This window comes from Roseburia faecis (genome assembly GCF_001406815.1).
In the GTDB taxonomy this organism is placed as follows: Bacteria; Bacillota; Clostridia; order Lachnospirales; family Lachnospiraceae; genus Roseburia; species Roseburia faecis.
Map to the genome: position 1 here is coordinate 173,015 of NZ_CVRR01000033.1, position 57,671 is coordinate 230,685.

Genomic DNA, 57,671 nt, shown 5'->3' on the forward strand with positions numbered 1-57,671 from the left:
AAAGGAATTTGATCCGGATCTCCACAATGCAGTTATGCAGGTGGAAAGCGAAGAGTATGAACCGGGAACAGTTGCCCAGGAATTACAAAAAGGTTACACCTACAAGGACAATGTGGTCCGCCACAGTATGGTCGCTGTAGTCAGCGAATAAAGGTATTTCCTATTTCGCATGGAGTAGTAAATCATAAATTAGCAAAACAATTTTATTTGATCATAATTTTAGCAGGAGGAAAAGAAAATGGGCAAGATCATTGGTATTGACTTAGGAACAACCAACAGCTGTGTAGCTGTTATGGAAGGTGGAAAACCTACCGTTATTGCAAACCAGGAAGGTGCAAGAACAACACCATCCGTTGTAGCATTTACAAAGACAGGAGAGCGTCTCATCGGTGAGCCGGCAAAGCGTCAGGCTGTTACAAACGCTGAGAAGACGATTTCTTCCATTAAGAGACATATGGGTACGGATTATAAAGTAGCCATTGATGACAAACAGTACAGTCCACAGCAGATTTCCGCTATGGTACTTCAGAAATTAAAGGCTGATGCAGAAGGATACCTTGGAGAAAAGGTTACAGAAGCTGTTATTACAGTTCCTGCATATTTCAACGATGCACAGCGTCAGGCAACCAAGGATGCCGGAAAGATTGCAGGTCTGGATGTAAAGCGTATCATCAACGAGCCTACTGCAGCAGCACTTGCATATGGCCTTGATAACGAAAAAGAACAGAAGATCATGGTATATGACCTTGGTGGTGGTACATTTGATGTATCTATCATTGAGATCGGTGACGGTGTCATCGAAGTATTATCTACCAACGGTGATACACATCTTGGTGGTGATGATTTTGATAACAAGATCACACAGTGGATGATCGATGAGTTTAAGAAGGCAGAGGGTGTTGATCTTTCTACCGACAAGATGGCTTTACAGAGATTAAAAGAAGCTGCCGAGAAAGCAAAGAAGGAACTTTCTTCCGCAACTACTACAAATATTAACTTACCATTCATCACAGCTACTGCTGAGGGACCAAAGCACTTTGATATGAACCTCACCAGAGCAAAATTTGATGAATTAACACATGATCTCGTAGAGAGAACTGCAGTACCGGTACAGAACGCTATGAAGGATGCAGGTCTTACAAATGCAGATTTAGGTCAGGTTCTTCTGGTTGGTGGTTCTACACGTATCCCGGCTGTACAGGATAAGGTAAGACAGATGACAGGCAAAGAGCCAAGCAAGTCCTTAAACCCGGATGAGTGTGTAGCAATCGGTGCTTCTATTCAGGGTGGTAAATTAGCAGGTGATGCAGGTGCCGGCGAGATCTTACTTCTCGATGTAACACCACTGTCACTTTCTATCGAGACCATGGGTGGTATTGCAACCCGTCTGATCGAGAGAAATACTACCATTCCTACGAAGAAGAGCCAGATCTTCTCTACCGCAGCAGATAACCAGACCGCTGTAGATATCAACGTTGTACAGGGTGAGCGTCAGTTCGCAAGAGATAACAAATCTCTCGGACAGTTCCGTCTGGATGGTATCCCGCCAGCACGTCGTGGTGTTCCACAGATCGAGGTTACATTCGATATCGATGCAAACGGTATTGTAAATGTATCTGCCAAGGATCTTGGAACAGGCAAAGAGCAGCATATCACAATCACAGCCGGATCTAACATGTCAGATGAAGAAATCGATAAGGCTGTTAAGGAAGCTGCTGAGTTTGAAGCGCAGGATAAGAAGAGAAAAGAAGCAATCGATGCCAGAAATGAAGCTGAGAGCTTTGTATTCCAGACAGAGGATGCATTAAAGCAGGTAGGAGATCAGGTTGATCCTGCAGACAAGTCAGCAGTAGAAGCTGATGTTGCAGCAGTAAAGGCTTTCCTGGATGCACACAAGGAAGCAGAGCAGATGACAGATGCAGATGTTGCGGAATTAAAGGCAGCACAGGAGAAACTGACACAGAGTGCACAGAAGGTATTTGCAAAGATGTATGAGCAGGCACAGGCAGCACAGGGTGCAACAGGCGCAGGTCCGAATCCGGGAGCAGGTCCTGATATGGGTTCTGCAGCAGGAGCAAACACCGGAGCAGGAGCAAATGGTGCAGATGATGATGTCATCGATGCAGATTTCAAAGAGGTTTAATTTAGAAAATAAATAGACAAAGCGTGGGGTTTCCGGTTTTCCGGAAACCCTATGCGTACTATAAGGGATTAATATTATGGCAGAGAAAAGAGATTATTACGAGGTCCTTGGAATTCCAAAGACCGCAACGGAAGCAGAAATAAAAAAAGCTTTCCGTACAACCGCCAAGAAGTATCATCCGGATATGCATCCGGGAGATAAAGAGTGTGAGGAAAAATTTAAGGAAGCGCAGGAGGCATATGCCGTTTTGAGCGATCCGGAAAAGCGCAGACAGTATGATCAGTTTGGTCATGCCGCGTTTGATGGAGGCGCCGGCGGTGCAGGCGGATTCGATTTTTCCGGCATGGATATGGGAGATATCTTTGGCGATATTTTCGGAGACTTTTTCGGTGGCGGAAGACGAAACAGTAACAATAACGGACCGGCGCAAGGCGCAAGTGTACGTCTTACCGTCCGTATTACGTTTGAAGAAGCTGTGTTTGGATGTTCTAAGGAACTTGAGTTCCCGTATAAAGAAGAATGTAAGACCTGTCACGGAACTGGGGCAAAACCGGGAACTTCACCGGAAACCTGCAGCAAGTGCGGGGGAAAAGGGAAAGTGGTATATTCCCAGCAGTCTTTGTTTGGCATGATGCAGAATGTGCAGACCTGTCCGGATTGCGGCGGTACCGGTAAGGTGATCCGTGAAAAATGTCCGGATTGCCGGGGAACGGGATATATCTCAAAGAAAGTACGAAAGACTGTAGAGATTCCGGCCGGAATTGATAATGGACAGTCTGTTCGTGTCAGAGGTTACGGAGAACCGGGACGAAACGGAGGTCCGAGAGGAGATCTTCTGGTAGAAGTTCTTGTTTCCAGAAGCAATGCGTTTGAACGTCAGGACATGAATATATTTTCCAATGCTTCGATTTCCTTTGGTATTGCAGCATTGGGCGGGGATATCCGTATCAGGACGGTGGACGGAGATATCATCTATACCGTTGCACCGGGTACCCAGAGCGGAACGAGAATCCGCCTGAAGGGCAAAGGAGTACCATCGATCCGAAACAAGGCAGTACGTGGAGACCATTATGTAACACTGATTGTCAACACACCGACGGGCTTAAACAAAGAGGCAAAAGAGGCGTTGCGTAAATTTGATGAATTGACGGGAAATTCCCTGAATAAAGAGGGCGGAGCACAGACCGGAAAAGAAAAAAAGAAGGGTTTTATGGACAAAATCAAAGAATCTTTCGATGAACATTAGTACAAATCGCCTATAGTAATCTGGTACAAAGTATTGTATGATGAGTCTGTTAGTATTATTGGCAGCATGTGTGTACGGATACGGAGGCATGTGGGGGATGACGCTGGAAGAAGAACGTAAAGCTTTGGAGGAGCAGCGCCGCACGCTAGAGCGGGAGAAAAAAGAATTTGCGCGGCGGGTGGAGAATGAGGATCGCCGTCTGGAACAGCAGCAGAAGCTTTTTGACATGAAATTTAAAATACTCGAAGAAGAACTTGTAAAACTTGCAACAGAGAAAGAACATGTGAAGAAGCAGAAAGCTTTCTATCAGCGGGTAAGCGATTTTTCCGTGACAGAAGAGCAGCCTGTTATCAGAGGAGAAATGTTCTTCTCCGGAGTAGAGAGCAGACAGTCCCTTAAGAAACGTTATAAAGACCTGATCAAAATTTATCATCCGGATAATCTGGATGGGGATAAGAATACCGTTCAGGAAATTAACAGTGAGTATCATAAGCTTTGTGCTGTGTACAAAAATTAAAACAGCCATACGGTCTGTTCGCAGACCGTATGGCTGTTTTATGCATGTTTAACATGTTTAATGTCGTTCCTCATGAAGACGCTTAAAAATCTCCTCCTCTGACATGGCAGTGGCGGACGGAATGTTTTCTTCCATATTGTAGGTTCTCTGTTTTTTGATATAGAGAGTATTGGTGTTCTCTTTATATTCTACATCACTGGTATCAGAAGTATTTCGCTGCCGGTCATCGGTGTTGAATGCTTTCTGAAGTCCTTCTACAAGATTGCGTTTATCCATTTATTGTTTTCTCCTATAACTGTATAACTATCAACTTAACCCCTATATTATAACATGGGTTTTTTTGATGTACAATGTTTTCTTGAAATTTTATTGGAAATAAGGTATGATACATATAGTATGCCTTAGTGTAGAATTGAGAGGATGGTAACATGAAGTGGAAAAAATATACAATTGAGACAACGACCGCAGCAGAGGATTTTATGAGTTCCATGCTGATGGATCTGGGCATTGAGGGAATAGAGATTGAAGACAATATTCCGCTTACCAAAGAAGACCAGGCGGATATGTTTATTGATTTTCTGCCGGAACTTCCTCCGGATGAGGGCATCAGCCATGTGAGCTTTTATGTGGAAGAAGACGGCAGTGATCAGACGGAGATTTTAAAGCAGGTAAAGATCGGACTCGAGAAACTGCGTGACATGGTGGAAGTGGGAAGCGGTGTCATTACATCTTCCGAAACAGAAGATCTTGACTGGATCAATAACTGGAAAAAATATTTTACTTCTTTTACCATTGATGATATATTAATCAAACCGACCTGGGAAGAATTAAAGGAAGAAGACAAAGATAAATTTCTGATTGAGATCGATCCGGGAATTTCTTTCGGAACAGGAAAACATGAAACGACACAGCTTTGCATCCGGCAGTTACAGAAATATGTGGAAGGAAAACATCCGAAAGTACTGGATGTGGGATGTGGCAGTGGAATTTTATCGATTGTGGCATTAAAACTCGGCGCAAGAGAAGTCGTGGGAACGGATCTGGATGCAGACTGCATGACTTCTACAAGGGATAATATGCAGGTAAACCATCTCGATTTGTCTCTGGGAACCTTTTATGTGGGAAATCTGATTGATGATGAAGAACTTCAGGAAAAGGTTGGGACAGAGGAATATGAGATTGTTGTGGCAAATATTTTAGCACCAGTTATCATTGCCATGGCACCGGTCATTCCGGCCAGATTAAAACAGGGTGGTTATTTTATCACTTCCGGCATCATTGATTTTAAGGAAAACGAAGTAAAAGAAGCGATAGAAGCAGCAGGACTTACTGTAGTGGAAATCAATCATCAGGGTGAGTGGGTAAATATTACCGCACAGAAACAGTAGGAGCAGGGTATGTACCAGTTTTTTGTGGAAGATGAACAGGTGCAGCAGGATCGGATCTGCATTGTGGGCGGTGATGTCAATCATATCGGTCATGTGCTGCGCATGAAGACAGGGGAGAAAATCCGCATCAGCGATCAGAGCGGCAGATCGTATTTTTGCCGTATTCTGGAAATTACAGAGGAAGAGGTCTGGGCACAGATAGAGGATACCGATGAAATGGGGACAGAGTTTTCCCATAAGGTGTATCTTTTTCAGGGCCTTCCTAAAAGTGATAAGATGGAACTGATCATACAAAAGACCGTGGAACTTGGTGTCTATACCGTCATACCGGTTGCCATGAAAAACTGTGTGGTAAAGCTGGATGAAAAGAAGGCACAGAGCAAATGTAAGCGGTGGCAGGCAATTGCAGAGAGTGCGGCAAAACAGTCGAAGCGGACCGTGATTCCGCAGATTCAGATGCCACTTTCCTGGAAACAGGCATTGGAAGAGGCAAAGGAGCTGGACGTTGTCCTGGTTCCGTATGAGAATGAAAGAGGCATGGAAGCAACAAGAGAGATCTTTCGCTCGATTCCGGAAGGGGCGTCCATCGGAGTAATGATCGGTCCGGAGGGCGGATTTTCCCCGGAAGAGATTGCGCAGCTGGATAAAGACATGCATCGGATCTCTCTTGGCAGACGTATTTTGCGCACAGAAACAGCAGGAATGGCAACACTTTCCATGCTGATATACGAATTGGATATATAAGAAGGGTAAAAATGGAAGCATATTTGGATAATTCGGCAACGACAAGATGTTGTGAGGAAGCGGCACAGCTGGTGGTAAAATTACTGACGGAGGATTATGGAAATCCATCTTCCCTGCACAACAAAGGCGTGATCGCCGAAAATTATATGAACGATGCAAGAAAAAAAATTGCAAAGACATTAAAGGTACAGGAAAAAGAAATCTGTTTTACGTCAGGTGGTACTGAGTCCAATAATCTTGCAATTATCGGTGTGGCAGAGGCAAACAAGCGAAGTGGAAAACATGTGATAACGACGTCCATTGAACATCCGTCCGTGTCGGCAACGATGGCATATCTGGAGGAACACGGATATGAAGTCACATATCTTCCGGTAGATGCTTATGGTGTGATTTCTCTGGACGATCTGAAAGCGGCAATCCGGCCGGATACCATTCTGGTTTCCCTCATGCAGGTAAATAATGAAATCGGAGCGGTGGAGCCGATCGCGGAAGCGGGGGCACTGATCAAACAGTGTAATCCACAGACGCTTTTTCATGTGGATGCCATTCAGTCCTACGGAAAAATGAGAATTTATCCGGCAAAAATGCATGTAGACCTTCTCTCGGTCAGCGGACATAAGATTCATGGACCGAAAGGAAGCGGATTTTTATATATCAAAGACAAGACGAAAATTCATCCGCTGTTAAACGGAGGCGGACAGCAGAGGGGAATGCGTTCCGGCACGGAAAATGTTCCGGCAATCGCAGGACTTGGCGTAGCAGCGGAACGTATTTATACTGGTTTTGAGGAAAAAATCGACCGGATGTATACCCTGCGAGAGCATTTTATTGAGGAAGTGACAAAAATTCCGGGTGTACACGTCAACGGTCATACCGATCGCAGCAATGCACCGCATATTGTCAGTGTCAGCACGGAAGGTGTGCGCGCGGAAGTATTGCTTCATGCATTAGAGGATAAAGAGATCTATGTGTCAGCGGGAAGTGCATGTTCTTCCAACAAGCCTTCTGTCAGTCATACGCTAAAAAGTATTGGCTTAAAGCCAGAGCTTTTGGATGCAACCATCCGGTTCAGCTTTTGCGTGGAGACAACGGAAGAAGAGATTGATTATGCAGTAAAAGAGATGGCGGCATTGGTTCCGATGCTGCAGAAATATACAAGACATTAGAAAAAGGAGAGCAATATGTATAAATCATTTTTGATTAAATATGCGGAAATTGCCATTAAGGGAAAGAACCGTTATCTGTTTGAGGATGCACTGGTACAGAATATCAGATATCATCTGGAACGTGTAGAGGGAACCTTCCATGTACGCAAGGAAAACGGACGTATCTATGTGGATACGGAAGGAGAATACGATTATGATGAAACTGTAGAAACATTACAGAGGATTTTTGGAATCGTAGGAATCTGTCCGGTAGTATTGGTCGAAGATGAAGGATTTGATGCCCTGGCAAAAGTAGTATGTGACTATGTGGATCGCACATATCCGGACAAAAATTTTACATTTAAGGTGGATGCGCGCCGTGCCAGAAAGAATTATCCGATGACTTCGATGGAGATCAATGCAGCTGTTGGGGAAAAGATTCTTGAAGCATTTCCGGAAACCAGCGTTGACGTACATCATCCGGAGGTGATGATTCATATCGAGATCCGCCCGATGATCAATATTTATTCCACAGAGATCCCGGGACCGGGAGGCATGCCGCTTGGCACAGCAGGTCGTGCAATGCTTCTTTTATCCGGCGGAATCGATTCACCGGTTGCCGGATATATGGTATCTAAACGAGGGGTAACACTTGAAGCGACCTATTTTCATGCACCGCCATACACTAGTGAGCGTGCAAAACAGAAAGTGATTGACCTGGCAAAGAAAGTTGCAAGATATTCCGGACAGATCAAGCTTCATGTGGTGAACTTTACCGATATCCAGCTTTATATTTATGAGAAATGTCCGCATGAGGAACTGACTATCATCATGCGCCGCTATATGATGAAAATTGCAGAGCATTTTGCCGAAGAGGGAAAATGTCTGGGTATGATTACAGGAGAGAGTATCGGGCAGGTGGCAAGCCAGACCATGCAGTCCCTTGCTGTGACCAATGAAGTGTGTCATATGCCGGTATACCGTCCGCTCATTGCCATGGACAAGCAGGATATTGTATCAATCGCAGAAAAAATTGACACATACGAGACGTCCATTCTTCCGTATGAGGATTGTTGTACGATTTTCGTGGCAAAGCATCCGGTTACCAAGCCAAGCTTAAAACATATTAAAAAATCAGAGTGCCGGCTGGAAGAAAAAATAGACGAACTGATGCAGACAGCAATCGATACGACAGAGACGATTCTGGTAGATGCAGAATAATCTGTTTTTGGAAAATTATTTCCGTGAAACAAAAAATCCCCTGTCTGCAATACAGACAGGGGATTTTGTAAGTAATTACTGGGAAATAATGTATGGCTCTAAAGCTTCCAGAATCTCATTCAGATTATCCTCGGTATGGATGGCGAGATCAATCGGCTTGGAAAGATCCAGGCTGAAAATTCCCATGATGGATTTTGCGTCAATGACATATCTGCCGGAAATCAGATCAAAATCGTACTCAAACTGAGAGATGGTATTAACAAATGATTTTACTTTTCCAATAGAATTTAATGAAATCTGTACTGTTTTCATAATGAAAACCTCCTTGAAAATATTCATGAAAAACTCATGCTGTTTATATCTTTGATAGTAATATTTTTTATTGGAAAAGTCAAGAAATGTATGAAGATAATTGTATAAAGGAGTAAAAATGAAAAAAGCAGCATTACACAATCTGGGATGCAAAGTGAATGCATATGAGACAGAAGCTATGCAGCAGATGCTTGAAGAAGCGGGGTACGAAATCGTGCCGTTTTCGGAGAAAGCAGATGTCTATGTGATCAATACCTGTTCCGTAACAAATATGGCAGACCGCAAATCAAGACAAATGCTGCACCGGGCAAAAAAGCGGAATCCGGATGCGGCTGTTGTTGCTGCCGGATGCTATGTACAGACCAAAGAGGATGAGGCAAAATGTGATGAAGCAATTGATATTCTGATCGGAAATAATCAGAAAAAAGAGCTGGTAGAGCGGCTGGATGCTTTCTTTGCGGGCAGAGGAGAAAAGGTGGAGGCTGTGGTGGATATTAACCACGAAAAACAGGCATTTGAGGAGCTGACACTGGATCATGCAGCAGAGCATACCCGCGCGTTTATAAAAGTACAGGATGGCTGTAACCAGTTCTGCAGTTACTGCATTATTCCGTATGCCAGAGGACGGGTGAGAAGCAGAAATGTTCAGAATGTTCTGGAGGAAGTAAAGCGTCTGGCAGCGTCCGGATATCAGGAAGTGGTACTGACCGGAATTCATCTGAGCTCCTACGGGATTGACTGCGGGGAAAGTCTGCTGCATCTGATCCAGATGGTGCATCAGGTGGAGGGAATCCGGCGTATCCGTTTAGGATCGCTGGAACCGAGAATCGTGACGGAAACATTTGCAGAAGAACTGGCAAAGATGGAGAAGATCTGTCCGCATTTTCATCTGTCACTGCAGAGCGGATGCGATGCAACGCTTGCCCGGATGAACCGGAAATATACGACGGAAGAATACGAAAATGCATGCAATATTTTACGGAAAAACTTTACGCATCCGGCAATCACAACGGATGTTATTGTTGGATTTCCTGGAGAGACAGAAGAAGAATTTGCACAGACAAAGGAATATTTAAAACGCATTCATTTTTATGAGATGCATATTTTTAAATATTCCCGACGGCAGGGAACCCGTGCGGCAGTGATGGAACATCAGGTGCCGGAGGAAATCAAGACGAAGCGCAGTGCCCAGCTGCTGGCACTTGCGGAAAGTATGTCGAGGGAATTCCGCGCATATTATGTGGGAAAAGAGGAAGAAGTACTCTTTGAGGAACCAATGGAAGTTGACGGAGAAACGTGGTATACTGGATATACCAAAGAGTATGTAAAGATCGCGGCAAAAACGGCAGAACCGCTTGATAATGTGATGAAAAGGGGAAGAGTGGAAGCGGCTCTGACCGATGAGATTTATCGTATGAAACTATAGCGCTTGTATTTTTCCTCAATTTCGTATACAATAGATGGGACAGGACTTGTTGGAATGAACAAGGGCAGGGACGGCGAATATGGAGAATTTAAATAATACACAATATTTTACAGTACAAAAGGAACCGGAATTACAGGTAAGAGATGTTTTAGAGATCGTATTCCGTGCATTGAGTGAGAAAGGATACAATCCGGTGAATCAGATTGTAGGATATATTATGTCCGGAGATCCGACATATATTACCAGTCATAACAATGCGAGAAGTCTGATCATGAAAGTAGAGCGGGACGAACTTGTAGAAGAAGTTTTACGTGCATACATCAAAAACAATTCCTGGGAATAATCCGGTACGGGAGAATTATGCGGATTTTAGGATTGGATTTCGGTTCAAAGACAGTGGGTGTTGCAGTGAGTGATGCGCTGTTAATTACAGCGCAGGGAGTGGAAATTATCCGAAGGAAAGCTCCAACGAAACTCAGGCAGACACTGGCGCGGATCGAACAGTTGGTAAGCGAGTACGAGGTGGAAAAAATTGTGCTCGGTTACCCGAAAAATATGAACAGTACAGAAGGGGAGCGCTGCGAGAAAACAAAAGAATTCAAGGAAATGCTTGAAAAACGCTGTGGTCTCCCTGTTATTTTATGGGATGAACGGCTGACAACAGTTGCAGCAGACCGTTCGATGATGGAAACAGGAATTCGAAGAGAAAACCGCAAGGAATATGTAGATGAAATTGCGGCTATTTTTATATTACAGGGATATCTGGATTATCTTTCAAATCATCCAGAAGAAAAATAAAAATACAAGGAAAAAATAAATGGAAAAAATTCAGTTTACAGATCCGGACACCAATGAGGTGGTGGAATTTGCTGTGGAAGAACAGACACAGCTGAATGGAATCAGATACTTACTTGTCTCTGATGGCAATGAAAACGGGGACAGTGAAGCATATATATTAAAAGAAATAAAGACACAGGATGAGGAAGTATTTTACGAGATGGTAGATGATGATACAGAGTTTGCTGCACTCGCGAAAATATTTGCTGAACTTGCGGATGAAGAAACACAGCTTTTATATTAGAGCGGAATATTATATTTGGAGGATTTATGAAAAAACAGGAAAAACAGAATAACAGTAAGCTTAAGATTATACCGTTGGGAGGTCTTGAGCAGATTGGTATGAATATTACTGCCTTTGAATACGAAGACAGTATTATTGTGGTGGATTGCGGTCTCGCATTCCCGGAAGATGACATGTACGGAGTGGATCTGGTGATTCCGGATGTCACTTATTTAAAGGAAAATATTGATCGTGTCAAAGGATTTTTTATTACGCACGGACATGAGGATCATATTGGTGCCATCCCATATGTTTTAAAAGATGTCAATGTGCCGATTTATTCGACCAGACTGACCAATGCCCTGATCGAGCACAAACTCGAAGAGCATGATATGCTCAAAAAAGTAAAAAGAAAAGTTGTCAAATACGGACAGCACATCAATCTTGGATGTTTCCGTGTAGAGTTTATCCGCACGAATCACAGCATTCAGGATGCGGCGGCACTTGCGATTTATTCCCCGGCAGGAATTGTCCTGCATACAGGAGATTTTAAGGTTGATTATACACCGGTATTTGGAGATGCCATTGATCTGCAGCGTTTCGGCGAGATCGGTAAAAAAGGAGTGTTAGCACTGCTTTGTGACAGTACCAATGCGGAGCGCCCGGGATTTACAGATTCCGAAAAGTCAGTAGGAAAAACGCTGGATAACATTTTTTCCGAGCATAAAAATACAAGAATTATTATTGCGACATTTGCATCCAATGTGGATCGTGTGCAGCAGATCATCAATTCTGCAGACAAGTTTGGAAGAAAAGTTGCGATTGAGGGACGAAGCATGGTCAATATTGTATCCATCGCTTCGGAACTGGGATATATTTCCCTGCCGGATAACATTCTGATTGATGTGGATCAGCTGAAAAATTATCCGGATGAAAAGACGGTTATCATTACAACGGGAAGCCAGGGAGAGTCCATGGCCGCATTGTCCCGCATGGCATCCGGCATGCACCGCAAAGTTACCATTAAGCCAAATGATACCATTGTATTCAGTTCCCATCCGATTCCGGGAAATGAGAAATCGGTTACCGGTGTGATCAATGAACTGATGCGCAAGGGTGCAGATGTGATTTTCGAAGATGTACATGTCAGCGGACATGCGTGCAAGGAAGATATCAAGCTGATTTATTCTCTGGTAAATCCGCTGTACGCGATTCCGGTGCATGGAGAATACAAGCATCTGATTGCACAGGCGAAGATTGCGGAAGAGCTTGGATATGACAGTGATCATATCAAAATCCTTTCTTCCGGAGATGTGCTTGAGATCGATGAGAATGGTGCAGAAGTGACCGGACATGTGCCGGTTGGCAATGTAATGGTAGACGGACTTGGTGTCGGAGATGTCGGAAATATCGTTCTTCGGGATCGTCAGCGTCTGGCAGAAGACGGAATTATTATTGTCGTCATGACACTCGAAAACGGAACCGGACAGGTACTTGCAGGACCGGATATCGTATCGAGAGGTTTCGTCTATGTACGTAATTCCGAGAGTCTGATGGATGAAGCAAAAACAGTTCTCGATAAGACCATGGATTATTGTATGGATCACAACATTACCGATTGGGGCAAGATCAAAAATGAAGTAAAAGATGCTCTGGGTGATTTCGTCTGGAAAGAGACCAAGAGACGTCCGATGATCATGCCGATTATCATGGAAGTATAGGGGTATTATGAATAAAGCTTTGTTCACTTTCATTAAAATTGCGTTTGTTATTATGCTGATCCTGCTGATTTTATATGGAACCGTTCATTTATGCAGGACCTGTTATGATTACGGGTATCGTTTCTTTGCAGAAAAGCAGATGGTACCGGATACGCAGGATGTGGAAAGCACGGAGGCACAATAGAAATAAATATGATAGTAGATGAACGACTGGTAACATATATCAATTCCCTGGATACGGGAAATACCAGAATTTTGGATGCTGTCGAACGAGAAGCTCTGGATTCCTATGTTCCGATTATTCGGAAGGAGATGCAGAGCTTTTTGAAGCTTTTGCTGGCGATGACAAAACCAAAAAGAATTCTGGAAGTCGGTACTGCGGTAGGGTTTTCTTCCATTCTGATGGCAGAATATGATCCGGTACCGTGTGAGATTGTCACGATTGAAAATTATGAAAAGCGAATCCCGATTGCCCGGGAAAATTTTAAGAGAGCAGGGAAAGAAGAGCAGATTACACTGCTTGAAGGGGATGCAGCGGAAATCCTTCCGACACTCACCGAGCCGTTTGATCTGATCTTTATGGATGCCGCAAAAGGACAGTATATTCATTTTATGCCGGATATTCTGCGTCTGCTGAAAACCGGAGGGACACTTGTCTCGGATAATGTGCTGCAGGATGGGGACATTATTGAGTCCCATTATGCGGTGATCCGCAGAAACCGGACGATTTACAAACGGATGCGGGAATATTTGTATGAGTTAACGCACCGGAAAGATCTGGTAACAGCGGTGCTGCCGGTGGGAGATGGAATTACAGTCAGTACAAAAGTAGAGGTAGAAAACGATGAGAAAGAATGAGTTGCTTGTTCCGGCAAGCAGTCTGGAAGTATTAAAAATTGCAGTTATTTATGGAGCCGATGCGGTCTACATCGGGGGAGAGGCATTCGGACTCAGAGCCAAGGCAAAAAACTTTACCATGGAAGAGATGGCAGAGGGAATTGTATTTGCACATGCACGGGGAGTTAAAGTTTATGTGACGACAAATATTCTGGCACATAATTATGATCTTGACGGTGCGCGGGAATATCTTACGGAACTGCAGAACATGAAGCCGGACCGGCCGGATGCTCTGATCATTGCAGATCCGGCAATCTTTACGATCGCCGGAGAAGTATGCCCGGATATTGACCGCCATATCAGTACACAGGCAAACAACACCAATTACGGAACATTTCAGTTCTGGGAGAAACTCGGTGCTACCCGTGTGGTAACGGCAAGAGAACTTTCCCTGCGGGAGATCCGGCAGATCCGGGAACACATTTCCGATGATCTGGAGATAGAGACATTTGTACATGGCGCTATGTGTATTTCCTATTCTGGAAGATGTCTGCTGTCCAATTATTTTACAGGAAGGGATGCCAACCGCGGGGCATGTACACATCCGTGCCGGTGGAAATATTCTGTGGTTGAAGAGAAGCGTCCGGGTGAGTATTTTCCGGTATATGAGAATGAGCGCGGAACCTATATTTTCAATTCCAAAGATCTGTGTATGATTGAGCATATTCCGGATCTTCTGGAAGCAGGAATTGACAGTTTTAAGATTGAGGGACGTATGAAGACCGCACTTTATGTGGCAACGGTGGCGCGTACTTACCGTAAGGCGATTGACGATTATCTGGAATCTCCGGAGAAATATCAGGAAAATATGCCATGGTATCTCGAACAGATCAAAAGCTGCACATACCGCCAGTTTACCACGGGATTTTTCTACGGAAAACCTTCGGAGGAGACACAGATTTACGATAACAACACGTATGAAAAGGGATATACCTATCTGGGAATTGTCGGTCCGAAAAATGAAAAGGGAATGTACCGGGTGGAACAAAAGAATAAATTTTCTGTCGGAGAACAGATCGAAGTGATGAAACCGGACGGACGCAATGTGACCGTTACGGTGCGGGGACTGATGGATGAAAAGGGAGAGCCGATGGAATCCTGTCCGCATCCGCAGCAGATCTTTTATGTGGATCTGGGGATGGAACCGGATGAATATGATATTCTCCGGAGACGGGAAGAAGAAGCGATCGCCCTGGATTAAAAAAATCTTAAGAAACACCCTCTGTCTGAACAATTGCGAAAGCACAGAGGGTGTGCTAATATAAGACAAAAGGACGTTGTTCTTAAGTAGCGAGTGAACCAGATAAGGAGGAGAGATTATGCGTTTGCAAAGCAAAAAACTGATTGCTGTATTGTGTGCGCTGGCAATGATTATTTCTGTATTTCCAGTACAGGCAGATGCGGCAGCAAAACCGAAATTTGTAAAAAATTATACGGTTCTTTATGAAAACAGCACCGGTAAGGGTGTGTATACATATACCGTAACCAATCTTACCAAAGGGCAGAGGGTAAAATGGAGCCTTTCCGGCACCGGAAAAAGTTATGCAAAGCTGAAGAAAACAACGACATCCGTGAGCGGAAAGACATCTGCAAACAGTCTGACAATCCGCACCCGGGGAAAGGCAGCCGCAAAGAATAAAACCGTAATTGTAACTGCAAAAGTTTACAAAGGGAAGAAGTGCGTGAGCACGATCAAGACAAAGTCTGCCAAGATTAAAATACTGCCGAAAACAATTTCCATTGTAGATAACGGAGTCTTGAAATATCAGGTGGGACAGACCTATCAGTTCCGGTTCCGTATCACTCCGGCAAATGCCATCAGCACCAATGTCTGGACCGCTATGGATGGAAACGGAAATGATGTTTCGTCCATGATTACAAAGACCGGTGCATTTACTCCGGCAAAAGAAGGTACTTATACCATCACCGTGCAGGCCAAAGCGGGAAATAAAGTGGTTTCCGACAGCAAGGTTATTACTGTCGCAACTTCCATGACCGGAATTGCACAGATGGCAGCAAACAAGGTAGCGGCTGTATATTCCGGAAATGCCAAAAATCTTGTGAAAACAGGAGATTTTTCTATCCGGACCCAGGCAGGTGCAAAGATGGAAATCAAGTCGGCTGTATTTTCCGATGACGGAACACAGGTATTTCTTACAACCTATAATCAGCTGAAAGACGGTGCAACCTATACGGTTACCGATGGACAGTCAACATATGACTTTACCGCATCCGTAGGAAGACCGGTCAGCCTTAGAGTTGTGACAACAGAAGTGACCGTCGGAAAAGAGACACCAATCGAATACGAGATTCTTGATGCAAACGGAATTGATGTCAAGACAGCATATCCGGGAGATATTACTTATACGGAACGGATTACAAATGGTTACCGTACAAAGGATAATAAGATTTATATGACCAGAGTTGGGGATACCGGAACGGTTACACTGACTTATAAATGTGCAAGCGATCCGAATCTGGTACTGACCGGAAGCGGAACCTTTGTATGTAAGGCAGCCAGTGTGTCAAACAACACAAACCTTACACTTACCTCTTCGGAAGCAGTGCCAAATTACAGTGCATCCAGTTACAAGGACAATCATAATGTAGCATCCGGCAGCAATTATTATGTACATTTCCGGGCATTGGATACAGACAATACCGAGATGAAGTATGACAGCATCAAGTTTGAGTCTTCCGATCCGGACACATTGCTTGTAAATCCTGGAAAGAACAATGTTGCTTATGCAACAGCAATCAAGACAGGTACCGCAAATATTATCGTTACCGCAACCTATGCAAAGCAGGAATACACTTATGTATACGAGATTACGGTGGCGGAACCGGCATACCTTGCAACACTGACTGCAGATAATACGCAGATTACCATGTCAAACGCTTATGCGGCAGGCTATAAGGAATACGTCAATATCGATGGACGGGATCAGTATGGTCAGAGTATGAAACTTGAAAACGAGACATACCAGATCGTAGAAAACAGTACCAATAAAGTATCTATGGCTACCTATGATCCGGCAACCGACCGTATGGTATTTGACGCATCCGGAAGGGCAGCAGGTGTTTACAATTATACCCTGACCCTGACAATGAACGGACATAAGGCATCCGTTAATGTTACCGTTGTTGTACAGACTCCTCCTTATAATGGAGCATCTTCCTATAAGGTTGATATCAGCAAACCGGTCATTGATCTGGCAATTACTTCCGGAGCATCTGCATCGGATCTGCTTGCATCAAAAGTGACAACATTGCGTCTGGCAGAGTATCGCGGAGGCGTATTTTATCAGTATGTGAATATTGCATCTGTAAGGATCAGTAAGGGCGGACAATATTATGAAAGTGATCTGTCAAAGGGTGGATCTTCAACAGAACCTGCAGCAATTGGCAGTGGATCAGAAATTCCGATTTCTGCGGTTTCACTGAATGGAAATGTTGTGACAAAGGCACAGACAGGTACTTATCTGCTGGAACTGAAGTTCTATCCAAGTGATGGACAGAGCACATCACTGGCTACAACTACGGGATATCTGGAAGTTACCGACAGTCAGGCAAATCCAGTGATCAGTGTAGATCGCACCGTATCTACCGTAAACTGTAAGACGGCACTGGATCTGGCAAAGAACTGCCTGAGCATTCAGGGAATGGATGGCGGAGTGATTGCAGACTGTACCGTCACCGGATCGAGTGTACCGGGCGCAAGTTATTCCGTTACTTCAGGAATGTCTGTCAATATCAATTCCGTTGTTGTACAGGCAACCACAACACTTTCCGATAAGACAACGGTTGTATCTAATTATACGGTTTCTGTGGGAAGGACATTGAGAAATCAATAATACTCAGCTTAAAAAAGAAAATCACAGGACGCGAAAAGCGCTCCTGTGATTTTTTTGCGTAAAATATGAAATGATATATAAAAATATTCGGTTAAGATTGATAAAAATCAATAATCCGGTCAAGTCTTGCGGTCATGTTGGAAAGGAGCGCATCTAAAATCGTGATAGCTGTCATTGCCTCAACAACGACCACTGCACGCGGAACGATAATCGGATCGTGTCGTCCTTTGATACTGATCTCAATTTCTTTTCCGTCTTTGTTGACGGTCTGCTGTGTTGCTGCAATGGACGGTGTCGGTTTGACGGCTGCACGGAAAAATAACAGCGAGCCATCACTCATGCCACCGAGCGTGCCACCGGAATAATTGGTTCTCTTGGAGATATGTCCATTCTCCATGCAAAATGCATCGTTGTTGGTTAGTCCGGTAGCGGTAGCTACACCAAATCCGGCTCCGATTTCAAAGCCCTTTACGGCACCGATCGAGAGGATTGCTTTTGCCAGATTCGCATCGAGTTTTTCAAAAACGGGATCACCGAGTCCGACGGGAAGCCCAAAAATCTGACATTCGATGATGCCACCGCTGGAGTTTTGTTCCTGTAAACATTTTTCGAGATATGCGCTGGCTTTTGCTGCGGCTGTTGCATCCGGCATATACAGCTTGTTTTTTGAAATTTCTGCGGGATCAAACCGGGCAGGATCAATGGACACCGGACCGATTGCCTGACTGTAGGCAAGTATGGAGATGTCCATCTGCTCTAAAATTTTGATCGCAATTGCACCGCCGGCAACGCGTCCGATCGTTTCGCGCCCCGAGGAGCGTCCGCCGCCGCGGTAATCACGAAATCCGTATTTTTCGTCAAAACAGAAATCAGCATGTCCCGGCCGGTAGTAGGAGGCAATTTCACTGTAATCGGCAGAGTGCTGGTCCTTGTTCCAGACCATCATGGAAATCGGGGTACCGGTTGTTTTTCCCTCAAAGACACCGGATAAGATTTCTACGGTGTCACTTTCCCTGCGCTGTGTGGTAAATTTGGACTGGCCGGGTTTACGCCGGTCTAAAAATTTCTGGATATCTTCTTCACAGAGGCTGAGTCCGGCAGGACAGCCATCCACAACAACACCGATGCCTTTACCGTGGGATTCCCCCCATGTGGTGATACGAAATAAATTGCCAAATGATGAGCCTGCCATAAATGCCTCCTTAAAAACGTTAATATTCTAAGGGATATTATAAAAAACATCGCATTGAATAGTCAAGAGAGATATGGTAATATTTAAAGGAAATAAACATAAAAAAGAGAGAGGGAACATATGGAATTTAACGCAGTATATCATCAGGCGAGTGACAATTACTGTTATCCGCTGAATGAGGATGAGCTGATTATCAATATAAAAACGGGCTACGATGTAAAATCGGTATCCATTATACTCGGAGATCCGTTTGCCGCGGGAATATTAGGCGGCGGGGAGCACTGGGATGGAAAAAAGGAGCCGATCATATATAAAAAGCGGTTAAAAAATCAGATCTGGTGGACCACAACCGTGCGTCCGGAGTACAAGCGTCTGAAGTATTATTTTGAACTTCAGACAGGGGAGGAAAGCTGGTTTTATTTTGAAGACGGGTTTGTCAGCAGCGAACAGATGCATCTGGAGGGCAGAAGCCGTCAGTGCTTTGTTTTCCCGTGGATGAATCCCTGTGATGTACCGCGTACCCCGGCATGGGTCAATGATACCGTATGGTATCAGATTTTCCCGGATCGTTTCTGCAACGGAGATCCTTCCAATGATCCTGAGAATGTGGTTTTGTGGAGAGAGCATGGAAGCGTGACCAATGAGGAATGTTTCGGAGGAGATCTGGCGGGGATTACAGACAAGCTGGATTATCTGCAGAATCTGGGAATCAACGGTCTGTATCTGACACCGATCAACGAAGCTCCGTCAAATCACAAATACGATACCACGGATTATACGAAGATTGATCCGCGTTTTGGCGATGAGGAAACCTTTAAACACCTTGTGAAGGAAGCACATAAGCGGGGCATCCGCGTAATGCTTGACGGTGTGTTCAATCATTCCGGATATTATTTCGCACCGTGGCAGGATGTGCTTGCAAAGGGACCAGAGTCGGAATATTATGACTGGTTTATGATCAATGAATGGCCGTTTGATAAAAACGGGCAGGCGGCAAAGAAGAAACAGTATTATACATTTGCCTTTTATGATTCCATGCCAAAGATCAATACAAACAATCCGAAAGTACGCAAATATTTTGTAGATATTTGTGCCAACTGGGTGGAAAATTACGGAATCGATGGAATCCGTCTGGATGTGGCAAATGAAGTTTCCCACAGGTTCTGCAAAGAACTGCATGCGCGGGTCAAGGAGATCAACCCGGATATCTATATTCTCGGAGAAATCTGGCACAACGCGCTTCCGTGGCTGCGCGGAGATGAGTTTGATGCGGTAATGAATTATCCGCTTGGACAAAGTATCAAGGATTTCTGGATTGATAAGAGCCTGACGAATGAAGACTTTGAGTATACAATCAACCGCTGCTATACAAGCTATATGCAGCAGACCAATGATGTGCTGTTTAATCTGCTCGATTCGCATGATACCAAGCGGCTTCGCTCGGATGTGAAGAATCTGGATGAATATTTTGCACAGATTGCTGTGCTTTTTGCAATGCCGGGAAGTCCGTGCATTTACTACGGAACAGAAATTGCCATGGAAGGAAGCTATGATCCGGACTGCCGCAGATGTATGCCGTGGTCGGATATTGAGGCCGGAAAGTATGCAGAGCGCAGCAGGATCATATCTACACTGATTCATCTGCGCCGGCAGGAACCGCTCTTAAAAAGCCGTAATTTTCATTTTCCGAATGATTATGCAGCGTACAGGCGTGTGATCCAGTTTCAGAAAGTGGATTTTCCGGATTGTTATGTGGAAGTGCTGATTAACTGTTGTGAGGAAGATGTCGAGGTAGTGCCGCAGGGAGAAATTCTGCTTGAACGACATTACATAGATTCCACACTTTTGTCCAACGGTATTTTGATCCGCAGAATTCGAAAGTAAATAAAAAGAAAGAGGAATAACAGAAAATGGCTACATATGAGTTGTTAAAACAGGAAGGCAGTGCGAAACGTGCGGTGTTTCATACGGTGCACGGAGATATCCAGACGCCGGTGTTTATGAATGTGGGAACGGTGGCCGCAATCAAGGGTGCTGTTTCAACAATGGATCTCAAAGAGATCAAATGTCAGGTGGAACTGTCCAATACCTATCATCTGCATGTGCGTCCAGGAGACAAGCTGATCAAAGAAATGGGCGGACTGCATAAGTTTATGGTCTGGGATCGTCCGATTCTGACAGATTCCGGCGGATTTCAGGTGTTTTCCCTGGCAGGACTCCGGAAAATTAAGGAGGAGGGCGTATATTTCCATTCCCATGTAGATGGCGCAAAGATCTTTATGGGACCGGAAGAGAGCATGCAGATCCAGTCAAACCTCGGATCGACGATTGCCATGGCATTTGACGAGTGTCCATCGAGTGTGGCAGAGCGCAGATATGTCGAAGATTCTGTTGCGCGTACGGCCCGCTGGCTGGAGCGGTGCAAAAAAGAAATGCAGCGTCTGAACAGTCTGGAAGATACGATTAATAAAGAGCAGCTGTTGTTTGGAATTAACCAGGGAGCAATTTTTTCAGATATCCGGACGGACCATGCAAAGAGAATTTCGGAACTGGATCTGGATGGGTATGCAATTGGCGGACTTGCAGTGGGAGAAACCCATGAACAGATGTATCAGATCATAGAGGAGACCGTTCCGTATCTTCCGAAAAACAAGCCGACGTATCTGATGGGCGTGGGAACACCTGCAAATATTCTCGAGGGGGTAGCGCGCGGAATCGATTTCTTTGACTGTGTATATCCGAGCAGAAACGGACGCCACGGACATGTATATACCAACGAAGGAAAGTTGAATCTGTTTAACCAGAAATACGAAAAAGACATGCGTCCGATTGAGGAGGGCTGCCAGTGTCCGGCATGCCGGCACTACAGCAGAGCCTATATCCGGCATCTGTTAAAAGCAAAGGAAATGCTTGGCATGCGCCTGTGTGTTCTTCATAACCTGTATTTTTACAATACCATGATGGAAGAGATCCGGGATGCTCTCGATGCCGGAAATTTTGCTTCCTACAAAGAAGAAAAACTGTACCGGATGGGACAGTCAAGTATAAAAAATGTCTAAAAAAGCCAAAAAGGCTTGCCCAAAGAACGGAAGTTGTGTAGAATGGGTTTTAGTATTTGAATATAGGAGGAAACATTGATGAGCGCAATTTTAGCAAATAGCAGCGCTTCCGCTTCCGGCGGAATGGGCATGTTTGGTATGATTATCTGGCTGGTAGTAATCTTCGGATTTATGTATTTTCTGATGATTCGTCCACAGAAGAAGGAGCAGAAGAAAAAAGATCTGATGCTTTCCGAAGTAGCTGTGGGAGACACCGTTCTTACTACATCCGGTTTCTATGGAACAATTATTGATATTGTAGATGATACCGTTATCGTAGAGTTCGGAAACAACAAAAACTGTCGTATTCCAATGCAGAAAGCTGCAATTGCAGACGTAGAAAAAGCAGAATCTGCATCATAAAGAACATGAGAGAGGGTGTCGCATTTGCGGCACCTTTTTGCATTTCTTTCTCAATTCAGAATAATAAAAAAGATCTATTATAATCTCAGATTATATTATTTATGAAAAAGTAAAATGGATTTTTAGTTGAAAAGAAGGCCCTGTTGCTATATATTAATAAGTAATAGACTTTGAAACAGCAGAGTAGAAAAGAGGAAAAGCAATGGAATGTCAAATTGGTGTGATCTCGGGAGACGGTATTGGACCGGAGATCGTTACAGAGGCAAAAAAAGTATTAGACCAGATTGGAAAAAAATATGGTCATTTATTTCATTATACGGATATCCTGATGGGGGGATGCTCGATTGATGCAACCGGAGTTCCTTTGACCGATGATGCGATTGCGGCAGCAAAAGCAAGTGATGCGGTACTGATGGGATCTATCGGAGGAAATACTTCCACATCCCCGTGGTATCAATTAGCACCGGAGCTTCGTCCGGAGGCAGGACTTTTAAAGCTGCGTAAATCGCTCAATCTGTTTGCAAACCTTCGCCCGGCATATTTATATGAAGAATTAAAGGCTGCATGTCCACTGCGTGATGATATCATCGGAACAGGATTTGATATGATGATTATGCGTGAGCTGACAGGCGGTTTGTATTTCGGAGCGCGAAAGACAGAGGAAGTAGATGGCGTGACGACAGCAACCGATACACTTACCTACAATGAAAATGAGATCCGCAGAATTGCAAAGCGAGGTTTTGACATTGCAATGAAGCGCCGCAAAAAGGTAACTTCCGTGGATAAGGCAAATGTTCTGGATTCTTCCCGGCTCTGGAGAAAAATCGTAGAAGAAGTTGCAAAAGATTATCCGGAAGTAACGTATGAGCATATGCTTGTCGATAACTGTGCAATGCAGCTTGTGAAAGATCCAAAACAGTTTGACGTGATTCTGACGGAGAATATGTTTGGAGATATTTTATCCGATGAGGCTTCCATGGTGACCGGTTCCATCGGTATGTTATCATCCGCAAGTTTGAATGATACCAAATTCGGTTTATATGAGCCGAGTGGTGGGTCTGCACCGGATATTGCCGGAAAAGGCATTGCCAACCCGATTGCAACCATTTTAAGTGCAGCCATGATGCTTCGCTATACGTTTGATCTGGATAAAGAGGCTGATGCGATTGAGAATGCCGTGAAACAGGTATTAAAAGAAGGATATCGTACCATTGATATCATGCCGCAGGCAGGAGAGAGCACAGAAGGGATCGAACAGGTTGGCACAGCAAAGATGGGCGACCTGATCGCAGAGAGAGTTTAAGGAGAACATAATATGATAAGTGATAACGCAAGGAGCGGTATGCAGCAGGCTCCGGCGCGCAGTCTTTTCAATGCGCTCGGATTTACCGCAGAAGAATTAAAAAAACCAATGGTCGGAATTGTAAGTTCCTACAATGAAATTGTTCCGGGCCATATGAATATTGATAAAATTGTAAACGCCGTAAAACTCGGCGTTGCGGAAGCAGGTGGCGTACCGGTTGTATTTCCGGCAATCGCGGTATGTGATGGTATTGCCATGGGACATGTCGGCATGAAATATTCTCTGGTTACCAGAGACCTGATTGCAGATTCCACGGAGTGTATGGCTATCGCCCATCAGTTTGATGCACTGGTTATGGTGCCAAACTGTGATAAGAATGTACCGGGGCTTCTGATGGCAGCTGCCCGTCTGAATCTTCCGACCGTATTTGTATCCGGCGGACCGATGCTTGCCGGACATGTGCAGGGAAAGAAGAGAAGTCTTTCTTCCATGTTTGAGGCAGTCGGATCTTACGCAGCAGGAACCATGACAGAGGATGATGTGCTTGAATATGAGAATAAAGTCTGCCCGACCTGTGGGTCCTGCTCCGGCATGTATACCGCAAACTCTATGAACTGTCTGACCGAAGCTCTTGGTATGGGACTTCGCGGAAACGGAACGATTCCGGCTGTTTACTCGGAACGTATCAAACTTGCAAAACATGCAGGTATGGCAGTTATGGATATGTTCCGCAAGAATATCTGTGCGCGTGATATTATTACAAAAGAGTCCATCTTAAATGCACTGACAGTAGATATGGCACTGGGATGTTCCACAAACTCCATGTTGCATCTGCCGGCGATCGCGCATGAGATCGGTTTTGATTTTGATATCAGCTTTGCAAACCCGATCAGCGAAAAGACACCAAACCTCTGCCATCTGGCACCGGCTGGTCCTACTTATATGGAGGATCTCAATGAAGCCGGCGGTGTATATGCAGTGATGAAAGAACTGGCAGATATCGGTCTGTTACATACCGATTGTATGACCGTAACCGGAAAGACGATCGGAGAGAACATTGCAAACGCAGTGAACCGCAATCCGGAAGTCATCCGTCCGGTTGATCATCCATATTCCAAGACCGGTGGTCTGGCTGTTCTGAAAGGAAATCTGGCACCGGATGGTTCGGTGGTTAAGCGTTCTGCTGTTGTCGATGAGATGATGGTTCATGAAGGACCGGCAAGAGTCTTTGAGTGTGAGGAAGATGCTATCGCAGCGATCAAGGGCGGCAAGATTGTAGAGGGTGATGTCGTTGTCATCCGCTATGAGGGACCGAAGGGCGGACCTGGTATGAGAGAAATGTTAAATCCGACTTCTGCGATTGCCGGTATGGGGCTTGGCAGTTCCGTTGCCCTGATTACCGACGGACGTTTTTCCGGTGCATCCAGAGGCGCATCCATCGGACATGTTTCTCCGGAAGCAGCAGTTGGGGGACCGATTGCTCTGGTAGAAGAGGGCGATATCATAAAGATCAATATCCCGGAGATGACATTGAACGTAGATGTTTCGGATGAAGAGATGGCCGCACGACGTGCAAAATGGCAGCCGAGAGAGCCGAAGGTTACCACCGGATATCTTAAGAGATATTCTGCACTGGTTACTTCCGGAAACCGTGGAGCTGTCTTGGAAGTGCCAGAAGAGAAATAAAGGATAGAGGGTTAGAAAATGCAGTTGACAGGATCACAGGTGATTATAGAATGCCTGAAAGAACAGGGTGTAGATACCGTTTTCGGATATCCGGGCGGTGCAATCCTGAACGTTTATGATGAATTATACAAACATCCGGAAATCCGGCATGTACTTACATCGCATGAGCAGGGGGCTTCCCATGCAGCAGACGGATATGCCAGAAGTACAGGAAAAGTCGGAGTCTGTATGGCAACAAGCGGACCGGGAGCCACCAATCTGGTGACCGGTATCGCAACTGCGTATATGGATTCCATTCCGATCGTGGCAATCACTTGCAATGTTGGGGTATCACTCCTCGGAAAAGACAGTTTTCAGGAAATTGATATTGCTGGCATCACAACACCGATTACAAAATACAGTTTTATTGTAAAAGATGTAACAAAACTTGCCGATACGATTCGCAGAGCTTTTTCCATTGCGCGGAAAGGACGTCCGGGCCCGGTTCTGGTAGATATCACCAAGGATGTGACTGCCAACAAAACAGAGTATATAAAGAAAGAGCCAAAAATGCCGCAGCCGGATTGTTCGGCATTCAATGAGGATGATTTAAAGAAAGCCATCCAGATGATTGAAAAGGCAAAGAAGCCGTACATATTTGTCGGAGGAGGAGCAATCCTTTCCGGAGCCAGTGAAGTATTAAAGACATTTGTAGAAAAAACAGATGCACCGGTCTGCGACACACTGATGGGAAAAGGTGCATATGATGGAACATCAGAAAACTATACCGGAATGCTTGGAATGCACGGAACAAAGACGTCCAATCTCGGTGTCAGTGAATGTGATCTTCTGATCGCAGTTGGTGTTCGTTTTTCTGACCGTGTACTTGGAAATCCAAAGAAATTTGCAAAACAGGCAAAGATTCTGCAGATTGATATTGATCCAGTAGAAATCAATAAAAATATTATCGTAAATCACAGCATTATCGGGGATGTGGCAATCGTCCTCGGAAAGCTGAATGAAAAACTTGAGCAGCAGAAACATACCGAGTGGCTTTCCCATATTGCGGATTATCAGAAGATGTATCCTATGACCATTCCAAAGGAAGGGTTAAGTGGTCCGTTTATGATCGCAAAGATCTATGAGATGGCAAAAGATGCCATTATGGTCACGGAAGTCGGTCAGCATCAGATGTGGGCTGCACAGTATTTTAAATACAGTAAACCAAGAACCCTGCTGACATCCGGAGGTCTTGGTACGATGGGGTATGGTCTTGGCGCTGCAATTGGTGCACAGACTGCAAATCCGGATAAGCAGGTGATCAATATTGCGGGAGACGGATGTTTCCGCATGAATATGAATGAACTTGCAACAGCATCCAGACAAAAGCTTCCGTTGATTGAAGTGATTGTCAATAACCATGTACTCGGAATGGTCCGCCAGTGGCAGACACTTTTCTATAAACAGCATTATTCCGCAACGGTTTTAGATGACGGTGTGGACTACGTAAAGATTGCAGAGGCGATGGGCGCAGCTGCCCGGCGTGTGACAACACAGGAAGAGTTTAACGCAGCTTTTCAGGAAGCATTGGAAAGTAAGACGCCGTTTGTAATTGACGCAATTGTGGATTCGGATGACAAGGTATGGCCGATGGTTGCACCGGGGGCTCCGATCAATGAATGTTTCGATGGAAAAGATTTCGAGAGCAAGAATAAATAAGCAACAGCATAGTAAAATATAGGAGGAAGTTTGAAATGAGCAGAGTATACAATTTCTCAGCAGGACCGGCAGTATTGCCGGAGGAGGTACTGCAGGAAGCAGCAGATGAAATGTTGGATTACAGAGGATGCGGCATGTCCGTTATGGAAATGAGCCACAGATCCAAAGTGTTCGATGACATCATCAAGGATGCAGAAAAAGATTTAAGAGAGCTGATGAACATTCCAGATAATTATAAGGTATTGTTCTTACAGGGTGGAGCATCCCAGCAGTTTGCAGCAGTTCCTATGAACCTGATGAAGAATAAGAAAGCTGGATACATTGTCACAGGACAGTGGGCAAAGAAGGCTTATCAGGAAGCACAGATGTACGGAGAGGCAATTGAGCTTGCATCCTCTGCAGATCAGACATTCTCTTATATTCCGGATTGTTCCGATCTGGATATTCCGGATGATCTGGATTACGTTTATATCTGTGAGAACAACACCATTTACGGAACCAAATACAAGAAGCTTCCAAACACAAAGGGAAAGACACTGGTAGCAGATGTATCTTCCTGCTTCTTATCTGAGCCTGTAGATGTGACAAAGTATGGCGTCATCTATGGTGGCGTACAGAAGAATATCGGACCGGCAGGTGTTGTAATCGTAATTGCACGGGAAGACCTGATTACAGATGATGTACTTCCTGGCACACCAACCATGCTCAAGTGGAAGACACAGGCAGACAAAGACAGCCTGTACAACACACCGCCATGCTACGGCATTTATATCTGCGGTAAAGTCTTTGAGTGGCTGAAAAAGATGGGCGGCTTAGAGGAAATGCAGAGACGCAACATTGAAAAAGCAAAGATCCTTTATGATTTCCTGGATGAGAGCAAACTGTTCAAGGGAACTGTCAGAAAAGAAGACCGTTCACTGATGAATGTACCGTTCGTAACCGGAGACAAAGATATGGATGCGAAATTCGTAAAAGAGGCAACTGAGGCTGGCTTCGTAAACCTGAAAGGACATCGTACCGTTGGCGGTATGCGTGCATCCATTTACAACGCAATGCCAAAAGAGGGCGTAGAAAAGCTTGTTGCGTTCATGAAGAAATTTGAGAAGGAGAATGCATAAAATGTTTAATTATACATGCTTAAATCCTATCGCTGGGGTAGGTCTGGATTTATTTTCTGATGATTACAAAAAAGTAGACGATCTGGCAGGCGCTGATGCAGCACTTGTCCGCAGTGCGGCAATGCACGATCTGGATCTTCCGGATTCACTGCTTGCAGTTGCCCGTGCCGGTGCAGGTGTCAACAATATTCCGCTTGACAAATGTGCTGACAAAGGTATCGTTGTATTTAATACACCGGGTGCAAATGCCAATGGTGTAAAAGAACTTGTTTTTGCAGGAATGTTATATGCATCCCGCGATATTGTCGGTGGTATTGACTGGTGTCTGGCAAACCAGAACGATGATAACATTGCAAAAACTGCAGAGAAACAGAAGAAGAACTTTGCAGGAACAGAGATTTCCGGAAAGAAATTAGGTGTCATCGGACTTGGAGCCATCGGTGTGCTCGTAGCAAATGCCGCAACCCATATGGGTATGGAAGTATATGGATATGATCCATATATTTCTGTCAATGCTGCATGGAACTTATCCAGAAGCGTAAAGCATATCAGCAATGTAGAAGATATTTACAAAGAGTGCGATTACATTACGATCCATGTACCTCTTTTGGATTCTACCAGAAAGATGATTGATGCCAATGCGATCGCAATGATGAAGCCTACCGCAATTGTATTAAACTTTGCAAGAGATCTGCTGGTAGACGAAGAGGCAATGGTTGATGCGCTGGCTGCAGGAAAGATTAAGAAATATGTTTCTGATTTCCCGAATACTACAACCGTTGGAGCAAAGGGATGTATTGTCACTCCACATCTTGGAGCATCTACAGCAGAGTCTGAAGACAACTGCGCAATTATGGCTGTCCGTGAGATTCGTGACTACATGGAGAATGGTAATATTACCCATTCTGTCAATTATCCGGACTGCAACATGGGAGCATGTACCACAGCCGGACGTGTTGCAATTCTGCACAAGAATGTCAAGGGTATGATCGGCCAGTATACGACCGTTCTTGGAGAGGCAGATATCAATGTGTCAGATATGACAAATAAGGCAAAGGGTGACTATGCATATGCACTGATCGATGTGGATTCCCAGATTACCGATGATGTGCTGAAAAAACTGCAGGCAATTGACGATGTATTGCGTGTACGCCTTGTAAAATAACAGAAAAGATAAGCATTTTGCTGTATGGCGGTTCGAAAGAACCGCCATATTTTTTCTTGTATAAACGTATTTTTTCCATTATACTAGAAAGGTATAGAAACCAGCACAATTTATGGAGGATAATATGGCAGACATAAAACCATTTGTATGTGTCAGACCGGCAGAAGATGTAGTATCTGCAGTGGCTGCATTACCATATGATGTATATAACAGAGAAGAAGCAAAAGAAGTTGTGGCAAAAAATCCAAAGTCATTTCTGGCAATTGACCGTGCGGAGACACAGTTTCCGGATGATGTCGATACCTATGATGACAGAGTATATGCCAAAGCGGCACAGATGTTAAAAGACTGGATCGCTGACGGCACATTTATCCGGGATAACAGAGAATGTTATTACATATATGAACTGACGATGGATGGAAGAACACAGACCGGCATTGCAGCATGTGCATCCATTGATGATTATGCGAATCAGGTCATCAAAAAACATGAGAATACCCGTGCGGATAAGGAACAGGATCGTATCTGTCACGTAGATACGTGCAGTGCACAGACCGGACCGATTTTTCTGGCATATCGTGCCAATGCCGTGATCAATGAGGTTGTGGCAAAGACAAAGAAACAGGATGCCTTATATGATTTTGTTGCGGAAGATGGTATTCGCCACCGTGTTTTTGTAATATCCGATCCGGAAGATATCAAAACGATCCGGAATGCATTTGCACAGATTGGGGAAATCTATATTGCAGACGGACATCACAGAGCTGCTTCTGCGGTAAAAGTCGGATTTAAGCGGAGAGAAGAACATCCGGGATATACCGGAAAAGAAGAATTTAATTATTTCCTTTCCGTTTTATTCCCGGATGAGGAACTGATGATCATGGATTACAACCGTGTGGTACGGGATCTGGGCGGTATGACCGAAGAGGCATTTTTATCAAAAATGCAGGAACTCTTTGATGTGCAGAAAATCGAAAATGGAAACGATGTACGACCGGTGAAAAAGGGACAATTTTCCATGTTCCTTTCTGATAAATGGTATCGTTGTACCATGCGCCCGGAGTCGGTTCCGGAGGATCCGGTAGAAGGACTGGACGTATCGGTATTGCAGAATGTACTTTTGGCACCGGTACTTGGAATCGGTGATCCAAAGACAGATAAAAGAATTGATTTTGTCGGCGGAATCCGTGGCATGAAAGAGTTAGAAAGAAGATGCCATGAGGACTGTAAGGTTGCATTTGCCATGTATCCGACATCCATTCAGGAGTTATTTGCTGTGGCGGATGCGGGACGTCTCATGCCGCCGAAATCTACCTGGTTTGAGCCGAAACTCCGCAGTGGATTATTCATACATGAGATTTAAAGAATGGCATTATAGGACATAAATGGAGAAATACATTGGGAATTTTAATAACAGACCAACTGACACAGCTTAGCACCGAGAGTGAAGTGTTAAATGAAGTGGCGAAAAATCCGGGAATTATCCGGAAATATTTACAGGATCTGACACCATCTCTGCTGGGGTTTCTCGTTCAGCTGATGATTGCAGTGATTATTCTTCTGGTAGGCAGCCGGATGATCAAAATGCTGGTGAAAATGGTGCGCCGTTTCTTAGAGCGCGGAAAAGTAGAAGCCGGTGTGGTTTCCTTTCTGAGTTCTTTTGTGAAATATGCGCTCTATTTTGTGCTGGCAATGATTATTCTGGGGCAGTTTGGCGTGACGACAAGCTCTGTGATTGCCGTGCTGGGGTCCGCAGGACTTACCATGGGACTGGCACTGCAGGGAAGCCTTTCTAATTTTGCCGGTGGTGTTCTGATTTTGTTGCTGAAACCATTTGTGGTAGGCGATTATATATTGGATAATGCTTCATCGGAAGAAGGAACTGTAAAGGAGATTACCATTTTTTACACCAAGCTGCTTACCATTGATAACAAACTGATCCTGATTCCGAATGGAAGTCTGTCCAACAGCAGTATTACCAATTACAGCCATATGGATATGCGACGGATTGATCTGACCGTCGGGGTTGGCTATGAATCGGATTTGTCAAAGGTTAAAGCAGTGCTTGAGGGTGTGGTAAAGACAGAAACCGCAGTGATAAAGGATGAACCGGTCGATATTTTTGTATCGGATCTGGGGGATAGTGCCGTAGATATGGGCATTCGCGTATGGGTAAAAACAGAAGATTACTGGCCGGTGCGGTGGCGTTTGCTGGAACAGATGAAAAATGCACTGGATGAAAATGGAATTTCGATTCCATTCCCACAGATGGATGTATCGATTCGGAAAGAATAAAACTATTCCGTTGAAATAAAAATGGAAGGATGAGAAATATGGATAAATTGAAATTGTCAGCATATGAAATAATAGAAGTAAGAAAGATTGCGGATATTGAATCCATGGGATATATTCTGCGACATAAAAAAAGCGGAGCACGCGTGTGTGTCATTTCCAATGAAGATGACAATAAGGTGTTTTCGATCGGATTTCGGACACCCCCGGAAGATGAGACAGGAGTTCCGCATATTATCGAGCATACCACGCTTTGCGGATCGGATAAATTTCCGGTCAAAGACCCTTTTATTGAGCTTGCCAAAGGGTCACTCAATACGTTTTTGAATGCAATGACATATCCGGAAAAAACACTGTATCCGGTAGCAAGTTATAATGAGCGGGATTTTAAAAATCTGATGGAGGTATATCTGGATGCGGTATTCCATCCAAATATTACAAAGTATAAAGAGATTTTTATGCAGGAAGGCTGGCACTATGAGCTGGAGTCAGAAGATGCACCGCTGACCATCAACGGCGTTGTATACAATGAAATGAAGGGGGCGTATTCCTCCCCGGATGAAGTGCTTGAGACGGCAATTATGGAAGCACTGTTTCCGGACAATACCTACAGCAAAAATTCCGGAGGAAACCCGGAAAAAATACCGGAACTGACGTATGAAAATTATCTTGCGTTTTATCACAAATATTATCACCCATGCAACTCCTATATTTATCTGTACGGAGATATGGATATAGAAGAGCGGCTCACCTGGCTGGATGAGGAATATTTAAGCCATTATGATGCAAATGAAGTGGAAGTACATTCACAAATCCAGCTGCAAAAGCCATTTGACGCGGTAGTATCCGAGCGCAGAACGTATCCGATCACAGAAGATGAACCGGAGGAGAAGCACACGTATCTTTCTTACAATAAAGTGGTGGGAACCGTTCTTGACCGTGAATTGTATCAGGCATTTTCTGTACTGGATTATGTCCTTGTCAGTGCGCCGGGAGCACCGGTACGCCAGGCACTGATTGATGCGGGAATCGGGGAAGATGTCTACGGATCTTTTGAGGATGGCATGCTTCAGCCGATGTTTTCCATTGTCGCTAAGAATGCCGATGAGTCTGATCAGACCCGTTTTGTGCAGATTATCGAGGAAACCTTACAGAAGCTGGTAAAGGAAGGTCTGAATCAGGATTCCCTTCTTGCGGGAATTAACAGTGCGGAATTCCGGTTCCGGGAAGCAGATTACGGACAGTTTCCGAAGGGACTTTTGTATGGACTGCAGTGTATGGAAAGCTGGCTGTTTGATGATACCAAGCCGTTTATTCATCTGGAATGTCTGGATACGTTACAGTTTTTACGCGAGCAGATCAAAACCGGATATTTTGAAGATCTGATTCAGAAGTATCTGCTGGACAACGCGCACGGTGCTGTGGTTGTGGTTGCGCCGGAGAAGGGACTTAACCGTGCCAAAGAACAGGCACTGGCAGAAAAACTTGCAGCATACAAGGCCGGATTGAGTGACGAAGAGGTGCAGGCGCTGATTGCCCAGACCAGACATCTGCGGGAATATCAGGAAGAACCGTCAAAGGAAGAAGATCTGTTGAAAATTCCGATGCTTGGCAGAGAGGATATGAAAAAAGAAGCCATGCCGTTTTCCAATAAGGAGGAGAACATGGGAGAAATTCCGGTTGTCCGGCATGAGGCACCGGCAAATGGCATCGATTATATTACTCTGATGTTTGAGTGTAATGACATTGCAGAGGAGGAGGTTCCGTACCTTGGACTTCTGCGCGCGGTACTCGGATATGTCAATACCAGATCCTACAGTTATGCCGATCTTGCAAATGCCATCAATATTTATACCGGCGGAATTACCAGTGGGGTCAGCATGTATCCGGATCTGAAAAATCACGATGCGATGGCAGTTAAATTTGAGATCCGTATGAAAGTGCTTGAGAGCAATCTGGAGCATGCCATGAAACTGGCAGAGGAAATCTTAAACAGTTCGGATCTGCACGATACCAAACGACTGGCTGAACTGATTGCACAGGTGAAATCCAGACTGCAGGTGAACTTAAGCAGCAGCGGGCACACGGTAGCTGCAATGCGTGCACTTTCTTACGAATCTGTTTATGCATTTTATAATGATGCGACAATTGGTATTGCATACAATCAGATGATTCGCAGACTGGATGAACAGATGAAAGAGAATCCGCAGGCGGTAGCCGAAAAACTGCAGCAGCTGATAGAAAAAGTATTTGTCAGAAAGAGAATGCTCGTCAGCTTTACCGGAGAAGAAGTCTCTTATGAAAAAGCTTCCCCGATCATGCACAAGTATCTGGAGAAACTTCCGGAAGGAACACCGGCGCAGGCTGCAATCCATCCGGTGCTTTCTAAGAAAAATGAGGGATTTACGGACGCCTCCCAGATCCAGTATGTGGCAAGATCCGGTAACTTTATCAGCCATGGATACGCATATCACGGAACCTTAAAGATTTTAAAAATGATTTTAAGCTATGAATATCTGTGGATGAATATCCGCGTAAAGGGCGGTGCATATGGATGTATGAGTTCTTTCCTTAGAACCGGAGACAGTTATTTTGTATCTTACCGGGACCCGAATCTGGCAAAGACCAATGCCGTCTATGAGAAAATTCCGGAATATGTAGCATCCTTTGATCCGGATGAGCGTGATATGACAAAATATATCATTGGCACGTTTGGAGCTTTAGATACACCGTTAAACCCGGAAGCAAAGGGAAGCCGTTCGATGGCTGCTTATCTGGAACATCTGACCTATGAGGAAATCCAGAAAGAGCGTGACGAGATACTGACAGCGACACCGGCAGATATCCGCAGTCTTTCGGATCTGATCGCCTCGATCCTTTCCGATCAGTGTCTGTGTGTAGTGGGAAATGAGCATGCAATCCGTGAAGAAAGCGGTATGTTTACCTCAATTCAGGGACTGTGCGAATAGCACGATAAAGGAGATACAAATGACAGCAGCAAATTTTAAGTCAGGGTTTGTTACAATTATCGGCAGACCAAATGTAGGAAAATCAACGTTGATGAACCGTCTGATCGGACAGAAGATTGCAATCACATCCAATAAGCCGCAGACAACCAGAAACCGGATCCAGACCGTGTATACGGATATGGAGCGTGGACAGATCGTTTTTCTTGACACGCCGGGAATTCACAAAGCAAAAAATAAGCTTGGTGAATATATGGTAAATGTTGCAGAAAAGACACTGAACGAGGTGGATGTCGTATTGTGGCTGGTGGAGCCGAGTAATTTTATCGGTGCGGGGGAACAGCACATTGTAGAACAGCTGAAAAAAGTTCAGACGCCTGTGATTCTTGTGATCAATAAAGTTGATACCGTGGAAAAAGATAAGGTGCTGGAGTTTATCGATACCTACCGCAAGATTTATGATTTCGCGGAGATTATTCCGACTTCCGCCCTTCGCGGACAGAATGTGGATGACGTGATTGATTCTATTTTTAAGTATCTTCCGTATGGTCCGCAGTTTTATGACGAGGATACGATTACCGATCAGCCGGAGCGTGCGATCTGTGCGGAGATCATAAGAGAAAAAGCACTTCATGCGTTAAGCGATGAAGTACCGCATGGAATTGCCGTTGCCATCGACCAGATGAAACCGCGCAAAGGCGGAAAGATGTATGATATCGACGCAACGATTGTGTGTGAACGGGATTCCCACAAGGGAATTATTATCGGAAAGCAGGGGTCGATGCTTAAAAAGATCGGAACCAATGCGCGTTACGAGATGGAAAAAATGCTGGATGCCAAAGTGAATTTAAAACTTTGGGTGAAGGTGAAGAAAGACTGGAGAGACAGTGATTTTCTGATTAAAAATTTCGGGTATCGGGAGGAAGAATAAAAGATAAAGATCAGATGATGGGTTTCCAATATTTTTCGGGAATAGAATTACCGCCATTGCAGACGATAGTAATGGAGGTAAGGTGCAATGGAGAAAACCTGGGAAACATTCTGGACAACAGGAAAAGTTACCGATTATCTGACTTATCGGAATGAAGTGACGGATGCTGCAGGAAGTGGCGGAGGTCACGGACAGAAGGAACAGCAGAAGTATGAGTCAGTCTGTGATAGTGATGGGCATGGTTTTAACAGCCATGCCTGTCAATGATTATGACAAAAGAATAACAATTCTAACAAAGGAAAGGGGAAAAATCACAGCGTTTGCCAGAGGTGCCAGACGACCGTCGAGCCAGCTGCTGGCAGCGACGAATCCCTTTGCCTTTGGCGAATTCGAAGTGTTTGAGGGAAGAAATTCCTATAATGTTACCAAAGCAAATATTCAGAATTATTTTCGCGAACTGGTTTTGGATCTGGATGCTGCATCGCTTGCGTTCTACTTTGCAGAATTCGCGGAATATTATTGTCAGGAAAATAACGATGAGCGGGAAATGTTAAAGCTTTTGTACCAGTCGTTTCGTGCACTGGAAAACAGCAGGTATTCCAAAGAACTTGTGCGTGCAGTGTTTGAACTAAAAGCCATAACCATCAATGGAGAAGGACCGCAGGTGTTTGCCTGTATGCATTGTCATGCGAAAGAAGACCTGTGTTTCTTTTCGGTGAAAAGGGGAGGCATCTTCTGCAGAACCTGTGCGAAGGAAGTACAGGGCATGTATATTTCCGATTCCACGCGATATACGATGCAGTATATCATATCCACACCTGTCGCCAGATTATACTCGTTTACCGTTTCAGAGGAAGTACTAAGGGAACTGAAGATGATTATGAAAGAATATATGGCGTATTATGTGCATCATGACTTTAAGTCCCTTTCGATTTTCGGTTGAAATGGGAATATGAAAAGTGTATAATATCATGGATTGTGAATAGAGGAGGATTTGTGAAATCATGAAGAAATTCGGTCAGATCGTGCTGGTATTTCTGCTTAGCGTAGGAATGTTTACCGGTTGCGGCACTTCTTACAAAGCGGATGAAAGCACAGTTTTTGTACTGAAAGATGGAAAAATCGTGTCTACCGATGTGGAAAATTTTGACGAAAAGACATATGATAAAGACGGATTGAAAGAATATGTCAAAAATGAAATAGATACCTATAATGAGAAAAACGGAAAGGGAAGCGTTTCGCTGAAAAAACTCGACACAGGAGAAAAAAAGGCAACGCTTACCATTGCGTACCGTACAGCCGAAGATTATCAGAAATTTAATGATATGGAACTGTATACGGGAAGTGTTGCAGAAGCACTGGCCGCAGGGTATTCTTTTGACGGATCGTTTGCATCCGTAAAAAACGGAAAGATCAAAGCGTGTGAGAGCAGCGCATTTCTGGATGACTCCAGCTGCAAAGTGGTTGTAATCCGTGGAAATACAAATGTAAAAGTAAAAGGAACCATCTGTTATGTATCCACGACAAATACCAGTTATGTGGATGCACAGACCATTGCGATCAAAGAAGGAACGTCCCTTCTTGCAGCGGAAAAAACAACAGAGGGAACGGAAAGTGCCACAGAGGCAGCAGGCACACAGATTGAGGAAACGACAGGAGCGGTATCCGATGACGATCTGATCGATGTTACGGAGCAGGAATCCGAAGTGAAGTTTCAGTTTGACGAGGAAGATACCAGTACCGATGATGCCACAGGCGAATTCAGTCAGGTATATACCTATATAATTTATAAGTAACTCAGATCCGGCCTTTGGGCGGATCAGAAAATACATAATAGAATGTGAGGATTACATAATGGAAAAGACGATGGACAAAATTGTGCAGGTAGCAAAAGCAAGAGGTTTTGTATATCCGGGATCTGAAATCTACGGAGGTCTTGCAAATACATGGGATTACGGAAATCTTGGTGTAGAACTGAAAAACAATGTGAAGCGTGCATGGTGGAAGAAGTTTATACAGGAAAACCCATACAATGTTGGTGTGGACTGCGCCATCCTGATGAACCCACAGACCTGGGTTGCTTCCGGACATCTGGGAGGTTTTTCTGATCCGCTGATGGATTGTAAAGAATGTCATGAGCGTTTCCGTGCAGATAAGCTGATCGAAGATTTTGCACAGGAGAATAACATCGAGTTGGACGGATCCGTAGATGGATGGTCCAATGAGAAAATGGTAGATTTTATCGAAAGTCATAACATTCCATGTCCTTCCTGCGGTAAGCATAATTTTACAGACATCCGTCAGTTTAATCTGATGTTTAAGACATTCCAGGGAGTTACGGAAGATGCAAAAAATACCGTATATCTTCGTCCGGAAACCGCACAGGGTATTTTCGTTAACTTCAAAAATGTGCAGAGAACTTCCCGTAAGAAAATTCCGTTTGGAATCGGACAGATTGGTAAGTCTTTCCGTAATGAGATTACACCGGGTAACTTCACATTCCGTACGAGAGAGTTTGAGCAGATGGAGCTGGAATTTTTCTGTGAGCCGGGTACCGATTTAGAGTGGTTCCAGTACTGGAGAGCGTTCTGCCGTGACTGGCTGTTATCTCTGGGAATCAAGGAAGATGAGATGCGTCTGCGTGATCATTCTGCCGAGGAACTGTGTTTCTATTCTAAGGGAACGACAGATATTGAATTCTTATTCCCGTTTGGATGGGGGGAACTCTGGGGGATTGCCGACCGTACCGATTACGATCTGACACAGCATCAGAATGTGTCCGGTCAGGATATGACGTATTTTGATGATACGAAGGGGGAGAAGTATATTCCTTACGTTATTGAGCCATCACTTGGTGCTGATCGTGTGGTTCTGGCATTTTTATGTGCCGCATACGATGAGGAAAATATCGGAACAGAGGAAAAGCCGGACGTAAGAACCGTTTTCCATTTCCATCCGGCACTTGCTCCGGTTAAGATCGGTGTGCTTCCGTTATCCAAGAAGTTAAATGAGGGTGCGGAAAAAGTATATGCCCGGCTGGCAAAGAAATACAATTGTGAGTTTGACGACAGAGGAACGATCGGAAAGCGTTACCGCCGTCAGGATGAGATCGGTACACCGTTCTGTGTTACCTATGATTTTGATTCCGAAGAGGATGGAGCCGTTACCGTACGTGACCGTGACACCATGCAGCAGGAAAGAATTAAAATCGATGAGCTGGATGCTTATTTTGAGAAAAAATTTGAATTTTAATATCGCGTAAATAAAAGTCTGCCCTGTGGATTACAAAACGGATGGTTTGCGTCTGGCTCTGTGATTCATGGGGCATAACTATGGTAAAAAATGCTTGCGAAATGCGAATTCTGTGTTACAATAAGTATAGCATAGTCGTGAAGTCTGTGTTCACGGCTCAGCTTTATGAAAAACGGATCATGTTATTCGTTTTTCGAATTTATACAATAAACAAATATTAGGAGGAATTGTCAAATGGCAAACAAGTGGGTATACACCTTCAAAGAAGGTAACATGACCATGCGTAACCTTCTCGGTGGTAAGGGTGCTAACCTTGCGGAGATGACTGAAATCGGTCTTCCAGTACCACAGGGATTCACCATCACAACTGAGGCATGTACTCAGTACTATGAGGATGGACGTAAAATCAATGATGAAATTATGGCTCAGGCTATGGAAGGTGTAGCTTGGATGGAAAAAGAGAACGGCAAGAAGTTCGGTGATCTTAAGAATCCTCTTCTTGTATCAGTACGTTCCGGAGCACGTGCTTCTATGCCTGGTATGATGGATACGATCCTTAACCTTGGTCTTAACGACGATGTAGTAGCAGCTATGATCGCTGGTAACCCGGATCCAAAGTTTGAGAGATTCGTATACGATTCATATCGTCGTTTCATTCAGATGTTCTCTGACGTTGTAATGGAAGTTGGTAAGAAATACTTCGAGCAGCTCATCGACAAGATGAAAGCTGACAGAGGTGTTAAGTTTGACGTTGACCTTACAGCAGCAGACTTAAAGGAATTAGCAGAGCAGTTCAAGGCTGAGTACAAGAATCAGTTAGGAACAGAGTTCCCTTCCGATCCTGTAGAGCAGTTAAAGCTTGCAATCGAGGCTGTATTCCGTTCATGGGACAACCCACGTGCTAACGTATATAGAAGAGACAACGATATCCCATATTCCTGGGGAACCGCTGTTAACGTAATGCCAATGGTATTCGGTAACTTAAATGATCAGTCTGGTACAGGTGTTGCCTTCACTCGTGATCCTGCAACTGGTGAGAACAAGCTTATGGGTGAGTTCCTGATCAATGCACAGGGTGAGGACGTAGTTGCCGGTGTTCGTACTCCAATGCCAATCGCTCAGATGGAGCAGGAGTTCCCAGAGGCATATGCTGAGTTCCTTAAGGTTTGTGAGACTCTTGAGAACCACTACCATGATATGCAGGATATGGAGTTTACGGTTGAGAACAAGAAGTTATACATGCTTCAGTGCCGTAACGGTAAGAGAACAGCTCCGGCTGCATTAAAGATCGCTTGCGATTTAGTAGACGAGGGACATAAGACTCCGGAAGAGGCAGTTGCTATGATCGATCCTCGTAACCTTGATACATTATTACATCCACAGTTCGATGCTGCTGCACTTAAGGCTGCAACTCCACTTGGAAAGGGTCTTGGAGCATCTCCAGGAGCTGCTTGTGGTAAGGTTGTATTTACCGCTGACGATGCTGAAAGCTGGGCTGAAAGAGGAGAGAAGGTCGTTCTTGTACGTCTTGAGACATCTCCGGAAGATATCACAGGTATGAAGGCTGCTCAGGGTATCCTTACCGTACGTGGTGGTATGACAAGCCACGCAGCCGTAGTTGCCCGTGGTATGGGTACCTGCTGTGTATCTGGATGTGGCGACATCAACATGGACGAGGAGAACAAGAAGTTCACACTCGCTGGACAGACATTCACAGAGGGATCTGAGATCTCTATCGATGGTACAACTGGTAACATTTACGCTGGACTGATCCCAACCGTAGACGCTTCTATCGCTGGTGAGTTCGGACGTGTTATGGCCTGGGCTGATGAGTTCAGAACTCTTAAGGTTCGTACAAACGCTGATACCCCGGCTGATGCTAAGAAGGCTCGTGAGCTCGGTGCAGAAGGTATCGGACTTTGCCGTACAGAGCATATGTTCTTCGATCCGGAGAGAATCGCTGCTTTCCGTGAGATGATCTGTTCTGATACAGAGGAAGAGAGAGAAGTTGCTCTTGACAAGATTCTTCCATATCAGCAGTCTGACTTCAAGGCTCTCTATGAGGCTCTTGAGGGATGCCCGGTAACCATCCGTTTCCTGGATCCACCTCTTCATGAGTTCGTTCCTACAGAGGACGCTGACATTGAGAAGCTTGCTAAGGCTAAGAATAAATCAGTAGAAGAGATCAAGGCTATCTGTGCATCACTTCATGAGTTCAACCCAATGATGGGACACAGAGGATGCCGTCTTGCTGTTACTTATCCTTCTATTGCAAAGATGCAGACAAAGGCTGTTATCCGTGCAGCAATTGAAGTACAGAAGGAGCATGCAGATTGGACAGTTAAGCCAGAGATCATGATTCCACTTGTATGTGAAGTTAAGGAGCTTAAGTATGTTAAGAATATCGTAGTAGAGACCGCTGATGCTGAGATCGCTGCTGCCGGTGTAAACCTTGAGTACGAGGTTGGTACAATGATCGAGATCCCTCGTGCAGCTCTTACTGCTGATGAGATCGCTACAGAGGCTGACTTCTTCTGCTTCGGTACAAACGATTTAACACAGATGACATTCGGATTCTCCCGTGATGATGCAGGTAAGTTCTTAAATGCTTACTATGATAAGAAGATCTTCGAGAGCGATCCATTCGCTAAGCTTGACCAGACAGGTGTTGGTAAGTTAATGGAGACAGCTATCAAACTTGGTAAGCCGGTTAATCCTAAGCTTCACGTTGGTATCTGTGGTGAGCATGGTGGAGATCCTTCATCTGTTGAGTTCTGCCACAAGATTGGTCTGGATTACGTTTCATGTTCTCCATTCCGTGTACCGATCGCTCGTCTTGCAGCAGCACAGGCTGCTATTGCTGAGAAGGCAGCTAAATAATTTATTGTGAGTCGTTTTGTTGTGAGGCATCTCATAACAGAATAAAGCAGATTTACATGAACCAGATCTAGGCTCGTGTTGCATATCAGCCCCATCATTTGATGGGGCTGATATTTTCTATATCAAATCACAGAGCAATACTGCATTTGAGAGTGTTATTATGTTGTGTGGGGAGCCACTTTTGTGGTTGTTACTTTTTTGAATAAGCAATTTCAAATGCTTTTGGGGATATTGTTCTTATTGATATCCGTGTCGGATGAAATCTCAGATGTAAAATAAAAATTGAATGATTGTGTGAGATAAAGGATGATAGGGTGAGTTTTTGGTGCCCAAGAAATAGAAATATTTGAAGAGGGAGCAAAAGAATTGTTGTGTGTGGGGAACAGCTTTTTGGAAAGCTTTCAGAAAGGGTGGCATGGAAGAAATGGTACTAAAAGCGCATAAAGAGATTGCAAAGTACTACTTTAAGCAAGAATTTTAGATGATGTAAAGGCAAAGTAGTACTATAAGCAAGAATGAAGCAATTAAGTACTACTTTTTATATCAAATCATGATGGGAAAAAGAAAAAAGTAGTACCAAATAAAAGAATGATGGCTACTATGTACTGTTTTGAAAGAAAAATGGACGAAAGGAGATTGAAAAGTGGTGTTAAAAACGTTGATTCTGGATTTAATGTACTACTTCCGGGGAGCACAGAATACGAAAAATCAAAATAAGTAGTACTAAAAAAGATTGCGAGAAGGATTTAGTACGATTTAAGACAAAGAAGGAAAGGATGATTATTGGGGATGCAATTATTTCAGAAACAAGTAAGAAACCAAATAAAAGAAACAAGAGATTTATTGGATAGGATTCAGCAGTTTCAGAAGACTGTACCAAAAGGTTCTTTGATAATTACACATAAGCAAAAAAAGGTTTATTATAAATGGCAGTATCTTGACAAGAACTTAAAATGTATAAGAAAGTATCTTTCGAAAAGGGAGATGAAACAGATTCAATTGTTAGCGCAAAAAGGTTATTATGAGAAAGTAGAGCCTATTTTACAGAAAAATTTGAAATTGCTTGAAAAATTTGAAAGAGCATATTGTTATGATAAGGAAATGCAGGTGTATGAATCAATGACAGAAGACAGGCAGTCGTTGATTATACCATTGGAAGAGAATTGTACACATCGGATTCGGGCATGGGAACAGGAAACATATGAACCATGCAATAAATACCCGGAGACATTGAGGTATGAGACAAACGCAGGTGAATTTGTGCGTTCTAAGTCAGAGGTGATTATAGCAAATCTATTACATATGAAAGCAGATCAGCTTTTATACAAATATGAGCGGCCGCTAAAATTAAGATATCAAGGGCGTAAAATCATAGTTTATCCGGATTTTACAATTTTAAATACACAGACAGGAAAGTTTACCTATTGGGAGCATGCGGGACTGATGAGCAAACCAGAGTATGTTTCTGATTTTGTTTGGAAGAACAGTTTGTATTATGAGAACCATTTATTGCCGGGGACAGATGTTTTATTCACTTTTGAAACGGAAGATCATCCGTTGGAAATCCGCACGCTTAAGCATATGATTTCGGATTTGATGACGTAAAAGAGTAGATACAGGCATCTATAAAACAGATGTATTTGTAGAGCAACTTTTTATAAGTGATTGAGATAACAGAAAAACAACGGATAATAAGAAAAGATGGATGTTTGTGATTCCTTATCTTGTCCAAATTCAGCTCTCATTGAGAGTGTAATATAAAGTGTGTAAGTTACCGGTAACAAAAACTTACGCACTTTATTTTTTCCTAAAGTGCGGTATCTTTAAGAAAGGATTTGAAAGGATTATGAATAACGCACTTATGGCACCAAGAAAAAACAAACGCAGCGAGACCAGCAAAGCTATCGCCCAGGCAATTGATCAGTATAAACCAACTTCGGCTGAGGAGATGCAGGACGCATTAAAAGACATATTTGGTCCAATGTTTGAAGCAATGCTTCAAGGGGAAATGGACAGTCATCTCGGCTATGAAAGCAACGACTGCGGTTATAAGGACACTAGTAACCGCAGAAATGGATACACCCATAAAACATTGAAAACCACCATGGGAGATGTTGAAATTGATACTCCGAGAGACAGAGAGGGCTCCTTTGATCCGCAGCTTATTCCCAAAAGGACTAAAGATGTAAGCGGCATTGAAGATAAAGTATTATCCATGTATGCAAAAGGGATGAGCCAGCGTGATATTGCTGATACAATTGAAGATATTTATGGATTTGAGATTTCATACGAAACCATTTCAAATATCACAGATCAGGTTATAGAAACGGCAAATAAATGGCAAAACAGACCATTAAAGAAATTTTACAGTTTTATCTTTGTTGCACCGGCTCCTTTTAAGCTGGAAAAAGAGCAGGAAAAACTGGATGAGGTAGACGTAAAGGACTTGGTACTCCTGCAACAAGAGCCGGTGTTATTGAGAAGCTGGTTCGTATCGGTTTTGTAGAAAGACAGGGCAATAAGAAAACAAAGTATCTGGTTCCAACAGAAAAGGGAACTTCTCTTATTACGGTCATGCCGGAACAGATTCAGTCGGCATCTGTAATAGAAAAGAAGAAGCCAAGTGAGCGTGTTAAGCGAACTACTTATCCCGAGAAGAAATCCTTCCGCGATGATATCAAAGATGCGATTGATCGGATTCTTAAGGAAGGCAGCGCAAAAGAATTTGATGAGCTGCTTTATAAACTGGAAGATGCCGGATACGAGATTAAGCGTGGAAAGCATATTTCTCTAAAGAAAAAAGATCAGAAAAGGTTCATTCGACTACGTTCCCTGGGTGATGGTTATACAGAAGATGACCTTAAGAAGATTCTTGCCGGTGAGATGGAGCATGCTTTCTACGATAATGAAAAAGCCGAAAAGCAGCCAAAGACTTACCAGCGAAAAAAGGAAGATCATGAGTTTGACCTTCTTATTGATATTCAAAAGAAGCTGGCTCAGGGTAAAGGAAAATATTATGTTCGCTTTGCCAAGAACTTTAATACCAAGCAGGTGGCCAAGGCAGTTTTATATCTGAAGCAGCATGACATTCGAAGCTATGATGACCTAGAGAAAAATGTGAAAACAGCAACAGTCCGCTTTACAGAATTATCAGCTTCCATCGAAGCAAATGAGAAGCGACTTGCTGAGATTCAGGTCTTGAAGAAACATATCTTTGATTACTTTAAGACCAAAGACGTATATGCGGATTATCGTAAATGCGGATACAGCAAGAAGTTCCTGGAAGAGCATAGACAGGAAATCCTGCTTCATAAGGCTGCCAAGAATGCTTTTGATGAGCTTCATCTGAAGAAGCTACCTAAGGTAAAAGATTTAAATGCGGAGTATGCTGAGATCCTTGCAGAAAAGAAAAAGCTGTACGGTGAATATCGTCAGGTTAAGAAAGATATGCAGGAGAATCAAAGAGCAAAATACGATATCGACTAGTTCCTTAAAAGCGATGAAGAGCAGAAGAAGGAACGTGTCAGAAAATACAATATCACTCGATAATTCTTTTTGGAAAATCTGTAGGTTTAAGACTTATGGGTTCCCCTCTTTTTTCATTTCTGAAGAAAATTCCAACGGAAGAAAATAGCGATTCGTAAGAATTGCGTAGCCAAGCGATTAGCTGGTTCAAGGGGATTGGGGATGTGCCTCCAACGAGCGAAAAGTAGCTTTTTGTACAAAAAAGCACTGCTCGCCACTTTGCGAAGACGCGCCCTAACACCATCGAAGATGGTGTCGCGCGAAGCGGGAAAATAGATTAGAAAAGCATGAAAAAAGGTCCGGGAGTCCAGATAATGGGACAGTATTTTTGATAATTTAGACATATAACAAGCCTAAAATGAAAAATTAAACCTGTACTTTGACAACTGAAAATGGCTATAAAAGGTCTAGTTTACTTTTTCTACAGCCCTTTCCAAGGCATGATATATTGGTTATATCGATTACTATCTGCTGGGAAAGGAGCAGATATGAATTATTACAATGCTAGCGGACAAATGGACCTGTCAGATCGAATAGCAATAGAAACTGGGATATGCATCGGGGAGTCATTCAAAAAAATAGCAAAAAGACTTCGCAGACATCCATCTACTATTGCACATGAAGTTAAAGAAAACAGACCCTTCATTAAAGGTAATTACCCGAATGGAAAAGATTGCCGCATGGCAAGACAATGCACAGTAAGGAATTTGTGCGGCTGTGATGAAGAAGCCTGTAATACAAAGTGTAGACTTTGCAGAGGAGTGGATTGTACCAAGGTATGCGATAGATATGTATCAGTTGCTTGCCATAAGTTTGATTCGCCTCCGTATGTTTGTAATAACTGTAAGGATAAAAAGCTTTGCAACAAAGATAAGTATATTTACAGTGCGAAATTCGCTGATGCAGCTGTAACTCGTCGTAGATCGGAGAGTCGACAAGGAGTTAGACTTTCTGATGAAAAGAAGGAAGAATTGGATGAACTTGTGACTCGACTTGTTAAGAAAGGCCAGCCTTTAACACACATATATGCAGAACATGAAAATGAAATGCCAGTGTGTTTGAGAACACTTTATAACTATATCGATGAAGGTGCCTTATCTATTAAAAACATAGATTTAAGAAGAAAGACAGGCTACAAACCACGAAAGAAAAAGTACAACGATATCAATGGATTTCACTCAATGGAGTATAGACAGTGTAGGACATATGAGGATTTTGAGTATGCGATGAAATTCAAATATTCAGAAGATGAAGTAACAGAAATGGATACTGTAAAAGGCGTTAGAGAATCTGGAAAGCGTTTGCTTACAATGATCTTTAGAAAGAACAACGTAATGCTACTATTCCTGATGCCAGATGGAAAAGCAGAATCCGTAAAAAGGGTTCTGGACTATCTCGAGACAGGATTGGGAATAGATGTTTTTAGACGGTTGTTTCCGGTTATATTGACTGACAACGGCAGCGAATTCAAGAAGGTAGATGAGTTAGAACTTACGCTGGATGAGGATGGCTTCCTAGTTTATAGAACAAGCCTTTATTACTGTGATCCAATGGCTTCATGGCAAAAAGGGTGTATCGAGAAGAATCATGAATTTATTCGTTATGCCGTGCCAAAAGGAAAAAGCTTAAACCCATACACGCAAGAAGATATGACTTTATTAATGAATCATATCAATAGTGTAAAACGTCCTGGACTTGGAAATAAAAGTCCATACGAGCTCGTAGAAGAGGATGATGAAGATTTCAAAGCATTAATGTCATTATTAAAAATGCACCTCATCCCGCCAGATGAAGTGCATTTAATGCCAGATTTATTCGTTAAAAAGTAATTAGACCGAAGCTGCAGATAGTAATCGATTTGTCAATAGGTATTAAATAGACGGGTCGCATTTACTTTTGCATAACAAGTAGCCAGCCGTCTGTTAATCATGCAAACAAATATATACCTGCTATCTGGAATGCCTTAATTATAGCATGATATTTGAATTTGAACATCCATTATTAGGGCTTTATTTGACCTCAGAACAGAATTTTGATTATTAGACGTATTTTCAGTTGGGTTTTAGTTTTTCATTCAAGGGACATATAACAAGACCGTAGGGAATTAAAAAATCAGCTGTGACAGCTAATATGTATAATATAAGATATGATGAGATGCAGAAATGTTTGACCTGTCAAATATTTTGTTTGCCTAGTTGGTATATTTATGGTATGATAATTTTGTGCTGTTTTGCACATTTATATCGGAACCTTTGGTAGAGAACGTATCAAAAAAGAGGGAAACAGAATGGTCAATTACAATAAGTTATGGCATAAACTTGTCGATTTAAAGATGAACAAGAGTCAGCTAAGAATTGCTTCAGGCATCAGTTCGAGCACACTCGCAAAGCTTGGAAAGAACGAAATTGTATCCCTTGAAGTGTTGGAAAAAATATGCGAAACACTAGATTGTGATTTAGGTGATATCGCAAGTTTTATAGATGAGGATGATTTGGAGAATGAGTAAAAAAGATTATAGGTTTATAGATTTATTTGCAGGTTGTGGTGGATTAAGTGAAGGATTTTATAGAGATGGTTATAAAGCTTTATTTCATCTGGAAATAGATGAAGCCGCATGTAAAACTTTGCGAACTAGAATGAAACATTATGGTTATTCAGATAAAGAAATTGAAGAAGCAGTGATGTGTGATGATATTACCAGGGATGGATTATTAAAAGATATGGATGAAAGGATTCATGAACCTGTTGATATCATTATAGGTGGACCACCTTGCCAAGCATTTTCAAGTGTGGGCAGAGCTCAATCACCAGATGGGATGAGTAGCGATCCGAGAAATTATCTATTTGAAAATTATTTGCAGGTGTTGAATCATTATAAACCTAAAATGTTCATTTTTGAAAATGTCAAAGGATTACTAACAGCTAAACCTAAGGGCGTTAAGATTTTTGACATCATAGTTAGAGAGATGAGTAAAACGTATAATATTGTTGCTGATCCCAAAGTATTGCTTTTAAATGCTGCTGATTACGGAGTACCTCAGATAAGAGAAAGAGTAATTATAATTGGCGTGAGAAAAGACATCAATTATTTTGATATCAAGGATGTATATGAAAGTATTCCAAAAAGTAATTCTGATATTGATGCCCATTTACCAAATTATGTAACAGTTGGTGAAGCTATTTTGGATTTACCTAAATTAAATCCTGGAGAGGGTGACAATATCCAGAAGGTGGCAGTTACTGAGCCGACAAATGATTTTCTTAAGATAGTAAAGAATGATAGTGGAATTATCTACAATCATTCGGCTCGAAAACATAATGATGCCGATAGGGAGCGATATCGAATTCTAAGTTCACATAAGAATTGGCAATTGAAGGATTTGCAAAAAGTCAGACCTGATCTTATTCATCATGATCCGAAACACTTTGGAAATAGATACACGGTTCAGGAGAGCGATAAGCCGGGCAAGACAGTTGTGGCTCATTTGTATAAGGATGGTAATCTTTTTATTCATCCTGATTCAGAGCAGGCTAGAACTTTTACGGTAAGGGAAGCGGCCAGAATACAATCTTTTCCAGATGATTTTGTTTTTGAGGGCTCAAGGACAGATCAATTTAAACAAGTGGGGAATGCTGTGCCACCTCTTATGGCAGAAACATTTGCCAAAACAATAAGAAAATATCTAGATGTTATAGAAGAAAAGTCGAGGAAAAACTAAATGTCATATCAGTTTATAGATTTATTTTGTGGAGCGGGAGGTTTTTCTAAAGGATTAGAATTAGCAGGATTTGAATGTATTGGTGGAATAGAATTAAAAGAAGTTATAGCAAAGACTCATCAGCTAAACCATAAGAAATCAAAAACTATCTTTGGTGATATAAGAGAAATTCCGCCAGAAAAATTTGCAGAGGTTATAGGTACAAACCATGTAGATGTAATCATCGGAGGACCTCCATGTCCTACGTTTTCAACAATCGGTCATGCGAAAATTAGATCAGTGACAGGAAAATCAGTTTCTGAAGATCCAAGAAATCAGCTTTTTTTAGAGTACCTAAGGTATGTAGATTATTTTAGACCAGAAATTTTCGTGATTGAAAATGTACCAAACTTCATTACTAAGTATAAAGGCAAAATTTTTAACACGGCAGTTGAGATTATTGAGAATATTGGAAAAGACGATGAGGGAAACGGCGAAGGTATTTACGAAGTGGTAAAACCAGTTCAAGTTGTTAATGCTGTGTATTATGGTGTCCCACAAACAAGAAGAAGAATGATGCTTGTTGCACACAAGAAATCAAATAAGGTATTTGAATATCCAAAGCCAACACATTATTACGATCAGGAAGACGAAGAATCTAAGAAGCTTAAGCCATGCAATACAGTGGAAGATGCAATAGGAGATTTACCAACTATTACTGATAATTGGCGAATTTCAGAAATGCCATATTCTAAGACTGAGGGATTAACAGAGTATCAGCGATTAATGCAGTCATATGGCAATGGTAAGACCATTAAGAATAATATTTGCAGAATGTCAAACGATAGAGCGAAGCGTGTGTTCCCACATATGGCTCAAGGAAGCATATATATGGACTTACCGCCGGAAATTAGACAAATTCTACCTTTTAGAGAAGACATTTTTAAAGATAGATTAAAAAGATTGGTTATGAAGGAGCCATCTTGGACGGTAATTGCTCATATCGGAATGGATGGGTACATGTATATTCATCCAACAGAAAACAGAACACTATCTGTAAGAGAAGCAGCTAGAATCCAATCTTTTCCGGACGATTTTGAATTTGTTGGAAATCAGCAGGAGACTTATGTCCAGGTTGGAAATGCAGTTCCACCTTTGTTGGGAAAAGCGATTGGAGAAAGTATAAAACAGTATTTGGAGGGTTAATATGGCTTATACGTATAGAGATGCTATAAAAACAATATATAACTACTTAGATATCGATTCTGCGAAAGTTAAAATTATTCCTGATACAAATGGACGAGGAATAGAGTATGAATTCGATGGGATAAGGACGGTAATTTTTATTTATCCAATTAGTTGTAAACAGGGGAATAAGCAGAATTTCTTTGATACACGTGATAGTGGATCAAAAGAAAGAGCTGTCACTTGGGAATATGCGCAAAGTAATAATCTTAGATATTTTTGCTTTGGCGTAAATGAAGAACAAGATAGATATAAAGATTATGTGCTTAGTCTTGAAAGTGATGAAAAATCAATTTCAAACATATCATTTAGACTATCAGAGACTACAGGTGCAACAGGAACTCAAGTGAATATCCCAAATGATTTCATTCCGAGTCAGATGTTCGAGAGAGTGTTAACACCAAAGGGCTTTTTTATTGCGGCTATACGTAAAGACTATATAAGAGACTATATTCGTTTCTTTGATAATAGACCATATTTAGATGTAGATTACCAAATTGATTTAGAAGAGAATGGTACTGAATGGCAAGAATTTAAACTTGAAGACTTGCCAGATGGTTTTGATGCTAGCTTTGCACAACGTTACATTAATTCACTTATTGCGAAACCATTTGTAATCCTCACAGGAAACAGTGGAACTGGAAAGACTAGGATTGCTAAGCAATTTTCACAGTACCTTGAGAGAATAATTGATGGTAAGAGAAATTGGTTAATAGTTCCGGTAGGTGCAGATTGGACTGATAATACTAAGATGCTTGGTTTTTACAATCCACTAGAGAAAAAATATGTATCAACACCTACATTAGATTTTATTCTTGATGCTTGTAAGAATCCAGGAGTTCCTTATTTTCTTATACTTGATGAAATGAATTTGTCTCATGTTGAACGTTATTTCTCTGATTTCCTTAGTGCTATGGAGTCGGATGAAGAAATCCCTCTGTATAAGATATTGAAGGACGGAGATAGTGATGAGGAGCTTGATGTAGTAATTCCTGAAAGTATAAGGTTGCCTAAAAATTTGTTTGTCACTGGAACTGTAAATATAGACGAGACAACATATATGTTTAGCCCTAAAGTATTGGATCGCTCTAATGTCGTTGAATTTAAACCTGAAAAGGATGATGTTCTTGCAATTATGACAGGTGCAAGCGATGTAAGAAATATTGCTCCAGCTGACTTTGGAATTGCAGAGGGATTTACAAGGCTTGCAACTGTTATTAGAAATGGTGTGTGTGATGTGGAACAGAATACACTTGAGCAAGTAAAAGACTTTTTAGATAGTATTTATGAGATTCTTCAAGAGAGCGGATTTGAATTTGCTTATCGTACAGTCAAGGAAATCCGTCAGTATTTTGCAGCAGCATGTGAATTGCAGAAAGAAGATTTTAATCCCACAAGAACAATGGATGAACAGATTGTTCAGAAGATTCTTCCTAAAATTTATGGCGATAGGAAACAGATAGGAGAGTTATTAAATACTCTTGAGGAAAAATGCCAAAGTGGAATCGGGGAAGACTCAGAAGAAATGACTTTGTCATTGAAAAAGATAGAGCAGATGAAGAAAAGACTTGATAAGTATCAGTACGCAAGCTTTATGTAAGAAGGTGTTTTAATGGGTATAGCAGCAGTTTCATTTAAAGATAAAAATGGAATAGAGATAGTGATTTATCCGCAGGGCGAGTGGGATACTATTGATTTTAACGTAGCTACTGAAGAAGAAGGCACAGATATGATTGCCTATGAAGAAAAAGAAGCTGCGTCTAAAGCTGCGCTCTCAAAGCTTGATATTGCAACTTCAGTGGATGGACAGAAAATATTAAGACTACGCGAAACAGCTATTTATACATGCAGATTAAAGGATGACATTCAAACTGGTTCGGATCAGATTTGTAAGAATCTCGGTTTCCCAAATGAGAAGAATAATAAGTTCCTCAAAGTAACCAGAGATAGAGATGCATTATCCTTTAGATTTATTAACTACCTTGGAAGAACACATTTAAAAAATTCTTCAGATGACACTGTAGTCGATTTTGAAATAGTACCTCAGAAGATGAATTATGAAGAGGACTATATTGAGCTGACTAAAAAGCTGGCTGAAGAGTGCGCAGAAATCTTGCTGGAGTATTCAGGTGTTACATCGAACAGATTTGAAACATCTGATACCAATAGTGCCAAGACGCTTTTGGAGCAGTTTATTTTCTTGAGGGAATTCTGTTACTCACATAACCTACAGGCTCTTTTCGGACATATAAAGCGTAATCCGGATAGAATGCTTATGAAGGATGAAGTACTTAAGCCAATTGGACAGGGTTCTCCAAGTGCAAGCTTTTATTCCAGCCCTTTTTCTCATAGTAGAGGCTGGCAGATGGTAAATGGAAAGCCTATGCCTCAAGAAGTTGCTGTAACAAGAAAGTATGACAGTCTTGATACAGTTGCAAACCGTTTTGTGAAGTTCGCTTTGAAAAAATTTAACCTGATATGTAGAGAGCTCTGTTCAAGTCTTGATGCCGCAAAAGGAAAAAATGCAGGACAGAATATGTATACGGAGTGCTATCGGGAGGCTTTAGAGATTCAAAGAATTACTGATGACATTTTGAGAGATCATTTCTTTGATGATGTAAGAGAACTTACGATTATGCCGCAGAATAATCAGGTACTTGAAAAGAGAGAAGGATATAGACAAGTCTTTTACGCAGCAGCTATGGTTGATCTTGCTCTTCAGTTGAATTGGGAGGGTGAGCAGGAGGCATATAGCGGTGAATCTAAAAATACGGCATTACTGTATGAGTATTGGCTGTTTTTTGAACTTAGAAAAATTATCAGTTCAATCGAAAATTGCCAATGTGTACAGGCTTCTGAAAAGCCGTTCATCAATACTGACAATGGTCTAACTATTTCATTAAGCGAAGGTCAGACTTCTTGTCAGGCATTTCTTCTCCCTGATTTGGGTACAAGGGTGAATCTGTATTATAACAGGACCTTTTCAAGGGAAGAGTTTTCCAATACAAAGTATGCAGGATCATATTCAAGGCCGTTTAGACCGGATTACACGCTGGAAGTGTATCCTTCGGATTATCTTAAACCTGAAGATGCCATCAGAGAAGGTGCGGTAAGCTATATTCATTTTGATGCGAAGTACAGGATAACGGATCTAAGATCTTTTATCGGACCTGATGAAAATGAAATGACAGAGGAGCAAATAAAGGAAGAAGTTGAAAATGATAAACAGGATAGCGTAACGAATACATACAAGCGAGGAGATCTTCTGAAAATGCATACATACAATGATGCAATTAGAAGAACTGTAGGAAGTTACGTCCTGTATCCTGGAGATTTTGATTCAAAGACAAAGAATTACAGACTCTTTGAGGAGGTTCTTCCAGGAGTAGGTGCTTTTGCAATCAAACCAAGTATTCAGACGGACAGTGAAAATGCATTGAAGGATTTTATATATGAAATCATTGAAGCGCGTAGCAGAAAATACAGCAGACTTAACCGTATGTTGTCTTATAGCAACCTTGTACTTGGTGAACCTGCGATTAGTACGTTAGATAAAAGAACTACAGGTAAGGAAAAGGACAATAAGAATATCCATAATGATTTGTGTGTTATCGGTTATTTGAGACCTGATTATTATGAGTTACTGAGTAGAGAAGGGCTTTTATCTGAAGGCAGGACTTTTGTTTTTTATTACTATGCAATCAAGGGCGAATCAGTGTATTCACATCATGAAGATATAGGAAAAGCAAAGTATATTCGCTTTTATCAGAATGATATTAATGCTACAGGTACATATGAAATAGAGCCACTTAAAGGAATCATAAAATCAAGAGAATTGGTTTCAAAAAAGCAGCTTGATGACTTGCTGACAGAGACTGGATCTAACGATGGAAAAGAACGAACTGCAGATTTTTATTATGTTCTTAAGGTAGAGATAGTAAGCTGCACTGAGCCAAAGATTAGCTGTAATAATAGTGATTTGAATAGCGTGAATGGAAATGATACATTCAGTCCACATTCACCTAAGGTTGTAACTGAGAAATGGCTGTAAGAGATTAGATCATAAGTTTACGGAGGGTTAATAATGAAACAAGGATTACTTGATGAGATTATTGAGAACTATTATCAGAAATGTGTGGGACTTCCTACGGGAAAACCAATTGTAAGGCAAAATCAAAAGAATGATGCATTTGAAATTGTTGTTCTTGAAACGTTATATGGAGAGGAAAAAGGAATTGATATTGAAAAAATGTCTGATTCCGATATTCCATCATTAGCAAAATATATTGTAGCGCCACCAGATGATGGGATTGATATTGTGATTGAGCATGAAAATGTTGATGAAAATACATATGATTTTATTCAAGTTAAAAATACGGAATTATCACAGTCTGAGATAAAGCAGGCTTTAAGTTACATGGAAAAAACTATTTCTACCTACATGAAGAAACCGCAGGATCTTAATGATAATTTAAAAGTAATCTTGGCAGAAACATCACTTAGTTCTTCGGACAAATCAAACTGTAGGTATATTGTTGTTCATAGAGGTGTAGATAATTATTTTAAGGGACAGAAAGAGGGCGTAGAGCAGGTTATTACGGGAACGGAATTGGAAGTGATTCGCAATAGTTCATTACAAATGGTTCCAAAAGTTGCACAAGAAAGCTTTGGCGCTGATTCGTTTAATAATTTTAATTTATATGAAGAATCTCAAAATGAGCCAGCTATTGTTCTGAATTTGTGTGGCTATGACTTGGCTGAGTTAGCCATAAAATACACAAATACATCATTGGGAAGAAATATTTTGTTTGGACAAAATTTGCGAGAGGCACTTGGTAAGTCTAAAACTTTTGACGGCATGGCTAAAACGATACGAGAAGAGCCGGAAAAGTTTTGGTTTTACAATAATGGAATTACTATTCTTGCAGAGGATTATGACACTGAACGATTAAAGGATGATGATAAAGCGGTAGAAAAAATCATTTTAAAGAATTTTTCTATCATTAATGGTGCACAAACTACTTCTGCATTAGGTAGATTTTTAAAAGAAGCAAGGATGGATGCATCTGAGGAGGATATTGAAAAACTTAAGAAAGTTTTTGTTTTAGTGCGCATCTTGAAAGTAAATGATTCTGAATTTCGGTCGAGAATTGCTATTTATAATAATACACAAAATCCTATTACTACGAGAGATATGGCATCAAATCGAGAAGAACAGTTGCTTTTACATAATGGATTGATTAATGGAGATGATCCTCATATTTATATGGAGATTCGTCGAGGAATGAAAGCACCTGTTGATGTAAAGTTATATAAGCATCAAATGACTACAAATGAAGAATTAGCACAGTTGGCGTTTGCTGGTTTTATGCGTGATCCTTTTACAGGAAAAGATAAAAAAACAGCTATTTTTGATACAGACTATAAGCAGTCTGATTATTTGTTAAATGAGTTTTACCATCGTATTTTCCACTATGATGCATATGATCCTAAGGGGATTTTATTTAAAAAGGAAAAGACTGAAATAGACGAACTTTTATTTATACATTATTTGTATAAGGAAGCTAAAAAAAGTCTTAACAAAGTATATAAAGCAAGAATTGAGCAGGCTAAGATTAGTCTAGATAGTTGTGATGATGATCAAAAGAAAAAAATAGAGGATCGAATTGCTGATTATGAAAAGCTTAAAGCAATATGTAACGTATGTGCATTTTATTGTATGTCTTATTACTATGCATTTAAGTCGGAGTTTCCAGCTGTAGATGCTAAGAAAGTCTTTATGTATGACAAGTTTTATTCAGATAAAGATTTTCAGTTGAGTCTGATTAATAGATTTCGTGATGAATTTTTAACAGGTACAATTCTTGTAATTAAGGAATTGACAGTTACGTATCCAAATTTGAATACATGGGTAAGAGACAAGAAGAGTACAAAAGTCTTTAATGATAAGGTAGATGAAAAGATACAGATAGATATGTCATTAGAAGAAAACTATAAAAAGTTCGTTGATACATATAAGAGCTGATAAGGCTTTAGATCTAGTATCTTGGAAATTAATAAAAGCGCTGTCAGCTTATGATGCAACTATGGATAGGGAAACATGGTGGAAAGAATTATTAAAGATACGACAATTTGGATATAACAGGAATTAGATTATAGAGAAAGACTTAGGACGGGGGAATTATTGGTGGGTACTCCAAATATCGATAAGCAGATATTGGTTATTAACAGAAATATATGCAGGCATATAGCTGAAGCAAATGGTGAAACACGAGGTATGGTTTCTCAAGACATTTTAGCGCAGCTAAGGAATTTTGTAGAGCATATTATGCTTAAAATCTATGCTAGAGGCAATGATATTCCTGATGATTATGACAACATTTGCAAGGCTATAGAATATGTAGAAGCTCAGGGTAGGTACAAGGATATAAGAAGCTTTCATGATTTTCTTCAGATTGTTGCATCTCATTATACTATGGATGAGGAAAACTCAGAGCGATTAATGCTCAAATACTATGAGTATTTGCTAAAACTAAGGAAGTTTCTTCATGATAAGTATTCTTTGGAAATACTTGATAATCTCGAAGATTTTCCAATTGATTTAGATAAAACACTTCAAGAGTATTATGAAAAGATTGCTGTAAAGATAAAAACATATAATGGTGTCAGATATGGTAAATCGGAACGTTACTATATGTTGAAAAAGAAGCCTTTCTTTGTTGAGGGGGAGATATACTACGAAATAACATTTACGCCAGCAAATGATTATGTAAATAAGTCAAACAGAATTATTGCTTTTTCGGAATATGATATTTCGGATGATTATGCCGTAAGACTCACTTGTGTTGAAGATAATATCGAAATACTTGGAATGACAATGCCAGTTTTGATTGTCACAAACTGGTCGGTTTCTATTCGTGATTGTGAGTTTAAGAATTTTATCTCTGTTGTATCGGGTCAGCATAAGGATGCAGGAAAAAGTGAAAAACTAAATCTCTTAAGCTTTTTAACATACACTGGGTTTAATTTGGTTGAGCTTGTATGTTTTTCAGATCAAAAGTATAGTGCGGCAAGAAGTACGATTCTTGAGTCAGCTAGAGCATTTCCTTTTATGGATGCGTTAGATAAGAGCCGAGAAATAATCAAAAGAGATAGGCCGGGTGCTAATATTCTTAGATACATTTTGCTGCACATGAATAATGTGTTTATAAAAGATCAAAGAGGTGGCTCAAGTAATAATTATCTTTCGAATCTGTATCTGCAGAATGGATGTATTCCTTTTGATAAAATGCCTTTTATCAGTTTTCCGATGCGACATACATCTCGCTTGTCGGATATTTTTAAATGCATACCGGTGAAGAATCATCAGCATGAGTTGTTGGCTAGGTTTGTTCATAACAAGACGGAGATAGAAGGGAAATTATTTACTTCATTAAAGGAATTGGATGGATTTGAAAACATTCCGCAGTTGGTAGATACATATAATGGCAAATTATGGTCAGGTCATTTTGAATCAGGAAAGTTGGTTATTGAAAAAGGCCAGATTTTCATTAATGGATACAAGAATGATACGGTAAACATTATT

Annotated in this window: 48 protein-coding genes and 1 pseudogene (2 of these 49 running past the window's edge); 46 read left to right on the plus strand and 3 right to left on the minus strand. The window is 42.1% G+C overall.

The features are described from left to right. The 4 genes from grpE to M72_RS10920 form a co-directional block, all read left to right on the plus strand. A protein-coding gene (gene grpE / locus M72_RS10905) for a nucleotide exchange factor GrpE (protein ID WP_055068238.1) crosses the window boundary here: on the plus strand, positions 1-151 show its end. The gene continues 485 nt to the left of window position 1, outside the view; the window shows 151 of its 636 coding nt (coding positions 486-636); the start codon falls outside the window, past its left edge; the stop codon is at positions 149-151. A gap of 87 nt (positions 152-238) precedes the next feature. Next, the gene (gene dnaK, locus M72_RS10910) at positions 239-2,143 is read left to right on the plus strand and encodes a molecular chaperone DnaK (RefSeq protein ID WP_022046452.1); all 1,905 of its coding nucleotides are present in this window, start codon (positions 239-241) and stop codon (positions 2,141-2,143) included. Between the two features lie 76 nt (positions 2,144-2,219). Continuing rightward, positions 2,220-3,389 carry a molecular chaperone DnaJ gene (gene dnaJ, locus M72_RS10915; RefSeq protein ID WP_022046451.1) on the plus strand — a complete coding sequence of 390 codons (1,170 nt, stop codon included), beginning with the start codon at positions 2,220-2,222 and terminating at the stop codon, positions 3,387-3,389. A 37-nt stretch (positions 3,390-3,426) separates the two neighbouring features. Further along, the gene (locus tag M72_RS10920) at positions 3,427-3,906 is read left to right on the plus strand and encodes a molecular chaperone DnaJ (protein ID WP_141652731.1); all 480 of its coding nucleotides are present in this window, start codon (positions 3,427-3,429) and stop codon (positions 3,904-3,906) included. A 57-nt stretch (positions 3,907-3,963) separates the two neighbouring features. On the opposite strand, the gene M72_RS10925 is transcribed toward M72_RS10920, so the two are convergent. Next, the gene (locus M72_RS10925) at positions 3,964-4,182 is read right to left on the minus strand and encodes a hypothetical protein (RefSeq protein ID WP_022046449.1); all 219 of its coding nucleotides are present in this window, start codon (positions 4,180-4,182) and stop codon (positions 3,964-3,966) included. A gap of 152 nt (positions 4,183-4,334) precedes the next feature. On the opposite strand from M72_RS10925, the gene prmA reads away from it, so the two are divergent. From prmA to thiI, 4 genes are read left to right on the plus strand one after another with little or no spacing between them, the layout of a single operon-like run. Next, complete coding sequence (gene prmA / locus M72_RS10930) at positions 4,335-5,294, plus strand: 50S ribosomal protein L11 methyltransferase (RefSeq protein WP_022046448.1); 960 nt, start codon at positions 4,335-4,337, stop codon at positions 5,292-5,294. A 9-nt stretch (positions 5,295-5,303) separates the two neighbouring features. Continuing rightward, complete coding sequence (locus M72_RS10935) at positions 5,304-6,038, plus strand: 16S rRNA (uracil(1498)-N(3))-methyltransferase (protein ID WP_055068240.1); 735 nt, start codon at positions 5,304-5,306, stop codon at positions 6,036-6,038. 11 nt (positions 6,039-6,049) lie between these two features. Further along, positions 6,050-7,204 (plus strand): cysteine desulfurase family protein, encoded by a 1,155-nt coding sequence (locus M72_RS10940; protein WP_055068241.1) that lies wholly within the window; start codon positions 6,050-6,052, stop codon positions 7,202-7,204. Between the two features lie 15 nt (positions 7,205-7,219). Further along, positions 7,220-8,404: a tRNA uracil 4-sulfurtransferase ThiI gene (thiI, locus tag M72_RS10945; RefSeq protein WP_055068242.1), complete on the plus strand. Its 1,185-nt coding sequence runs from the start codon at positions 7,220-7,222 to the stop codon at positions 8,402-8,404. Positions 8,405-8,479: 75 nt separating this feature from the next. Here the strand turns inward: thiI and M72_RS10950 are convergent, their stop codons facing one another. Further along, positions 8,480-8,716 carry an HPr family phosphocarrier protein gene (locus M72_RS10950; RefSeq protein ID WP_055068243.1) on the minus strand — a complete coding sequence of 79 codons (237 nt, stop codon included), beginning with the start codon at positions 8,714-8,716 and terminating at the stop codon, positions 8,480-8,482. A 118-nt stretch (positions 8,717-8,834) separates the two neighbouring features. Here M72_RS10950 and mtaB point away from each other — a divergent pair, with 118 nt between their 5' ends. From mtaB to M72_RS10990, 9 genes are all read left to right on the plus strand, one after another. Continuing rightward, a complete protein-coding gene (gene mtaB, locus M72_RS10955) occupies positions 8,835-10,142 on the plus strand; it encodes a tRNA (N(6)-L-threonylcarbamoyladenosine(37)-C(2))-methylthiotransferase MtaB (RefSeq protein WP_055068244.1) in 1,308 nt (435 codons plus the stop codon). Between the two features lie 79 nt (positions 10,143-10,221). Then, entirely contained in the window at positions 10,222-10,485 is a 264-nt protein-coding gene (locus M72_RS10960) for an IreB family regulatory phosphoprotein (protein WP_022046443.1), read from the plus strand. Positions 10,486-10,502: 17 nt separating this feature from the next. Continuing rightward, entirely contained in the window at positions 10,503-10,940 is a 438-nt protein-coding gene (gene ruvX, locus M72_RS10965) for a Holliday junction resolvase RuvX (protein WP_022046442.1), read from the plus strand. A gap of 19 nt (positions 10,941-10,959) precedes the next feature. Next, positions 10,960-11,223, plus strand: a complete 264-nt coding sequence (locus tag M72_RS10970) for a DUF1292 domain-containing protein (protein ID WP_022046441.1) — start codon at positions 10,960-10,962, stop codon at positions 11,221-11,223. A 26-nt stretch (positions 11,224-11,249) separates the two neighbouring features. After that, positions 11,250-12,923, plus strand: coding sequence for a ribonuclease J (locus M72_RS10975; RefSeq protein WP_022046440.1), 1,674 nt, complete (start codon positions 11,250-11,252; stop codon positions 12,921-12,923). A gap of 7 nt (positions 12,924-12,930) precedes the next feature. After that, positions 12,931-13,107: a hypothetical protein gene (locus M72_RS17190; RefSeq protein WP_022046439.1), complete on the plus strand. Its 177-nt coding sequence runs from the start codon at positions 12,931-12,933 to the stop codon at positions 13,105-13,107. Positions 13,108-13,115: 8 nt separating this feature from the next. Beyond that, the gene (locus M72_RS10980) at positions 13,116-13,781 is read left to right on the plus strand and encodes an O-methyltransferase (protein ID WP_022046438.1); all 666 of its coding nucleotides are present in this window, start codon (positions 13,116-13,118) and stop codon (positions 13,779-13,781) included. Further along, positions 13,768-15,021, plus strand: coding sequence for a peptidase U32 family protein (locus M72_RS10985; protein ID WP_055068245.1), 1,254 nt, complete (start codon positions 13,768-13,770; stop codon positions 15,019-15,021). The genes M72_RS10980 and M72_RS10985 overlap by 14 nt, the downstream gene beginning before the upstream one ends. A gap of 118 nt (positions 15,022-15,139) precedes the next feature. Further along, positions 15,140-17,674 carry a hypothetical protein gene (locus tag M72_RS10990; RefSeq protein WP_055068246.1) on the plus strand — a complete coding sequence of 845 codons (2,535 nt, stop codon included), beginning with the start codon at positions 15,140-15,142 and terminating at the stop codon, positions 17,672-17,674. Between the two features lie 91 nt (positions 17,675-17,765). On the opposite strand, the gene aroC is transcribed toward M72_RS10990, so the two are convergent. After that, positions 17,766-18,866, minus strand: coding sequence for a chorismate synthase (gene aroC / locus M72_RS10995; RefSeq protein WP_055068247.1), 1,101 nt, complete (start codon positions 18,864-18,866; stop codon positions 17,766-17,768). Between the two features lie 120 nt (positions 18,867-18,986). On the opposite strand from aroC, the gene M72_RS11000 reads away from it, so the two are divergent. The 29 genes and pseudogenes from M72_RS11000 to M72_RS11130 form a co-directional block, all read left to right on the plus strand. Then, a complete protein-coding gene (locus tag M72_RS11000) occupies positions 18,987-20,750 on the plus strand; it encodes a glycoside hydrolase family 13 protein (protein WP_055068248.1) in 1,764 nt (587 codons plus the stop codon). Positions 20,751-20,776: 26 nt separating this feature from the next. Continuing rightward, on the plus strand, positions 20,777-21,925 hold the full coding sequence (gene tgt / locus M72_RS11005) for a tRNA guanosine(34) transglycosylase Tgt (RefSeq protein ID WP_022045846.1): 1,149 nt from the start codon (positions 20,777-20,779) through the stop codon (positions 21,923-21,925). 78 nt (positions 21,926-22,003) lie between these two features. Beyond that, positions 22,004-22,327: a preprotein translocase subunit YajC gene (yajC, locus tag M72_RS11010; RefSeq protein WP_022045847.1), complete on the plus strand. Its 324-nt coding sequence runs from the start codon at positions 22,004-22,006 to the stop codon at positions 22,325-22,327. 202 nt (positions 22,328-22,529) lie between these two features. Next, positions 22,530-23,630: a 3-isopropylmalate dehydrogenase gene (gene leuB / locus M72_RS11015; protein WP_055068249.1), complete on the plus strand. Its 1,101-nt coding sequence runs from the start codon at positions 22,530-22,532 to the stop codon at positions 23,628-23,630. 12 nt (positions 23,631-23,642) lie between these two features. After that, positions 23,643-25,316 (plus strand): dihydroxy-acid dehydratase, encoded by a 1,674-nt coding sequence (ilvD, locus tag M72_RS11020; RefSeq protein WP_022045849.1) that lies wholly within the window; start codon positions 23,643-23,645, stop codon positions 25,314-25,316. An 18-nt stretch (positions 25,317-25,334) separates the two neighbouring features. Next, positions 25,335-27,014, plus strand: coding sequence for a biosynthetic-type acetolactate synthase large subunit (ilvB, locus tag M72_RS11025; RefSeq protein WP_022045850.1), 1,680 nt, complete (start codon positions 25,335-25,337; stop codon positions 27,012-27,014). 35 nt (positions 27,015-27,049) lie between these two features. Further along, positions 27,050-28,132 carry a 3-phosphoserine/phosphohydroxythreonine transaminase gene (gene serC / locus M72_RS11030; RefSeq protein WP_055068250.1) on the plus strand — a complete coding sequence of 361 codons (1,083 nt, stop codon included), beginning with the start codon at positions 27,050-27,052 and terminating at the stop codon, positions 28,130-28,132. 1 nt (position 28,133) lies between these two features. Beyond that, positions 28,134-29,297: a phosphoglycerate dehydrogenase gene (locus M72_RS11035; RefSeq protein WP_022045852.1), complete on the plus strand. Its 1,164-nt coding sequence runs from the start codon at positions 28,134-28,136 to the stop codon at positions 29,295-29,297. 124 nt (positions 29,298-29,421) lie between these two features. Beyond that, the gene (locus M72_RS11040; RefSeq protein WP_055068251.1) at positions 29,422-30,660 is read left to right on the plus strand and encodes a DUF1015 domain-containing protein; all 1,239 of its coding nucleotides are present in this window, start codon (positions 29,422-29,424) and stop codon (positions 30,658-30,660) included. A 35-nt stretch (positions 30,661-30,695) separates the two neighbouring features. Further along, complete coding sequence (locus M72_RS11045) at positions 30,696-31,592, plus strand: mechanosensitive ion channel family protein (RefSeq protein ID WP_055068252.1); 897 nt, start codon at positions 30,696-30,698, stop codon at positions 31,590-31,592. Positions 31,593-31,630: 38 nt separating this feature from the next. Continuing rightward, the gene (locus M72_RS11050) at positions 31,631-34,558 is read left to right on the plus strand and encodes an insulinase family protein (RefSeq protein WP_055068253.1); all 2,928 of its coding nucleotides are present in this window, start codon (positions 31,631-31,633) and stop codon (positions 34,556-34,558) included. Between the two features lie 19 nt (positions 34,559-34,577). Further along, on the plus strand, positions 34,578-35,486 hold the full coding sequence (gene era, locus M72_RS11055) for a GTPase Era (RefSeq protein ID WP_022045856.1): 909 nt from the start codon (positions 34,578-34,580) through the stop codon (positions 35,484-35,486). A gap of 87 nt (positions 35,487-35,573) precedes the next feature. Next, a complete protein-coding gene (locus tag M72_RS16880) occupies positions 35,574-35,753 on the plus strand; it encodes a hypothetical protein (RefSeq protein WP_022045857.1) in 180 nt (59 codons plus the stop codon). Beyond that, the gene (gene recO / locus M72_RS11060; RefSeq protein WP_022045858.1) at positions 35,698-36,429 is read left to right on the plus strand and encodes a DNA repair protein RecO; all 732 of its coding nucleotides are present in this window, start codon (positions 35,698-35,700) and stop codon (positions 36,427-36,429) included. Before M72_RS16880 ends, recO begins: the two co-directional genes overlap by 56 nt. Before the next feature lie 61 nt (positions 36,430-36,490). Further along, positions 36,491-37,282: a hypothetical protein gene (locus M72_RS11065; RefSeq protein ID WP_055068254.1), complete on the plus strand. Its 792-nt coding sequence runs from the start codon at positions 36,491-36,493 to the stop codon at positions 37,280-37,282. 58 nt (positions 37,283-37,340) lie between these two features. After that, positions 37,341-38,738 carry a glycine--tRNA ligase gene (locus M72_RS11070; RefSeq protein WP_055068255.1) on the plus strand — a complete coding sequence of 466 codons (1,398 nt, stop codon included), beginning with the start codon at positions 37,341-37,343 and terminating at the stop codon, positions 38,736-38,738. A gap of 234 nt (positions 38,739-38,972) precedes the next feature. After that, on the plus strand, positions 38,973-41,618 hold the full coding sequence (ppdK, locus tag M72_RS11075; RefSeq protein ID WP_055068256.1) for a pyruvate, phosphate dikinase: 2,646 nt from the start codon (positions 38,973-38,975) through the stop codon (positions 41,616-41,618). A 588-nt stretch (positions 41,619-42,206) separates the two neighbouring features. Continuing rightward, on the plus strand, positions 42,207-42,335 hold the full coding sequence (locus tag M72_RS17695) for a hypothetical protein (protein WP_261291822.1): 129 nt from the start codon (positions 42,207-42,209) through the stop codon (positions 42,333-42,335). Positions 42,336-42,617: 282 nt separating this feature from the next. Next, entirely contained in the window at positions 42,618-43,223 is a 606-nt protein-coding gene (locus tag M72_RS11080; protein ID WP_195490513.1) for a hypothetical protein, read from the plus strand. A gap of 256 nt (positions 43,224-43,479) precedes the next feature. Continuing rightward, positions 43,480-44,001 (plus strand): annotated as a pseudogene (locus M72_RS11085) (transposase); the annotation flags it as partial. Between the two features lie 191 nt (positions 44,002-44,192). Beyond that, complete coding sequence (locus M72_RS11090; RefSeq protein WP_055068259.1) at positions 44,193-45,104, plus strand: hypothetical protein; 912 nt, start codon at positions 44,193-44,195, stop codon at positions 45,102-45,104. 527 nt (positions 45,105-45,631) lie between these two features. Then, positions 45,632-46,972, plus strand: a complete 1,341-nt coding sequence (locus M72_RS16500; protein ID WP_226947739.1) for an IS30 family transposase — start codon at positions 45,632-45,634, stop codon at positions 46,970-46,972. Positions 46,973-47,430: 458 nt separating this feature from the next. After that, on the plus strand, positions 47,431-47,649 hold the full coding sequence (locus M72_RS11100) for a helix-turn-helix domain-containing protein (protein ID WP_055068260.1): 219 nt from the start codon (positions 47,431-47,433) through the stop codon (positions 47,647-47,649). Further along, complete coding sequence (locus tag M72_RS11105) at positions 47,642-48,862, plus strand: DNA cytosine methyltransferase (RefSeq protein ID WP_261291823.1); 1,221 nt, start codon at positions 47,642-47,644, stop codon at positions 48,860-48,862. The genes M72_RS11100 and M72_RS11105 overlap by 8 nt, the downstream gene beginning before the upstream one ends. Then, entirely contained in the window at positions 48,863-50,047 is a 1,185-nt protein-coding gene (locus M72_RS11110) for a DNA cytosine methyltransferase (protein WP_055068262.1), read from the plus strand. It abuts the gene before it with no gap. Position 50,048: 1 nt separating this feature from the next. Continuing rightward, positions 50,049-51,686, plus strand: a complete 1,638-nt coding sequence (locus tag M72_RS11115; protein WP_261291824.1) for an McrB family protein — start codon at positions 50,049-50,051, stop codon at positions 51,684-51,686. 12 nt (positions 51,687-51,698) lie between these two features. Next, on the plus strand, positions 51,699-54,137 hold the full coding sequence (locus M72_RS11120) for a DUF2357 domain-containing protein (protein ID WP_055068263.1): 2,439 nt from the start codon (positions 51,699-51,701) through the stop codon (positions 54,135-54,137). Positions 54,138-54,170: 33 nt separating this feature from the next. Then, positions 54,171-56,111, plus strand: a complete 1,941-nt coding sequence (locus tag M72_RS11125) for an AIPR family protein (protein WP_055068264.1) — start codon at positions 54,171-54,173, stop codon at positions 56,109-56,111. A gap of 162 nt (positions 56,112-56,273) precedes the next feature. Continuing rightward, positions 56,274-57,671, plus strand: partial view of an ATP-dependent DNA helicase gene (locus M72_RS11130; RefSeq protein ID WP_055068265.1) — the 5' portion only. The gene runs 1,326 nt beyond the window's last position; 1,398 of the gene's 2,724 nt are visible here — the first part of the coding sequence; the start codon lies at positions 56,274-56,276; the stop codon falls past the right edge of the window.

Coding starts and splice junctions, on each gene's coding strand:
- thiI (WP_055068242.1), top strand. CDS start 7,220: ATGTATAAATCATTTTTGATTAAATATGCGGAAATTGCCATTAAGGGA.
- M72_RS10990 (WP_055068246.1), top strand. CDS start 15,140: ATGCGTTTGCAAAGCAAAAAACTGATTGCTGTATTGTGTGCGCTGGCA.
- M72_RS11000 (WP_055068248.1), top strand. CDS start 18,987: ATGGAATTTAACGCAGTATATCATCAGGCGAGTGACAATTACTGTTAT.
- M72_RS11120 (WP_055068263.1), top strand. CDS start 51,699: ATGGGTATAGCAGCAGTTTCATTTAAAGATAAAAATGGAATAGAGATA.
- M72_RS11110 (WP_055068262.1), top strand. CDS start 48,863: ATGTCATATCAGTTTATAGATTTATTTTGTGGAGCGGGAGGTTTTTCT.
- M72_RS11040 (WP_055068251.1), top strand. CDS start 29,422: ATGGCAGACATAAAACCATTTGTATGTGTCAGACCGGCAGAAGATGTA.
- serC (WP_055068250.1), top strand. CDS start 27,050: ATGAGCAGAGTATACAATTTCTCAGCAGGACCGGCAGTATTGCCGGAG.
- M72_RS11050 (WP_055068253.1), top strand. CDS start 31,631: ATGGATAAATTGAAATTGTCAGCATATGAAATAATAGAAGTAAGAAAG.
- M72_RS16500 (WP_226947739.1), top strand. CDS start 45,632: ATGAATTATTACAATGCTAGCGGACAAATGGACCTGTCAGATCGAATA.
- M72_RS11090 (WP_055068259.1), top strand. CDS start 44,193: ATGCCGGAACAGATTCAGTCGGCATCTGTAATAGAAAAGAAGAAGCCA.
- M72_RS10975 (WP_022046440.1), top strand. CDS start 11,250: ATGAAAAAACAGGAAAAACAGAATAACAGTAAGCTTAAGATTATACCG.
- M72_RS10935 (WP_055068240.1), top strand. CDS start 5,304: ATGTACCAGTTTTTTGTGGAAGATGAACAGGTGCAGCAGGATCGGATC.
- M72_RS11070 (WP_055068255.1), top strand. CDS start 37,341: ATGGAAAAGACGATGGACAAAATTGTGCAGGTAGCAAAAGCAAGAGGT.
- yajC (WP_022045847.1), top strand. CDS start 22,004: ATGAGCGCAATTTTAGCAAATAGCAGCGCTTCCGCTTCCGGCGGAATG.
- M72_RS10950 (WP_055068243.1), bottom strand. CDS start 8,716: ATGAAAACAGTACAGATTTCATTAAATTCTATTGGAAAAGTAAAATCA.
- ilvD (WP_022045849.1), top strand. CDS start 23,643: ATGATAAGTGATAACGCAAGGAGCGGTATGCAGCAGGCTCCGGCGCGC.
- M72_RS10985 (WP_055068245.1), top strand. CDS start 13,768: ATGAGAAAGAATGAGTTGCTTGTTCCGGCAAGCAGTCTGGAAGTATTA.
- M72_RS10980 (WP_022046438.1), top strand. CDS start 13,116: ATGATAGTAGATGAACGACTGGTAACATATATCAATTCCCTGGATACG.
- ruvX (WP_022046442.1), top strand. CDS start 10,503: ATGCGGATTTTAGGATTGGATTTCGGTTCAAAGACAGTGGGTGTTGCA.
- prmA (WP_022046448.1), top strand. CDS start 4,335: ATGAAGTGGAAAAAATATACAATTGAGACAACGACCGCAGCAGAGGAT.
- M72_RS10925 (WP_022046449.1), bottom strand. CDS start 4,182: ATGGATAAACGCAATCTTGTAGAAGGACTTCAGAAAGCATTCAACACC.
- M72_RS10940 (WP_055068241.1), top strand. CDS start 6,050: ATGGAAGCATATTTGGATAATTCGGCAACGACAAGATGTTGTGAGGAA.
- M72_RS11100 (WP_055068260.1), top strand. CDS start 47,431: ATGGTCAATTACAATAAGTTATGGCATAAACTTGTCGATTTAAAGATG.
- mtaB (WP_055068244.1), top strand. CDS start 8,835: ATGAAAAAAGCAGCATTACACAATCTGGGATGCAAAGTGAATGCATAT.
- aroC (WP_055068247.1), bottom strand. CDS start 18,866: ATGGCAGGCTCATCATTTGGCAATTTATTTCGTATCACCACATGGGGG.
- M72_RS11035 (WP_022045852.1), top strand. CDS start 28,134: ATGTTTAATTATACATGCTTAAATCCTATCGCTGGGGTAGGTCTGGAT.
- tgt (WP_022045846.1), top strand. CDS start 20,777: ATGGCTACATATGAGTTGTTAAAACAGGAAGGCAGTGCGAAACGTGCG.
- M72_RS11125 (WP_055068264.1), top strand. CDS start 54,171: ATGAAACAAGGATTACTTGATGAGATTATTGAGAACTATTATCAGAAA.
- M72_RS10970 (WP_022046441.1), top strand. CDS start 10,960: ATGGAAAAAATTCAGTTTACAGATCCGGACACCAATGAGGTGGTGGAA.
- era (WP_022045856.1), top strand. CDS start 34,578: ATGACAGCAGCAAATTTTAAGTCAGGGTTTGTTACAATTATCGGCAGA.
- M72_RS10960 (WP_022046443.1), top strand. CDS start 10,222: ATGGAGAATTTAAATAATACACAATATTTTACAGTACAAAAGGAACCG.
- ppdK (WP_055068256.1), top strand. CDS start 38,973: ATGGCAAACAAGTGGGTATACACCTTCAAAGAAGGTAACATGACCATG.
- dnaK (WP_022046452.1), top strand. CDS start 239: ATGGGCAAGATCATTGGTATTGACTTAGGAACAACCAACAGCTGTGTA.
- M72_RS11115 (WP_261291824.1), top strand. CDS start 50,049: ATGGCTTATACGTATAGAGATGCTATAAAAACAATATATAACTACTTA.
- leuB (WP_055068249.1), top strand. CDS start 22,530: ATGGAATGTCAAATTGGTGTGATCTCGGGAGACGGTATTGGACCGGAG.
- M72_RS11065 (WP_055068254.1), top strand. CDS start 36,491: ATGAAGAAATTCGGTCAGATCGTGCTGGTATTTCTGCTTAGCGTAGGA.
- M72_RS11105 (WP_261291823.1), top strand. CDS start 47,642: ATGAGTAAAAAAGATTATAGGTTTATAGATTTATTTGCAGGTTGTGGT.
- M72_RS16880 (WP_022045857.1), top strand. CDS start 35,574: ATGGAGAAAACCTGGGAAACATTCTGGACAACAGGAAAAGTTACCGAT.
- M72_RS17190 (WP_022046439.1), top strand. CDS start 12,931: ATGAATAAAGCTTTGTTCACTTTCATTAAAATTGCGTTTGTTATTATG.
- dnaJ (WP_022046451.1), top strand. CDS start 2,220: ATGGCAGAGAAAAGAGATTATTACGAGGTCCTTGGAATTCCAAAGACC.
- M72_RS17695 (WP_261291822.1), top strand. CDS start 42,207: ATGATGGCTACTATGTACTGTTTTGAAAGAAAAATGGACGAAAGGAGA.
- M72_RS10920 (WP_141652731.1), top strand. CDS start 3,427: ATGATGAGTCTGTTAGTATTATTGGCAGCATGTGTGTACGGATACGGA.
- recO (WP_022045858.1), top strand. CDS start 35,698: ATGAGTCAGTCTGTGATAGTGATGGGCATGGTTTTAACAGCCATGCCT.
- ilvB (WP_022045850.1), top strand. CDS start 25,335: ATGCAGTTGACAGGATCACAGGTGATTATAGAATGCCTGAAAGAACAG.